The sequence below is a fragment of the Megasphaera sp. DISK 18 genome, from assembly GCF_001682955.1.
GTDB classification, from domain to species: Bacteria; Bacillota; Negativicutes; order Veillonellales; family Megasphaeraceae; genus Megasphaera; species Megasphaera massiliensis.
The window spans coordinates 1-57,671 of the sequence record NZ_LUGJ01000033.1 but is presented as its reverse complement, the minus strand read 5'-3'; the positions used below and the strand labels follow the sequence as shown (position 1 = coordinate 57,671).

45 protein-coding genes and 1 tRNA gene (1 of these 46 running past the window's edge) are annotated in these 57,671 nt (G+C 51.5%); 3 read left to right on the top strand and 43 right to left on the bottom strand.

Annotation, left to right across the window (positions count from 1 at the left end; all coding sequences use genetic code 11):
* The 4 genes in view from dnaJ to hrcA are tightly spaced (at most 33 nt apart) and all read right to left on the bottom strand, a layout consistent with a single transcriptional unit that may run on beyond the window.
* Nucleotides 1–526 carry the beginning of a molecular chaperone DnaJ gene (dnaJ, locus tag A0U42_RS07390; RefSeq protein WP_255304130.1) on the bottom strand. It extends 791 nt beyond the left edge of the window, so only the first 526 of its 1,317 coding nucleotides appear in the window; the start codon lies at nucleotides 524–526; the stop codon falls past the left edge of the window.
* A gap of 23 nt (nucleotides 527–549) precedes the next feature.
* Complete coding sequence (gene dnaK, locus A0U42_RS07385) at nucleotides 550–2,403, bottom strand: molecular chaperone DnaK (RefSeq protein WP_044504173.1); 1,854 nt, start codon at nucleotides 2,401–2,403, stop codon at nucleotides 550–552.
* Between the two features lie 33 nt (nucleotides 2,404–2,436).
* Complete coding sequence (gene grpE / locus A0U42_RS07380; RefSeq protein WP_065360465.1) at nucleotides 2,437–3,039, bottom strand: nucleotide exchange factor GrpE; 603 nt, start codon at nucleotides 3,037–3,039, stop codon at nucleotides 2,437–2,439.
* Nucleotides 3,040–3,057: 18 nt separating this feature from the next.
* On the bottom strand, nucleotides 3,058–4,092 hold the full coding sequence (hrcA, locus tag A0U42_RS07375) for a heat-inducible transcriptional repressor HrcA (RefSeq protein ID WP_044504175.1): 1,035 nt from the start codon (nucleotides 4,090–4,092) through the stop codon (nucleotides 3,058–3,060).
* Nucleotides 4,093–4,397: 305 nt separating this feature from the next.
* Between hrcA and A0U42_RS07370 the strand changes: the two genes are divergently transcribed.
* From A0U42_RS07370 to A0U42_RS07360, 3 genes are all read left to right on the top strand, one after another.
* Nucleotides 4,398–4,802 (top strand): OsmC family protein, encoded by a 405-nt coding sequence (locus A0U42_RS07370; protein ID WP_065360464.1) that lies wholly within the window; start codon nucleotides 4,398–4,400, stop codon nucleotides 4,800–4,802.
* 471 nt (nucleotides 4,803–5,273) lie between these two features.
* Nucleotides 5,274–5,627: a MerR family transcriptional regulator gene (locus A0U42_RS07365; protein WP_044504179.1), complete on the top strand. Its 354-nt coding sequence runs from the start codon at nucleotides 5,274–5,276 to the stop codon at nucleotides 5,625–5,627.
* An 89-nt stretch (nucleotides 5,628–5,716) separates the two neighbouring features.
* A complete protein-coding gene (locus A0U42_RS07360) occupies nucleotides 5,717–6,757 on the top strand; it encodes a DUF362 domain-containing protein (protein WP_065360463.1) in 1,041 nt (346 codons plus the stop codon).
* 216 nt (nucleotides 6,758–6,973) lie between these two features.
* On the opposite strand, the gene A0U42_RS11810 is transcribed toward A0U42_RS07360, so the two are convergent.
* The 39 genes from A0U42_RS11810 to A0U42_RS07165 form a co-directional block, all read right to left on the bottom strand.
* Nucleotides 6,974–11,158 (bottom strand): S-layer homology domain-containing protein, encoded by a 4,185-nt coding sequence (locus A0U42_RS11810; RefSeq protein ID WP_255304129.1) that lies wholly within the window; start codon nucleotides 11,156–11,158, stop codon nucleotides 6,974–6,976.
* A gap of 369 nt (nucleotides 11,159–11,527) precedes the next feature.
* Entirely contained in the window at nucleotides 11,528–17,512 is a 5,985-nt protein-coding gene (locus tag A0U42_RS07350; protein WP_141669507.1) for an S-layer family protein, read from the bottom strand.
* The gene (locus tag A0U42_RS07345) at nucleotides 17,485–20,208 is read right to left on the bottom strand and encodes an ESPR-type extended signal peptide-containing protein (protein WP_065360461.1); all 2,724 of its coding nucleotides are present in this window, start codon (nucleotides 20,206–20,208) and stop codon (nucleotides 17,485–17,487) included. Before A0U42_RS07345 ends, A0U42_RS07350 begins: the two co-directional genes overlap by 28 nt.
* Nucleotides 20,209–21,092: 884 nt before the next feature.
* Nucleotides 21,093–21,169, bottom strand: a tRNA-Val gene (locus tag A0U42_RS07340).
* A gap of 66 nt (nucleotides 21,170–21,235) precedes the next feature.
* A complete protein-coding gene (locus A0U42_RS07335) occupies nucleotides 21,236–21,778 on the bottom strand; it encodes a TlpA disulfide reductase family protein (RefSeq protein ID WP_065360460.1) in 543 nt (180 codons plus the stop codon).
* A 131-nt stretch (nucleotides 21,779–21,909) separates the two neighbouring features.
* Nucleotides 21,910–23,115 carry an MFS transporter gene (locus A0U42_RS07330; RefSeq protein WP_065360459.1) on the bottom strand — a complete coding sequence of 402 codons (1,206 nt, stop codon included), beginning with the start codon at nucleotides 23,113–23,115 and terminating at the stop codon, nucleotides 21,910–21,912.
* Between the two features lie 121 nt (nucleotides 23,116–23,236).
* On the bottom strand, nucleotides 23,237–24,130 hold the full coding sequence (locus A0U42_RS07325) for a LysR family transcriptional regulator (protein ID WP_065360458.1): 894 nt from the start codon (nucleotides 24,128–24,130) through the stop codon (nucleotides 23,237–23,239).
* A 134-nt stretch (nucleotides 24,131–24,264) separates the two neighbouring features.
* The gene (locus A0U42_RS07320) at nucleotides 24,265–24,543 is read right to left on the bottom strand and encodes a DUF1292 domain-containing protein (protein ID WP_065360457.1); all 279 of its coding nucleotides are present in this window, start codon (nucleotides 24,541–24,543) and stop codon (nucleotides 24,265–24,267) included.
* Between the two features lie 11 nt (nucleotides 24,544–24,554).
* Nucleotides 24,555–24,971, bottom strand: coding sequence for a Holliday junction resolvase RuvX (gene ruvX / locus A0U42_RS07315; protein WP_044504191.1), 417 nt, complete (start codon nucleotides 24,969–24,971; stop codon nucleotides 24,555–24,557).
* Between the two features lie 7 nt (nucleotides 24,972–24,978).
* Nucleotides 24,979–25,239 carry an IreB family regulatory phosphoprotein gene (locus A0U42_RS07310; RefSeq protein WP_044504192.1) on the bottom strand — a complete coding sequence of 87 codons (261 nt, stop codon included), beginning with the start codon at nucleotides 25,237–25,239 and terminating at the stop codon, nucleotides 24,979–24,981.
* Between the two features lie 45 nt (nucleotides 25,240–25,284).
* Complete coding sequence (alaS, locus tag A0U42_RS07305; protein ID WP_176698855.1) at nucleotides 25,285–27,882, bottom strand: alanine--tRNA ligase; 2,598 nt, start codon at nucleotides 27,880–27,882, stop codon at nucleotides 25,285–25,287.
* Nucleotides 27,883–28,038: 156 nt separating this feature from the next.
* Entirely contained in the window at nucleotides 28,039–28,797 is a 759-nt protein-coding gene (locus A0U42_RS07300; protein ID WP_065360455.1) for a C40 family peptidase, read from the bottom strand.
* 43 nt (nucleotides 28,798–28,840) lie between these two features.
* On the bottom strand, nucleotides 28,841–29,767 hold the full coding sequence (locus A0U42_RS07295; protein ID WP_065360495.1) for a glycosyltransferase family 2 protein: 927 nt from the start codon (nucleotides 29,765–29,767) through the stop codon (nucleotides 28,841–28,843).
* A 61-nt stretch (nucleotides 29,768–29,828) separates the two neighbouring features.
* Nucleotides 29,829–30,176, bottom strand: a complete 348-nt coding sequence (gene trxA, locus A0U42_RS07290) for a thioredoxin (protein WP_044504196.1) — start codon at nucleotides 30,174–30,176, stop codon at nucleotides 29,829–29,831.
* A gap of 118 nt (nucleotides 30,177–30,294) precedes the next feature.
* On the bottom strand, nucleotides 30,295–30,936 hold the full coding sequence (gene yihA, locus A0U42_RS07285) for a ribosome biogenesis GTP-binding protein YihA/YsxC (protein WP_065360454.1): 642 nt from the start codon (nucleotides 30,934–30,936) through the stop codon (nucleotides 30,295–30,297).
* A complete protein-coding gene (gene lon, locus A0U42_RS07280; protein ID WP_065360453.1) occupies nucleotides 30,936–33,269 on the bottom strand; it encodes an endopeptidase La in 2,334 nt (777 codons plus the stop codon). The genes yihA and lon overlap by 1 nt, the downstream gene beginning before the upstream one ends.
* A gap of 72 nt (nucleotides 33,270–33,341) precedes the next feature.
* Complete coding sequence (gene clpX, locus A0U42_RS07275) at nucleotides 33,342–34,580, bottom strand: ATP-dependent Clp protease ATP-binding subunit ClpX (protein WP_065360452.1); 1,239 nt, start codon at nucleotides 34,578–34,580, stop codon at nucleotides 33,342–33,344.
* Between the two features lie 16 nt (nucleotides 34,581–34,596).
* Nucleotides 34,597–35,193 carry an ATP-dependent Clp endopeptidase proteolytic subunit ClpP gene (clpP, locus tag A0U42_RS07270; RefSeq protein WP_044504871.1) on the bottom strand — a complete coding sequence of 199 codons (597 nt, stop codon included), beginning with the start codon at nucleotides 35,191–35,193 and terminating at the stop codon, nucleotides 34,597–34,599.
* Between the two features lie 41 nt (nucleotides 35,194–35,234).
* Nucleotides 35,235–36,581, bottom strand: a complete 1,347-nt coding sequence (gene tig / locus A0U42_RS07265; RefSeq protein ID WP_044504201.1) for a trigger factor — start codon at nucleotides 36,579–36,581, stop codon at nucleotides 35,235–35,237.
* A 201-nt stretch (nucleotides 36,582–36,782) separates the two neighbouring features.
* Nucleotides 36,783–39,209 carry a phenylalanine--tRNA ligase subunit beta gene (gene pheT / locus A0U42_RS07260; protein WP_065360451.1) on the bottom strand — a complete coding sequence of 809 codons (2,427 nt, stop codon included), beginning with the start codon at nucleotides 39,207–39,209 and terminating at the stop codon, nucleotides 36,783–36,785.
* 19 nt (nucleotides 39,210–39,228) lie between these two features.
* Nucleotides 39,229–40,254: a phenylalanine--tRNA ligase subunit alpha gene (pheS, locus tag A0U42_RS07255; protein ID WP_065360450.1), complete on the bottom strand. Its 1,026-nt coding sequence runs from the start codon at nucleotides 40,252–40,254 to the stop codon at nucleotides 39,229–39,231.
* 277 nt (nucleotides 40,255–40,531) lie between these two features.
* A complete protein-coding gene (locus A0U42_RS07250) occupies nucleotides 40,532–41,671 on the bottom strand; it encodes an acyl-CoA dehydrogenase family protein (protein ID WP_044504204.1) in 1,140 nt (379 codons plus the stop codon).
* A gap of 41 nt (nucleotides 41,672–41,712) precedes the next feature.
* Nucleotides 41,713–42,156, bottom strand: coding sequence for a PaaI family thioesterase (locus tag A0U42_RS07245; RefSeq protein ID WP_065360449.1), 444 nt, complete (start codon nucleotides 42,154–42,156; stop codon nucleotides 41,713–41,715).
* Entirely contained in the window at nucleotides 42,149–42,583 is a 435-nt protein-coding gene (locus tag A0U42_RS07240) for a PaaI family thioesterase (protein ID WP_065360448.1), read from the bottom strand. Before A0U42_RS07240 ends, A0U42_RS07245 begins: the two co-directional genes overlap by 8 nt.
* A 414-nt stretch (nucleotides 42,584–42,997) precedes the next feature.
* On the bottom strand, nucleotides 42,998–43,576 hold the full coding sequence (locus A0U42_RS07235) for an outer membrane beta-barrel protein (RefSeq protein ID WP_044504208.1): 579 nt from the start codon (nucleotides 43,574–43,576) through the stop codon (nucleotides 42,998–43,000).
* A gap of 38 nt (nucleotides 43,577–43,614) precedes the next feature.
* Nucleotides 43,615–44,664, bottom strand: a complete 1,050-nt coding sequence (locus A0U42_RS07230) for a glycosyltransferase family 9 protein (protein WP_065360447.1) — start codon at nucleotides 44,662–44,664, stop codon at nucleotides 43,615–43,617.
* Complete coding sequence (locus A0U42_RS07225; protein WP_065360446.1) at nucleotides 44,661–45,692, bottom strand: glycosyltransferase family 9 protein; 1,032 nt, start codon at nucleotides 45,690–45,692, stop codon at nucleotides 44,661–44,663. The genes A0U42_RS07230 and A0U42_RS07225 overlap by 4 nt, the downstream gene beginning before the upstream one ends.
* Complete coding sequence (locus A0U42_RS07220) at nucleotides 45,679–46,200, bottom strand: HAD-IIIA family hydrolase (protein WP_065360445.1); 522 nt, start codon at nucleotides 46,198–46,200, stop codon at nucleotides 45,679–45,681. Before A0U42_RS07220 ends, A0U42_RS07225 begins: the two co-directional genes overlap by 14 nt.
* Nucleotides 46,197–47,162 (bottom strand): ADP-glyceromanno-heptose 6-epimerase, encoded by a 966-nt coding sequence (gene rfaD / locus A0U42_RS07215; protein WP_065360444.1) that lies wholly within the window; start codon nucleotides 47,160–47,162, stop codon nucleotides 46,197–46,199. Before rfaD ends, A0U42_RS07220 begins: the two co-directional genes overlap by 4 nt.
* Nucleotides 47,159–48,640, bottom strand: coding sequence for a D-glycero-beta-D-manno-heptose-7-phosphate kinase (rfaE1, locus tag A0U42_RS07210; protein WP_065360443.1), 1,482 nt, complete (start codon nucleotides 48,638–48,640; stop codon nucleotides 47,159–47,161). Before rfaE1 ends, rfaD begins: the two co-directional genes overlap by 4 nt.
* A gap of 21 nt (nucleotides 48,641–48,661) precedes the next feature.
* Nucleotides 48,662–49,126, bottom strand: a complete 465-nt coding sequence (nrdR, locus tag A0U42_RS07205) for a transcriptional regulator NrdR (protein WP_044504218.1) — start codon at nucleotides 49,124–49,126, stop codon at nucleotides 48,662–48,664.
* A 75-nt stretch (nucleotides 49,127–49,201) separates the two neighbouring features.
* Nucleotides 49,202–50,239: a cell division protein FtsZ gene (ftsZ, locus tag A0U42_RS07200; RefSeq protein WP_044504219.1), complete on the bottom strand. Its 1,038-nt coding sequence runs from the start codon at nucleotides 50,237–50,239 to the stop codon at nucleotides 49,202–49,204.
* 119 nt (nucleotides 50,240–50,358) lie between these two features.
* A complete protein-coding gene (locus A0U42_RS07195; RefSeq protein ID WP_255304128.1) occupies nucleotides 50,359–51,267 on the bottom strand; it encodes a cell division protein FtsQ/DivIB in 909 nt (302 codons plus the stop codon).
* Nucleotides 51,267–52,205, bottom strand: coding sequence for a D-alanine--D-alanine ligase (locus tag A0U42_RS07190; RefSeq protein WP_083122439.1), 939 nt, complete (start codon nucleotides 52,203–52,205; stop codon nucleotides 51,267–51,269). The genes A0U42_RS07195 and A0U42_RS07190 overlap by 1 nt, the downstream gene beginning before the upstream one ends.
* Before the next feature lie 3 nt (nucleotides 52,206–52,208).
* Nucleotides 52,209–53,597, bottom strand: a complete 1,389-nt coding sequence (gene murC / locus A0U42_RS07185; protein ID WP_044504874.1) for a UDP-N-acetylmuramate--L-alanine ligase — start codon at nucleotides 53,595–53,597, stop codon at nucleotides 52,209–52,211.
* A 28-nt stretch (nucleotides 53,598–53,625) separates the two neighbouring features.
* The gene (gene murG, locus A0U42_RS07180; protein ID WP_044504222.1) at nucleotides 53,626–54,747 is read right to left on the bottom strand and encodes an undecaprenyldiphospho-muramoylpentapeptide beta-N-acetylglucosaminyltransferase; all 1,122 of its coding nucleotides are present in this window, start codon (nucleotides 54,745–54,747) and stop codon (nucleotides 53,626–53,628) included.
* 33 nt (nucleotides 54,748–54,780) lie between these two features.
* Complete coding sequence (gene murD, locus A0U42_RS07175) at nucleotides 54,781–56,148, bottom strand: UDP-N-acetylmuramoyl-L-alanine--D-glutamate ligase (RefSeq protein WP_083122435.1); 1,368 nt, start codon at nucleotides 56,146–56,148, stop codon at nucleotides 54,781–54,783.
* Between the two features lie 52 nt (nucleotides 56,149–56,200).
* Nucleotides 56,201–57,166, bottom strand: coding sequence for a phospho-N-acetylmuramoyl-pentapeptide-transferase (mraY, locus tag A0U42_RS07170; protein WP_044504223.1), 966 nt, complete (start codon nucleotides 57,164–57,166; stop codon nucleotides 56,201–56,203).
* A 5-nt stretch (nucleotides 57,167–57,171) separates the two neighbouring features.
* The coding region (locus A0U42_RS07165; protein WP_304364141.1) for a glutamate ligase domain-containing protein at nucleotides 57,172–57,671 on the bottom strand (500 nt) is incomplete at its 5' end.

The following is a 57,671-nucleotide window of genomic DNA, read 5'->3' as shown; positions in this document are numbered from 1 at the left end:
CCGGTTCGGCACCTTCGCCGTGACAGTGGTCACACGTTTCTTCCTTAGGAACTTCAATTTCCATTTCCGTCCCAAAAGCAGCCTGTTTCAAGGCGATATCTACGTCATAGCGCAGATCGGCGCCTCGCTGAGGCCCGTTGGACGACTGCCGGCCGCCTTGACCGCCAAAGAAGGAATCAAAGATATCTTCAAAGCCGCCGAAGCCGCTCTGACCACCCTGGCCGAAACCGCCAAAGCCGCCAAATCCTCCGAAGCCGCCCTGGCCAAAACCGGCACCGGAACCGGCAGCATTCCCATTCTGGAATGCCGCCGGACCGAACTGGTCGTACTGGGCGCGTTTTTGCGAATTAGACAAGACGCTGTAGGCTTCGTTGATTTCTTTGAACTTTTCTTCAGCTGCCTTCGGATCATCAGGGTTGCGGTCCGGATGATACTTAAGGGCCAGCTTTTTAAAAGCTTTTTTTATTTCCGCATCGCTGGCGTCTTTGGAAACGCCGAGCACTTCATAATAATCTCTTTTGCTCATCTGAGAAGCCCCTCTTATCTATCTTACTTCTTATCGTCGTCGACTACGGTGTAATCGGCGTCCACTACATTGTCATCCTGCTTCTGGCTGTCACCGGCATCGGACTGAGCGCTGCCTTCCGGCTGTGCCTGCTGCGAAGCGGCGTCAGCATTCTTATACATTTCGCTGGTCAAGTCGTAAAGCGGTTTGGTCAAAGCTTCCGAAGCAGCTTTGATCTTATCGACGTCGTCGCTCTTTACAGCTTCTTTCAAGTCGGCGATTTTATCTTTGATTTCCGAAACTTTAGCAGCGTCGGCTTTATCGCCCATATCCTTGATGGTCTTTTCAGCCTGGTAAATGAGGGAGTCGGCGTTGTTCTTGGCTTCGATGCCTTCTTTACGTTTCTTATCTTCGGCTTCGTGAGCCGCAGCTTCTTTGACCATGCGGTCGATTTCGCTCTTATCAAGACCCGAAGAGGATTTAATGGTGATCTTCTGTTCCTTGCCCGTTCCGAGGTCTTTTGCCGAAACGTTTACGATACCGTTGGCATCGATGTTGAAGGTAACTTCGATACGAGGTACTCCACGGGGAGCTGCCGGAATGCCCGTCAGTTCAAAGCGGCCGAGGGTCTTGTTGTCCGCTGCCATTTCGCGTTCGCCCTGAAGGACGTGGACGTCAACGGACGGCTGGTTATCGGCTGCCGTCGAGAATACCTGGCTGCCGGAAGTCGGGATTGTCGTATTGCGGTCGATGATCTTAGTGAAGACACCACCAAGGGTTTCGATACCGAGGGACAACGGCGTAACGTCGAGGAGGAGAACGTCTTTGACGTCGCCTACGAGGACACCGGCCTGGATAGCAGCGCCGATAGCAACGCATTCGTCAGGGTTTACACCCTTGCTCGGTTCTTTGCCGAGGATCGATTTGATGGCGTCCTGAACGGCCGGAATACGGCTGGAGCCGCCGACGAGGATGATCTTGTCGATTTCGTCGATGCTGAGACCGGAGTCGGCAATAGCTTTCTTGGTCGGTTCCATCGTAGCATGAACGAGGTCTTCCGTCAGTTCGTTGAATTTAGCACGGGTCAACGTCAGGTCGAGATGTTTCGGGCCCGAAGCGTCAGCCGTAATGAAAGGCAGGTTGATGTTGGTCGAAAGGACCGTCGACAATTCGATTTTTGCTTTTTCAGCAGCTTCTTTCAAGCGCTGGTCTGCCATCTTATCCTGCGAGAGGTCGATGCCGGTCTGTTTCTTGAATTCGTCAACCATCCAGTCCATGATCTTGTTGTCGAAGTCGTCGCCACCGAGTTTCGTGTTGCCGTTGGTAGCCTTTACTTCAAAGACGCCGTCGCCCAGTTCCAGGATCGAGACGTCGAAGGTGCCGCCGCCGAGGTCGAATACGAGGATCTTGCCGTCGCCGCCTTTATCGAGGCCGTAAGCGAGAGCTGCTGCCGTCGGTTCGTTGACGATACGGAGAACGTCGAGACCGGCGATCTTGCCGGCGTCTTTCGTAGCCTGACGCTGGCTGTCGTTGAAGTAAGCCGGAACGGTGATAACCGCCTGGGTTACTTTTTCGCCCAAGTAGCTTTCAGCGTCTTCCTTCAATTTCTGAAGGACCATAGCCGAAATTTCCTGAGGCGTATAATTTTTGCCCTGAACGTCAACGGTGTAGTTTTCACCCATGTGACGTTTAATCGAGGCAATGGTGTTTTCCGGGTTAGAAACGGCCTGGCGTTTTGCCAACTGGCCGACGAGGCGTTCGCCGGTCTTCGAGAAACCGACAACCGACGGGGTGAGACGAGAACCTTCCGTATTCGTGATGACCGTAGGTTCGCCGCCTTCCATAACAGCGACTACGGAGTTTGTCGTACCTAAGTCAATACCAATAACTTTGCTCATAAAAGATTCCTCCATTCTTATACTAAACGATAATTAACCGTTAAATGCAACTTTTACCATGGCCGGACGCAAGGTCTTTTCGCCCAGGAGATAACCTTCCTGGAGGACCTCTACGACGATATCGTCGTCGTATTCGTCACTGGGCACACGCATGACAGCCTGATGATAATTAGGATCGAAAGGTTTACCGACAGCTTCGATTTTCGTGACCCCTTCCTTTTCAAGGACGGCCATCAGCTGTTTGTAAATCATTTCATAGCCTTCGATAAAGGAGTGTACATCATCGGAAACGGCATCTGTCGGAGCCTTGAGGGCCCTTTCAAAATTGTCGATGACCGGCAGGATCCGGCCGAGGACATCCATTTTGACGACTTCCGAAATCTGAAGCTTTTCGGAAGCAGTACGCTTCTTATAGTTGGCAAAATCAGCCTGCAGGCGAACGAACTGCTGTTCAAACTTCGCGGCTTTTTCCGCATCTGCCTTATCAGCAGCTTCTTTGGCATCCGGTCCCGTCGTTTCAGAGCCCTCATCTGCCGCCTGAGCGTCTACGGCTTCGGCTTTTTCCTTGGCAGCGTCTTCCGCCACTTTATTCGCTTCTTCCTGTAATACAGTATCTTTTTTCTCTTCGTTACTCATCTCGTTCGGTACTCCTCCTTACGTCTCGTCCTGGTAATGGGACAGCATCTGAGTCATATGCTGTTTCATGAAATCCAACAGGCCGATGATCTTGGCATATTCCATTCGTGCCGGCCCTAAGACGGCCAGCTTGCCGAGAACGACATCGTGATCGGTGAAGGTCGCTTCAATGATGCTGCAGTCGTTAATGGGCGACAGCTTCGTTTCCTCGCCGATGCGGACGGTAACGGACTGCCCTTCGCCTTCATCGTGGAGGATGTTGGCGACGATGTCCTGTTCTTCCAGCATGGTAAAGAGGCTCTTGGCCTTGTCGACGTCCTTAAATTCCGGTTTGTTGAGCAGTTCCGTCGTACCGCCTTTGTAGAAATGCTCGCCTTGGCGGCGGGTCTGCTCCATGGCCCGGAAGGCCAGTCGATAGAGTTCGACGTCGTCGACGATGGTTTCATGAAATGTTTCGATAGCCTTTTCATCGATGCGGTCCATGGCCGTACCGGTCAAATAGTTGGTCAGCTTCTGAGCGATGATGTTCAAATCGTCCATGCTGGCCCCGCTGGGTTTCGGGTAAATACAATTTTCAACTTGTCCCGTGTCGGTGACGACGATCATGATAGCCCGCCTGTCATCAAGGGGCAAAAAGCGGATGTACTTCAACTTCGAGTTGAGCCGCTCCGACGCCATGATCAAGGTGACGTTGTGTGTAATCCGGGCCAGGAGCTTGGCCGTCGACTGAAAGATTTCATCGACACTGCTCAGCTTATCCTGAAACCAGGACTGGACGAATTGCTTTTCCGCTTCCGTAATCTTCGTCGGCTTGAGGAGGCAGTCGACATAGAGCCGATAGCCTTTCAAGGACGGGACACGGCCGGCCGACGTGTGGGGCTGTTCCAAATATCCCATCATTTCCAGATCGAACATTTCGTTGCGGATCGTCGCCGGGCTTATGCCCAAATCATACTTACGGGCAATCGTCCGCGACCCGACAGGTTCGGCAGATGCGATATAGTCCTGAACGATGACTTGCAGTATCTTCTGTTTGCGTGCATCTAAGTTCATGACGATATCACCTCTGCTCATTTGACTTTTCTTAGTGTTCTGACTATTTGACCTCTAAGACTATATATAAGATAGCATGACCCCATTCTTTTGTCAAGCGTTTATAGTCAAAAAGTCAAAAGAAATATAAAAATAGACAAAGACCGCATAAACTCCTCTTTTCCCCCATAAATTTGCCATGAAAAGAAGTCGTAAAATCTGGGAAGTTCTCTTCAGATCTATGGTATAATCAAGGAAAGGGCAATCCGTCAAGAACGCCCTATATATAACATTAACTTAAGTATCGTCTAAAAGGAGGAACTACCATGTCTCATGTAACATTCAAAGGTAACCTGAGAAACGAATTACACGACGCCAAACAGAAACAGACTATCATCACTGACGGTCCGAAGAGTCACGGCGGCCTCGAAGAAACGTACTCCCCCGTAGAATTACTGGCTGATACCTACGCATCCTGCGCCATCACCATCATGGCAGCCGTTGCCGCACAAACGGGCTGCGACCTGACCGGAACCTATGCCGATACGGAAACGTCCGTCAACGAGAAAGACTTCCGGATCGAACACATCGGCGTCCACTTCCATTTACCGAAATCCGTCGATGAAAGCCAGCGCAGCGCCATCGAAGCCACGACAAGAGATATGTGCATCGTCGGCCGCAGCCTCCATCCCGACATCAAAAAAGATTTGACCTTCACCTACGACGCATAAGAAATCTTTGCAGGTATCACAAATTCATCCTTGATAGAGTAAACGGCCCCGTAAGATCAGACGAAAAATCTGACCTTACGGGGCCTTTCTTGTCTCACAAAGATAGTTGCTATTTATTTTCCTGTTTTACTTTCACCAATTTTTCCCGGTAAATGGCTTCCAGCTTATTCTAAAAACCAGTCGGTATCCCTAATATCCACTCGAGTTTTTCAGCCATATCCGGAGTTAATTGATTCTCAAGAACAATCAAGACTCGCCAAGATCGACAGCCGCGAGCTCATCACCAATGCTTCCCCAACCTATCTGATTGTGTTCACGGAAATCTTATTCTTAATATTTCGCTTTCAATATCCGGCCCCGGCATCACCGTAAAATGACGGTCATCAAAAAAACTATCCTATAATTTATTTTTTTGTCTTGACTTAGAGACGACTCCAATAGCTATAATGTAAATCAAAAGGAGGGACTACCTTGAAAATAAAAGATGTAAGTGAACAATTACATATTTCGCCGGACACGCTTCGTTACTACGAAAAAATCGGGCTCATCCGCAATGTGCCCCGCGATAAAAACGGCATTCGCGACTACAGTGAAGAAAACTGCAAGAGCATCGCCTTCATCAAATGCATGCGGGCAGCCAACGTTTCTATCTCCGGCCTGACGCGCTATATGGAGCTTTTCGAGAAAGGCGACGCCACTCGTAAGGAACGGCGGCAAATTTTAGTCAATGAACGAAACCAACTCCAGAGTAACTTGCAGGACATCCAAGATGCCTTGAGCCACTTGGACTGGAAAATCAAATTATACGACGAAGGAAAGTTCTAGTATTTTTGCAAACATTTTGCAGGAAAGCTTATTTCTCTTTATCGCCGCAAATTTTGACACCGGTTCCATCATTCACACAGGAGGTACTTATGGAAAATATAACGCGGCGCGGCTTTTTAAAATTAGCCGGCAGTGCGGCCCTCGGCCTTGCTTTAGGCAAAGCCAACATTCTGCCTGCCATGGCCCAGGCTCCGGTCGTAGGCAGTCAGGAAACGACGTCTCAATCCGGTCAGGCCGGCTCCTATGCCAAGGTCTATTACACCAAGCACATCGACGCCGAACACCTGATTAAATTGTATCAGAAGATCAATGAAGGCATTTACGGCAAGACGGCCATCAAAGTCCACACAGGCGAACAACACGGCCCGTATATCCTGCCCCGGGACATGGTCAAAGCCTTCCAGGCCCAGGTCCCCGACAGCAATATCGTCGAAACGAATACCCTCTACCCGGGCGACCGCGACACGACGGAAAAACACCGCCGGACCTTAGAGGTAAACGGCTGGAATTTCTGCCCCGTCGACATCATGGATGAAAAAGGCAACGTCATGATGCCCGTCCGCAACGGCCTCCATTTCTCGGAAGTATCCTTAGGCCGCAACATCACTAATTACGACTCCATGATCGTCCTGACCCATTTCAAAGGCCACGCCATGGGCGGCTACGGCGGATCACTGAAAAATATCGCCATCGGCTGCGCGGACGGTCAGGTCGGCAAGCGGCAAATCCACGCCTTCCATGAATCGCGGACTCCCGTCGGTTCTGACTGGTCGGACAATATGGTCCTCGAAGAAGGTTTTATGGAAAACATGGCCGACTGCGGCAAGGCCATTTGCGACTATTTTGGAAAACACATCGTCTTCCTCAACATCCTGCGCGCCATGTCCGTCGACTGTGACTGCGCCGGCACTTCGGCAGCCAAACCGGTCATCCCCGATTTGGGCATGATGGCTTCGACGGATATCTTGGCCATCGATCAGGCCAGTGTCGACATGGTCTATGATCAGCCGGAAAGAGATAAACACGATCTCGTCGAACGGATCGAATCCCGCCACGGCCTGCATCAAGTGACGGCCATGCGAAAATTAAAGATGGGCAATGACAAATATCAGTTGATCTCCATCGACTAAGTCCCTTTTCAAAGAGACTACCTTCTAAATAGAATACGGCAAAAAGGCCCTGTGCCCCCTACACCATCTTGTCGGTGTCGGAGAAGCACAGGGCCTCTTTTTTGATTTCTAAGTGCTGCAGAACCTATATCTGCAAAAAAATTGCGGCTGCCAAAAGGCAGCCGCAACTTTATATGAGAATCAGAAGATCCTCCAGAGGAACCCTTAGAAACAGGATTAGTTTTGCTTGTTTTCCGGAACGATGCGGACACGCTGGATGGTCGGTTTCCCGTCTTTATCTTTAGCGATCGTATCGATGCGGATGTACTTGAGTTCTGCAGAGAATTCGTTGGCCAAGCGATCCAACGTATCGTCGCCCTGGAGGGCTGCATTCGAGGCAGCGCCTGCCATGATGGCACGATAGACAACAGCTGCGAATTCATAACGCGTCATCATGCGGTTACCATCGAAGTTTCCATCCGGATATCCTTCGATAATGCCGAGCTGATGAAGCTTAGTAACGTATTCGTAAGCCCAGTGGTTAGCCGGAACATCCGGGAAGAGTTCGCTGCCTTTGGACTCAATCGTACCAGGATTCTGGCCGGTCAACTGATTAATCATTTGACTCTGACGATTGACGATGTCTTCGAGTTTCGCTACGTCATCACGGAGGTGTTTGATTTCCTTAGCCATGCCAACGCGAGAATTCGATACGTTGTTGCCCTGGCCTAACTTGAAGGAAACACCGGCATTGATCATGTTTTCACCGCCACCGATGGTGCCGCCGACCGAGAAGGTAGTATCTTCGTTCGGTTTGTAGAAGGCACCGAAAGCACCGGCGTTAGCGCCGCGGTAGTGGCCATAGCCGAAGGCGAAATCCCACTTATCATCAGGATCGAAGTCCTGCGGATGGAGGGCTGCCAAAGCGGCTGCACCAGCACCGACGCGGTTGATGCGGTTATCCAGTTTATTGACTTCTCCGCCCAGGTTGTTGATAGCCTGGTCGCGGAGAGCCAACTGGCCGCCATTGATGGCTTCCGTCGAACCGGCTGCTACCGTACCGTCAGCAACACCGCTTACGACGTTGTTACCCATGTTGACATTGCTGTCCTGAATGGTGATCGTACGGTCGCTGTCTACGGTCTTGATGGTGACACCGTTGTTATTAATCGTCGTATTGCCCGTTGTAACACTGTCGAGGTCTTTCAAGTCCTTCGCCAGTTTGATGTCGAGGCCATCACCGCTGCTGTTTCTTACAACACCGATGTTGCCGCTGGACAGTTTAGACGTATCGGCGCCGCCGTTGAGTTTCAACGTATCGCCCAGGCCTACGGTGACGCTGTTGTCTGCGCCGTCATCGCCTTGGAAGACACGGCCTTTGCTGACCTTGTCATCTACGACTTTCAGCTGATCTTCCGTAGCAGCACGGCCGGACTGGATATTATTGCTATCCCACTTGGTGTTGTCCAACCCAGTGAGGTAGTTGCCCGTTGCCGGATTGCCATCGTTTGCCGTGTTTGCCTGGTTGCCCAGAACGGCACCGCCTGCAGAAATCTGGCCTTTAGAGCCGTCCAGTTTGACCTGGTTATCGCCGCTGCCGGCCGTAACGGTGGCACCGTTGCCGTCGATATTGACCTGCTTGGATGCATCACTATTGTCACCAAGAGTAATGTTATCATTCAGGTTAACCTTGTTATCAGCATCTACGGTGATGTTCTTACCGGACTGAGCTTTCGCTGCGTCGGCTACTGCATTGGCAATGTTCTTAACATCACCGATGTTAGCTCCATTCGTATCCGTATTATACGTCGGTTTACCGGCAGCATCGACACCGTCAGCACCGCTGGCTACGTTTTTGATTTGCGTATTTCCGGCATTGATGCCACTATAGTCGATAGAAATACCGGAATCATTGATAGTAATCTTATCAGTCGCAACACCATCATTATTGAGAACAGTGTTACCAATTGAGAGGGAACCATCTTCACCAAGATTCACATCTTTATTCAAGCCAACTTCAATCTTTCCGTCTTTAACGGAGGTTACGGTATTACCGTCACCGGCAATGGCAATCGTGTCGCCTAAATTCTGTTTTACAGAGTTGTTGTCGTCAGCACTTAAGGCGAAACCGCCGCCCTTAGTCGCATCTTTGATGTCGTCGACCGCATTATTGACTGCGTTGTTCAAATCACCGATATTGGCTGCGTTGTTGTAGTTTTCCTGACCGGCTACGCTTGTATCATAAGTCTTACCAGTCGTGCCGCTGGCCACATTCGTGATCTGATTGCCACCGTTGTTGAGACCTTTATCAGTCAAGGTGACTGACGACGTACCGCTGCCGATGGTCACACCGCTGTTGTTGATTACAGTGTTACCCATGGTTACGGAACCGGTATCACCGAGGTTCAGGTCTTTATTGAGCTTAATGAGAAGCTGTCCATTTTCTCCATCCTGGCTGGATACGACACCGATGTTGCCATCCGTGAGGTCAGCTTCATTCTTAGCATTGCCTTTGACGTTAACCTGGTTGTTCAGCTTAACCTTAGAGGTATCACCGAAGTCACCGCCGTACTTCATGCCGTCACTCAGCGTAGCGACCGTCTGATCACCTACGGTAATTCTATCTACCGGAGTATCAGATACGTTATTAACAGGATCAGCCACTTTAATCGTTACCGTCGCGCCCGGTGTTCCGTCAGCTCCGGCAGGGCCGGTCAAGCCGATGGAGCCGTCAGCGCCGTTGATAACGACGGCCGAGCCGTCTTTACCGTTGACGCCAATCTTACCGTCGACACCGTCTGTACCGTCAGCACCGTCTTTGGCACCGATGGAGAGGTCATTGCTCAGGCCTACGGTAATCTTACCGTTTTCAGCATCTGCCGTGGTCGTGATATTCTGACCGTCACCGGCAATCTGAATGGTCTTGCCCAGATTCTGCTTAACAGCGTTGCCGCTGTCATCGGTCAGGCCGAAGCCTCCCGTTGCATTTTCACTGGTACCATCCATAATGGCATCGCTTACGGTCTTCAGCTGATCTTCCGTAGCTGCACGACCGGTTACGATATCCGGATTGGATACATTCCATTCGGTATTTTCCAAACCGGTTACATAGCTGCCTTCTTGAGCAACGCCGCCGGCTGTAGTTTCAGTCTGATTGCCGATGGTAGCCTTGCCGGCAGTTACGGTATTCAAACCGGTAATGTCTTTCGCCAGGCGAACGGTCAGTTTGCCATTGTCGCTGTCTTGTTCAGCAACGATGCCAATGTTGTTGTCCGTAGACAACTTGGTAGTATCCGTTTCTCCGCCGACAATATTAACGGTCTTATTCAGTTTAACAGCGGCAGAACCGGTATCACCGGTATACCTCATGCCGTCATCAAGGGTGGCTACTTCGTGATTTGCACCATTCGGGTCGGTGTAGATGATACGAGTCATCGTTTCACCGTCTTTACCGTTGACGCCAGGCTGTCCCGGAGTCGTATAGATGTCGGTCATGCCGTCTTTGCCGTTGAGGCCGATGTGGCCTTCAGCGCCGTCGACGCCATCGACACCGTCTTTACCGGTAATGGTGACGCCGTCTTTGCCGTCAGCACCTTTGACGGAAATACCGTCCGTGCCGTTGATAACGACGGACGAGCCGTCTTTACCGTTAACGCCGATAGTGCCGTCGACACCATCTTTACCGGCTTCACCTTTGGTACCGATGGAGAGATCATTGCTCAAGCCTACGGTAATCTTACCGTTTTCAGCATCAGCTGTAGTCGTGATGTTCTGACCATCACCTACGATGCCAAGGGCTTCACCCAAGTCACGATGAACGGTTTCACCACTATCAGCCGTGAAGTCCATGCCTTTATTGGTCAAATCGGACTTCGCCGTTTCAGTGATATTTTTAACATCGCCGATGTTCACTCCGTTGGTATCGGTATTGTAGGTCGGGTTGCCGTCAGCATCAACACCATCGGAACCACTGCCTACGTTAGTGATCTGATTGCCGCCGTTGTTGAGACCGCTGTTAGTAAGGCTTACGGCGGTATCGCCACTACCGATGGTCATACCGATGTTGTTGACTACGGTATTCCCTACAGTTACGGAACCGGTAGAACCTAAGTTGATGTCTTTATTGAGCTTAACCGTTAAGAGGCCATTGTCGCCATTTTGGCTGGATACAACGCCGATGTTACCGGTCGTGAGGTTGGCTTCAGACGTTGCTTCACCCTTTACATCAACTTGATTATTCAATTTAACCTTGGATACCGTACCGAAGTCACCGCCGTACTTCATGCCGTCGCTTAAGGTAGCCACAGTCTGACCACCGACAGTGATACGGTCAACCGGCGTACCGGTTACGTCGTTAACGCTAGGTCCGGCTGCAATAGTAGCCGTTGGCTGCGTTCCGTCAGCTCCGGCAGGGCCGGTCAAGCCGATAGTACCGTCAGCGCCGTTGATAACGACGGACGAGCCGTCTTTACCATTGACACCGATTGTGCCGTCGACACCGTCTTTACCGTCAGCACCTTTCGTGCCGATGGAGAGATCATTACTCAGGCCTACGGTAATCTTGCCGTTTTCAGCATCGGCTGTGGTCGTGATATTCTGACCGTCACCGGCAATCTGAATCGTCTTGCCAAGGTCCTGCTTAACAACGTCGCCGTTGTCATCGGTCAGGCCGAAGCCGCCCGTTGCATTGTCACTGGTACCATCGGAAACCGCCTTGACTGCATCGCTTACGGTCTTGAGCTGATCTTCCGTAGCGGCACGACCGGTTACGATATCCGGATTAGCTATATTCTATTCGGTATTTTCCAAACCGGTTACATAGCTGCCTTCTTGAGCAACGCCGCCGGCTGTAGTTTCAGTCTGATTGCCGATGGTAGCCTTGCCGGCCGTTACGGTATTTAAACCGGTAATGTCTTTCGCCAGGCGAACCGTCAGTTTGGCATTGTCATCGGCTTGTTCAGCAACGATGCCAATGTTGTTGTCCGTAGATAACTTCGTAGAATCCGTTTCTCCGCCGACAATGTTGACGGTCTTATTCAGCTTGACAGCGGCAGAACCGGTATCACCGGTATACTTCATGCCGTCATCAAGGGTTGCTACTTCATGATTTGCACCATTCGGATCGGTGTAGATGATACGAGTCATCGTTTCACCGTCTTTACCATTAACGCCAGGCTGTCCCGGAGTCGTATAGATGTCGGTCATGCCGTCTTTGCCGTTGAGGCCGATGTGGCCTTCCAAGCCGTCGACGCCATCGACACCGTCTTTACCGGTAATGCTGACGCCATCTTTACCGTTTTCACCCTTAATGGAGATGCCGTCGTTGCCGTCGATAGCTACGCTGTTTCCATCGTTCCCGTTAACACCGATAGAGCCGTTCGTGCCATCTTTAGCACCAACAGAGAGGTTGTCAGCCAGTTTCAAATCATAGGTGGTCTTATCGCCAACAGTAGCGGCTGTAAGCTTCAAGTTGCTGCCGGTATAAGTACCGGAAGTACCTGCTTCAGTACCACCTTCAACGGTGACTGCCGTAGCGGCAGCTTTCAACTGGCCGTAATTGACAGCATCCGTGTCTGCCGAGCCAGCGCCGACGTTAGTAATTTTATTGCCGCCGTTGTTGAGGCCGCCGTCAGTAAGACTTACGGCTGTATCTCCTGTACCAATGGTCATACCGCCGTTATTGACTACGGTGTTGCCCATCTTAACAGAACCGGTGTCGCCCAAGTCGAGATCTTTCACCAACTGGACTTTCAACTGACCATTGACGTTATTGACGCCAATATTGTTTTCCGTCAGTTTGTCGGCATCAGCACCGCCAACGATATCCAACTGTTCGTTGAGTTTCTTAGCGATGACATTCGTGCCATCTTCCTTAGCATTATCCCCGGCATACTTCTGACCGTCACTCATAGTAGCGATAGTTTCGCCGCTTACAGTGATACGATCAATTGGAGTACCGGCCAAGTTATTCACTTGAGTACCCGCTGTGATAGTAGCGGTTGGAGCGGCTGTTCCGTCAGCTCCGGCAGGTCCGGTCAATCCGATGGAGCCGTCAGCGCCGTTGATAACGACGGACGAACCATCTTTACCGTTGACGCCAATCTTACCATCGACACCGTCTGTACCATCATCTCCGTCTTTCGCACCAATGGAGATATCGTTGCTCAAGGCTACGGTAATCTTACCGTTTTCAGCATCGGCTGTCGTCGTGATATTCTGACCGTCGCCGGCGACTTGAATCGTTTCGCCAAGGCTTTGTGTAACTTTTTCACCACTATCATCAGTCAAACCGAAGGCACCGGTACCGGTCGAAATGGCGTTAACCTTATCATTGACCGCTTTGAGCTGATCTTCCGTGGCAGCACGACCGGTTACGATATCCGGATTCGACGTATCCCAAGCTGTATTTTCTAAACCTGTTAAGTAGGTACCTGTCTGAGATACACCATTAGCCGTGGTTACCGTCTGGTTACCCAAGACTGCCGTACCGACGGTTACAGAACCGGTAGTGCCTAAGTTGATGTCTTTGACCAACTGGACTTTTAACTGGCCGTTGACGTTGTTGACGCCAATGTTTTTATCCGTCAATTCGCCTTCAGCACCGCCAACGATGTCAAGCTGTTCGTTGAGGGTCTTAGCAATGACTTTTGTCGTATCGGTCTGGCCGTCATCACCGGCATATTTCAAACCGTCACTCATGGTAGCAACCGTCTGGCCGCCTACAGAGATGCGGTCAACGGAAGTTCCTGCCAAGTTATTGGCACTAGTGCCGGCCTGGATAGTTACCGGCGAACCGGAACCGGTATTCAGAACGATAGAGCCGTTGGAGCCATTAATAGCTACGGCCGAGCCATCTGTACCTTTTGCCGTAACAGAGCCGTCAGCACCGTTGACAGCTACGGAGGAGCCGTTAGCACCGTTCAGCGTAATCGAGCCATCGGTACCGGTTGTGCCGGCTGCACTGTCGGCTGCTTCGCCTAAAGTAATCTTATCGGCAAGTTTTACGTCATAGGTCGGTGACCCATTGGCTGTCGTCCCTGCTTTCACCTGCAGGTTGTCCCCCGCATAGGTTCCATCAGTCGGAGCAGCAGTGCCGCCTTCAACCGTAACCTCAGTCGTTTTCGATTCGCCAATCGTTATCTGGCTGAGTCTATCTTCCAACTGAGCTACGTTCACCGCGTCAGTACCATCGGTACCGGTAGCAACGTTAGTAATCTTGCTGCCGCCGGCATTGATACCGCCGGAAGTCACAGACGGACCATTGGTGATGGTTAAACCGCTGTTATTAACTACCGTGTTGCCGGTAGTAACAGAACCGTTTTCACCTAAGTTGATGTCTTTATTCAATTTTACGGTTAAAAGACCGTTATTGCCGTTCTGGCTGGATACGACACCGATATTGCCCGTCGTCAGGTTCGCATCTGTCGTGGCTTCCCCTTTTACATCAACTTGATTATTCAATTTGACGTTGGAGACAGTACCGAAGTCACCGCCGTATTTCATGCCGTCATCAAGTGTTGCTACGGTAGCCCCACCTACGGTAATACGATCGATGGGAGTACCTGCCAGGTTATTCACTTGAGTGCCCGCTGCGATGTTTACAGGGGAACCGGAACCGGCATTCAAAGCGATGGAGCCGTCAGCACCGTTAATGGTTACGGCAGAGCCGTCTTTACCGTTAACGGTAATAGAGCTGTCTGTGCCTTCAGTAGTGCCGTCTTCACTCGCTTTTTCACCAAGTGCAATCGTATCACTTAAGCCTACGGTAATTTTACCGTTAGTAGCATCAGCAGTAGTCGTTATGTTACCGTCACCGGCAATGTTTAAGGTCTGGCCTAAATCACGGTGTACAGCATCGCCGCTATCGGCTGTGAAGTTTAAGCCTTTATTCGTCAATTCTGTTTTCGCATCATTTACCGTAGTGTTCGTAATATTTTTAACGTCGCCGATATTAGCCGCATTAGTGTCGGTATTGTATGTTTTATTACCGTCAGCATCAGTACCGTCGGAACCGCTTGCCACATTAGTAATTTGTTTGCTGCCTGCGTCGATACCGTCAGTTGTTACGGACGGACCGTTAGTGATGGTTAACCCACCGGTTGCAAGAGTTGTACCGCCAACGGTCACACCGTCGTTATTAATAACAGTATTACCGGTTGTTACGGAACCAGCAGACCCTAAATCAAGATCTTTATTAAGACTTACTTCAAGAGCACCGTCTTTCACGGCCGTTGTGATGTTAGAAACACCATCCGGATTTTCTGTCGTAGCCGTTCCGTCGGTGACGCCGCCTTTAACGGTAATCGTCTTGCCGAGGTCCTGCTTAACCGTAGTACCGCTGCCGTCAGCCAGGCCGAAGCCGCCGGTTGCGTTTTCACTGGTACCGTCAGCAACAGCAACGACTGCATCGCTTACGGTCTTCAGCTGATCTTCCGTAGCTGCCCGACCGGTTACGATATCCGGATCAGATACATTCCAAGTCGTGTTGTCTAAGCCGGTTACATAGCTGCCCGTTTGAGCTTCGCCACTAGCTGTCGTTTCTGTCTGATTACCGATAGTAGCATCACCGGCCGTTACGGTATTCAAACCGGTAATGTCTTTGGCCAAGCGAACAGTCAACTTACCATTGTCGCCATCTTGAGCAGCTACAATGCCGATGTTGTTGTCCGTAGACAACTTCGAGGAATCGGTTTCTCCGCCAACGATATTGACGGTCTTATTCAATTTAACAGCAGCAGAGCCTGTATCGCCGGTATAAACCATACCGTCATTTAAGGTTGCCACAGTCTGGTCACCTACGGTGATACGATCAACGGCGTTGCCGTTTACGTCATTCACACTGGTGCCACCTTTAATTGTAGTGGTTGTACCATTGGACCCGGTCAAACCGATAGAGCCGTCGGCACCATTGATAGCTACAGCAGAGCCGTCAGTACCTTTCGCTGTAATAGAACCATCAGCACCGTTAACAGCTACGGAAGAACCGTCCTTGCCGTTCACCGTAACAGAACCGTCGACACCATCGGTACCGGCTTCACCTAAGGTAAGGTTATCCGCCAGTTTCACGTCATAGGTCGTAGAGCCATTAGTTTCTGTCTTTTCGGTTACCTGCAAGTTACTGCCTGTGTAATTACCACCTGTTCCGGCTGCAGTGTCGCCTTCAACGGTAAGGTGCGTCTTGCTGCCTTCACCGGCATTGACTTCCTGAATAGCCTTAGTCAACTGATCCACGTTAACAGCATCTGTACCTTTAACACCGGTAGCAACATTGCTGATGACGTTGTTGCCGTTATCGAGACCGGAACTAGTCAAGGCTACAGGGTCGCCCGTAGTAGGAGTAATGGTAATGCCATTGTTGTTCACAACGGTATTCCCCAAGGTTAAGGAGCCGGTGGAGCCTAAGTCGACGTCTTTGACTAACTGAACTTTTAACTGGCCGTTAACGTTATTAACGCCAATGTTTTTGTCCGTCAAATCTCCTTCGGCGCCACCAACAATATCTAATTTTTCATTAAGTGCCTTAGGAATGATTTTGGTTGTATCACTCTGACCGTCATCACCGGCGAATTTAAGACCATCGCTCATAGTCGCCACCGTCTGTCCGCCTACAGTAATACGATCAACAGAATTACCGGCTAAGTTGTTAGCACTTGTGCCTGCTTGGATCGTAACCGGCGAACCGTCCGCCGTGTTCAAAGCGATAGTGCCGTCAGCACCGTTGATAGCCACGGCAGAACCGTCTTTACCATTTACGGTAATGGAGCTGTCCGTCCCTTCGGTACCGGCTTCACTGTCGGCTTCACTACCTAAGGTAAGGTTATCGGCCAATTTCACATCATACGTTGTAGCACCGGTTGTTTCGGTTTTTTCAGTAATCTGCAAGTTGCTGCCCGTATAGTTACCACCCGTACCGGCTGCAGTACCGCCTTCGACAGTAAGGTTCGTCTTGCTGCCTTCACCGGCACTTACACCTGCGATGGCCTTGGTCAACTGATCCACATTGACCGCATCGGTACCATCCGTACCGGTTGCAACGTTAGTAATCTTATTGCCACCATTGTTGAGACCGCTGTTAGAAAGGCTTACCGTGTTATCGCCACTGCCAAAGGTCAAGGAACCGGTGGAGCCTAAGTTGATGTCTTTATTCAATTTAACCGTTAACAAGCCATTGTCGCCAGCCTGGCTGGATACGACGCCGATGTTGCCCGTCGTAAGGTTAGCTTCCGTAGTAGCTTCGCCCTTTACATCAACTTGGTTGTTGAGTTTTACATTGGAAACGGTACCGAAGTCACCGCCGTATTTCATACCGTCATTCAGGGTAGCTACAGTAGCGCCACCTACAGTGATGCGGTTAATCGGCGATCCGGTTACGTCGTTAGCACTGGTTCCTGCCTGAATGGTTACAGGGGAACCATCGGCCGTGTTCATTACGATAGAACCGTTAGAACCATTAATGGCAACGGAAGAACCATCGGCACCATTGACAGTCATAGAGCCATCGGTAGTACCTTTGTCGCCAAGAGCCACGGTATTACTCAAACCAACAGTAATTTTACCGTCACCGGCGGTAGTCGTAACATTACCGTCACCGGCAATCTGGATTGTCTTGCCAAGATCTTGTTTCACTGCTGTTCCGCTATCATCGGTCAAGCCGAAGCCACCCGTTGCATTAGCACTGGTACCATCAGTAACAGCAACGACTGCATCGCTTACAGTCTTCAATTGATCTTCAGTTGCAGCACGACCGGTTACGATATCCGATTGGATACATCCCAAGTCGTATTATCTAAACCGGTTACATAGCTACCGGTTTCAGCAACGCCACTAGCTGTAGATTCTGTTTGAGTACCGATTGTAGCATCGCCGGCTGTTACCGTATTCAAACCGGTAATATCTTTAGCCAAACGAACGGTTAATTTACCATTATCGCCGTCTTGAGCGGCTACAATACCAATATTATTATCGGTAGATAATTTTGAGGAATCCGTTTCTCCGCCAACGATATTGACGGTCTTATTCAATTTAACGGCGGCCGAACCGGTGTCCCCGGTGTATACCATGCCGTCATCAAGGGTGGCTACAGTCGCGCCGCCTACGGTAATACGGTTAAGAGAATTACCGTTGACGTCATTAGCTGCTGTGCCTGCAGCGATAGTAGCGGTAGAGCCGTCTGTACCGGTTAAGGTAACAGAACCTGTTGCACCATCGACAGCTACGGAAGAACCGCCGGTACCGTTAACGGTAAGTGAGCCGTCCGTACCACTTGTACCGGTGCTACCTAAAGTAACATCATCAGCAAGTTTGAGGTCATAGGCTGTAGAATTAGTACCCGTCGTAGAGGTAATTTGCAAATTGCTACCTGTATAAGTACCGCTTGTACCGGCTGCGGTGCCGCCTTCAACAGTGACCGTAGTCGTCGTACCCGATCCACCACTAACACCACTGATAGCCTTATTCAATTGATCTACGTTAACAGCATCCGTACCATCAGTACCGGTAGCAACGTTGGTAATCTTATTATTACCATTATTAAGACCGCCATTAGTCAAAGACACAGGGTCCCCGGTAGAAGGGGTAATTGTAATACCATCGCCGCTAACAACAGTACCGTTACCGGTCGTAGGATTTGTTAAGGAGATTGTTTGAAGCCCTGTTAAATTTTTAGCCAATCGAACAGTAACTGTATTATCACTGATTACCGTGCCGATGTTAGCATCACTGGTAAGATCACTCGCTGTTAGAGATGATCCGCCACCGGTAATCTTCAATGATTCATTAAGAAGTTTTGTAGCTGTGCGCGGTGTTCCATCTGAACCATATGTAGTAGAATAACTACTATCTTTAACGTCACCTGTAGTAGACAACATAGTATTGGTCCACTGTGCCATGTTCACTGCATCAGTATCATAAACACCGGCAGCTAAACCGGTAAGCTTACGAGTGTAAACAGCATTGCTAGTCGCACTAGACCCATCAATACCAATAGAGACAATACCGGATGTACTATTCCATACGGCGCCGCTTGTCGTACCGGCATTTCCTTTAGTGGAAAGATAACTACTCCAAGTTCCGTCTTGTGCACTCCAACCGGAACTATTACTGTCAGCTGCTCGCAGGGCTGTCGATCCACGGCCTATAGCTACCGAACCTTCAGCACCGGCCCTTGCTGATCTACCGATAGCGACACCATTTTCTACTACAGCATTAGCTCGGTCACCAATAGCTATGGTATATCGCCCTGAAACAGAAAGATCAGATTCATTCGTCGCCGCTCCGGAAGAAGCATTTCTACCAATGGCAATGCTAGCCAAGCCATTAGTTTGAGCACCCTCACCTTGTGCAATAGATTGTTGTCCGTTTGTTACAGTATTTTTCCCTATTGCGATAGATGAAATGTGATTAGTTGTTGCATTAGGACCAATAGCAATAGATTCTGTCCTAGTAGCTTTAGCTCCATTGCCTACAGCCAAGGTACTTGCAGCAGTTGCAGCGGAACCATCACCAACAGCTATTGATGAACTTCCGGTGGCTTGGGTATCTGCACCAACTGCTACTGTATGAAATGTAGTTGATTTAGCCGCTGAGCCAAGGGCAACCGCTGCGAGGCCATTGCCATCAGAGGAAGTCATACTCGTATCCGTATTACCGGCCACAGCATTATTACCGATAGCAATAGTGTCCGTAGAGTATGAACGAGTATTAGTACCGATGGACATGGTATTTTCATAGGCTAAGGTACTGCCATCAGGTTGACCGGCATACGCATTTTGCCCGATGGCAATACCGTGAACGGCATTCGATCGGTTATTAGAGCCTATGATAACGGAGTTACCGGCACGACCATAAGCAATGTTGTCATGACCGATCATGACACGGCCGCCGAAAGCCGAACTGAGGCCCGTTCCATCTGGCGTGTCTTCTGATGGTCCATAGTTCGCTGCAATAGCTGTCTGATTAGCACCGATTACAACGTCGTTGAGACTATAACCTATAGCATTATATCCGATAGCCACTGAGTTCTTATTAGTTTCTCCTGCCGTACCGGCAATACTACCGAGACCAATGGCAATAGTATAATCATTCGCAGCCGTAGCACCACCGATAGCAACAGTATCTATACCGGTAGCGGATGCGCCCTTACCAAGAGCAAGGGCATCTTCACCGGACGCTGTTGCATTGCCCACAGCAACAGCCCCCTTACCATCGGCTGTCGCTACACCTACACCACCTACGGACGTAGTGTTATTATCAAAATTGGTTCTTGCGCCCCAACTATTAGCTGCCTCTACGGACATGGGATTGAGCAGCGTACCACCTACGGCCAAACTGGTCACGACGGCCAGGCTCAGTAAACTATGGGATACGCGCGCCGTATGCTGCGATTTCGTTTTACTATTTCTCTTAGCAAGTTCTGAGACGACGACGTAGGCGTTTCTCACCTTGCTCCAGACGACCTTATAGATCTTATTCATACAAAAATCTTCCTCCTTAATTAAATCCCAATAACAACTCGTCAAAAAAACAACGGATGCACTCGGAATCTGTCCTGACAGTAGGTATGGGACCTGTCAGGATATGTCAATGATTTGTGATGTACGGTTCCAACAAAAAAATACCGTCTCGGTAATTCGTCCCCCGTTAAAACGCTCAAGCACAAATCAGGCTGCCAACACCCCTTTCTGCTGTGATGTTCTTCCATGAAACGTATACACTTTAACGATAAGTTACACTTCAAAACAAAATTGGGAATGTAATAAAAGCACATTTATAAATACTGTGTTATTCTTTATAATAGATAAAACAACTCCACAAAACGCTTTATTTTATTTTTTATTGAAGGTGTCAACTTAAAATATATTCAAAAAAACGTCCGTAATCCCAATTATTGCTTCATTTCTAATGTGGATTGTTTTAATCTTTGATATAATATATCATACAACAAATAACTTGTAAAGATTATCCATAAAAAATCCGTTCTACCACATAAATATCGACAAAATAAAACATATATTTTATCGACAATAAAGTATATTATGTGTCAACATATTACCAATTTAGACATAAGGCCGAGATTATATTTTTCGTTACTAAAAATCCGGAAAACGAGGAAACAACACAATTTCCATAAAAAAAAGCAGCCGAATCCAGATAAATCGGCTGTGTCTATCGTATGTGTATTCTGTTGTCACAAGGTGTCCTCTATAAGCAGGCAGAAGCATAATTGGGACAAAACACGTCCATAATCGGTCCATTATTCGCAAAAGTTTTGAATAATTTTGCTTTCGCTAAAAGGACAAAAGAAAAAAACCGGTTGTATCATTACTCAACGAGTCATAATACAACCGGTTTTCATGTATGGTGGGCGGTAATGGATTCGAACCATCGACCCCCTCGATGTCAACGAGATACTCTAACCAACTGAGCTAACCGCCCATACAGTGCACATTTCGTGCGACTCATATAGTATACCTTGTTTTTCCCATCTTGGCAAGTCTTTTTTTATTGAATCTTGGCCAAGGCATATTCAATCTGACGACGAGTCACGAGACCGTCATAGGGCCGGCTCATTTGGCCGCCACGGGCGATGAAGATAATCTGCGGTACGTCGCTGATGCCGTAGTCTCGAAAAAACTGCCCATCCCCTTTGTAGACAGGAAGGTCGTAGCCTTCTTTTCGGCAGTATTCCGCCCCCGCATCGGCATCGGGTCCGACGGGAACGGCGACAAAGGAAATGTCCTGTCCGTACTTTTGATACATCTCTTCCATGACGGCCAGGTTCTTCAGGCTGTCGTCACTCCAGACGGCCCAGAAAAAGAGACAGACTGGTTTTTCATTATATAAGCTTTGCAGGCGAACGGCTCCATTCGGACCGTAGAGGCGTTCATCGGGGGCCAGCATTTCCGTCTCGGTCCGGCTCACCTCTTCGGCCGCTTCGATCGTCGCCGAGCTGTAGGCATCCGGTTCTTTTTCAGGCCAAAAAAAGAGGCTAAGGATGACGCAGACGGCTGCTAATAGGGAAAGTATCTTTGTTTTTGTAGTCATGAGTTCTCCTTTCGTCCATTATAACCGACTTATGGATAAACTTCAAACACGTCCCCAAGGTCCAAAAAAGGGACCGCACCGAAAGTACGGCGCAGTCCCTGAGTCTGGGGAAAATGAAATATATGATACACCTAGGCGTGAATATAGATACGGACGGCACGATTGATGAGGTTGATTTTCCGTCCATAGAAGAGATAATACAAGACAAAGCAGGCAGCGGCGATGACACCGGCGACGATGTAGAGCTGAGGGAAGGTCAGAAGACCTTGGAGGCTGCCGAGGACGTAAGGACCGACGCCAATGCCGAGGTCAAGGGCGACGAAGTACGTCGACAGGGCTACGCTGATACGATAGGGCGGCGTCAATTTGATGCAGACGGCCTGGCCGTTCGACATGAAGGTCCCATAGCCCAGACCGACGAAGACACCGGACAGAAGGAGCTGCCACGACGTGCCGGTAATGCTGAGCAGGAAGAGGCCGACGGCCAGACAGATGTAGCACGGATAGAGGACGTAGTTTTCGCCTTTGCGGTCGAAGACGATGCCTGTCAGCGGACGAGTCAAGGTGATGACGACGGCGTAAACGACGAAGAAGAAGGTCCCGGCTTCCACCAAGTTGATTTCCCGGGCATAGGCGGCCAGGAAGGTCAGGACGCTGGAATAAGCAAAGCCCATGAAAAAACCGATGATGGAGATGACCATAACCCGGTATTCGACGTAGTTGTCGAGGGTCATGGCTTTCATCTTGGCGATCTGTTCGGCCGTCAGTTCAATTTCATTGATATGAAGGATGATGCAGCCAATCATGCACAGGCCGACCAAGACGGCGCAGAGGGTAATGATGAAGGTAAAGTTGGTGATGACGATAAGGAGCATGCCAAGGAAGGGGCCGACAGCGGCTGCCAGGCTGGTACTGAGGCCGTAGTAGTTGATGCCCTGGCCTCTTTTTTCAGGCGGGATACAGGAGGCGACGATGGTGTTGGTCGCCGTCGATACGATGCCGTAGGCCATGCCGTTTAAGAAACGGATGACGTAGAGGATAGCGAGATTGGGAATATAAAAATACAATAAGGTCGTTACGAAATAAAAGATGATGCCGCCATAAAGGGACATGCGGCGGCCGTAGAGTTCAATGGCCTTGCCGAACTGAAGGCGTGCCAAGAGGGTGCCGACGATGAAGATGCCCGATGCCAGTCCCGCTTCCCCTAAAGAGGCGTGGAGTTGGTCTTTAGCGACGACGGCAATGATGACCATTAACAGATAATAGATGAGGTAGACGATGAAGTTGATTCCCGTATCCAGCAGGAAATCCTTGTTCCAAAGTGATTGATTTGACATACAGTAGTCACTGCTCCTTTCGTATTTGCAAGCTAGATTCTACACCTTCCGCCGCCCCTTGTATAACAGAAAAAAAAGATATTTGTCATCGTTTTTTTTGATGACAAATATCTTTTATGACTCACGTTTCAATGTGATAGACGCGGCGGATGTACTCGACAAATACTTGGATGGCAGCGTACTTGGGATTCGCCTTTTTGTAGACCAGATAACAGGGCAAATGGATGGGCGGATCGAGACGGCAGTAGTCTTTGCCGACACCCATGGCCTGTAAAAACCGTTCGGGCAGCAAGGCACCGATGTGGTTCTGCTGGCAGTAGTTCAGCATGGCATAAGGCGTCGAGAACCAGGCTTTCGTCTTCTGAGGCGGACAGCCGTTAGCCGTAAAATATTGGCCCATATAGGCGTTCATCTCGTACTGCGGCGAGTATTGGGCCAAGGGCTCGGCCGCGACGGCACAGGCCGAAATGGACGGACCGGCGACGTCGAGATCCGGTTTGTAGTAGACGATGTCGTCGGTTCCAAAGAAGACCTTTTCGTAGTCGTCGAGGTTAAGGCTCGGCAGATAAAACAGAGATACGATGTCCAGGCGGTCGTCCTTCAGCCATTGGAGCATTTCCCGCACTTCCAGGTTATAGACCCGGAAGGATGCACCGCTGTGATGGTCCTGAAAATAGGCCAGATGGCGGTTCATGTGGACGTCTCCTAAGGACAGCATGATGCCGACAGCCAGTGGCTGAGCCGTAGCTGCCCTTCCGGGAAGCTCACTGACGACGGCCTCCAGTTCGCCCAGGATATGGCTTATCTTGATATAGAAAGCCTTCCCTTCCGGCGTGAGATGGCTGCCGCGGTTGGAGCGCTCGATAAGGCGCACGCCAAGGAGTTCTTCGAGTTTCTTCATCTGGGCGCTGAAGGCCGATTGGGTGATATTGGCGGCCTTAGCCGCGGCGGTAAAGTTTCCGTACTTACTGTAAATGACAAAGTTCCGCAATTGCTGTATCGATGGCAATTCCATGTTACTCCCCCACTAAAAAAGGGACGTCGCATCCGGGCATCTTGCCGGGGCGCGAGTCCCTGTGTCATCCTTACTGCAATAAGAAATGAGGAAACTGTCCCGGTCCTTATGCCGGGACAGTACCTGCTGAATCGTTATTCTGAAAAAAGTTCATCAAAGGCTGCATTGGCGGCGTCGAATTCTTCATCCGTCGGCGCTACATAGACGTCTTCGCCGTCTTCCTGATCGACACGGGCTACGATGGCATCGCCGTCGTCGTCTTCTTCACCGTCGGTGACTTCGACGAGAAGGGCAAATACCTTGCCGTCGAGTTCGAGGCGCTGTACTTCCTGATAGTCTACTTCATTGCCGTCGTCATCGGTTGCGGTGACGATGATAACTTCTTCTAATTCGTTGTTCATTTCTTCCGACATGATAGTCCTCCTTAGTGAGCATGAGCGTCTAAATAATTTTGTAAAATAAGGATTGCCGCCATTTTATCGACAAATTGCTTGCGCTTTTCGCGCCGCACATTTCCTTCTTTTAATACATTCTGGGCCATGATGGTCGTCAGGCGTTCATCCCAATAGACAATGTCTACGTTCGGGACGGTTTTCTGGAATCGTTGAACGAATTCTTCGATGTGTTTCATGTTATCACTGTAATCACCATTCATATGGCGTGGTTTGCCTACGACGATGCAGTGTACTTCTTTTTCTTTAATCAGTTCGTGCAAGCGGGCGAAGTCTGCTTCATCAGACTTACGGCGAATCGTTTCTACGCCTTGGGCCGTAATCAGCAGGGCGTCGCTGCAGGCAACGCCTATCGTCTTGGAACCGACGTCGAGTCCTAAAATTCGCATGTTCCTCCTATAAGTTCCGCTGTTTTACGTAGGAACGGACTAATTCTTCGATGAGTTCGTCCCGTTCAATGCGGCGGATATTGCTGCGAGCATTGTTGTGACTCGTAATGTAGGTCGGATCACCGGACAGCAGATAGCCGACGATCTGATTGATCGGATTATACCCTTTTTCTTCCAATGCGTGATAGACATCTTCGAGAATCATGGAGGCAACGGTCTGTTCTTCGCTGCGGTTTTGCATAATCATCGTTTCGTCATTAACTGCCATATTCAATCACATCCTTTTTATTCAATTGGCATGACTGCCAAAAATTTATCCTAATAACGCGCGGACGGCATCGGCACCGGCTTTTAAGGCATCGGCTAATTTTTCCGGTTCTTTGCCGCCGGCCTGGGCCATATCGGGACGGCCGCCGCCGTTACCGCCGGCAGCTTGTGCGGCTGCCTTGATGATCTTACCGGCATGGAGGCCTCGCTTTACGTCGGCTTTGGCGACTTTGCAGACGAAGTTAACTTTATCGTCGTGAACCATCCCCAAGAGGACGACGCCGCTTCCGGCCTTATCGAGGACGGAGTCGGCCAAATCGCGGAGGTTATCCATGGAGTCAGCCTGGGCTTCGGCCGTGATGACCGGGACGCCGCCGATATCTTCCTTGCCGGCTAAGATGCTGTCCATATCAGACATGGCCGCTTCTTTCTTAAGCTGGGCCAATTCTTTTTCGAGGCCCTTGGCCTGAGCGAGGAGGGCTTCTAATTTCGCCGTCGTATCGCCGACTTTGGCTTTGAGCATATCGGCCAACTGCTGCAGTTCACGGGATTCGTTCTTAGCCAGAGCCAAGGCAGCAGCCCCGGTGACGGCTTCGATGCGGCGGACGCCGGACCCGGTACCGGATTCACCGGTAATGCGGAAGGATCCGATGACCGACGTGTTGTCGACGTGGGAACCGCCGCAGAGTTCACAGCTGAAGTCATCGACGGAGACGACGCGGACGACGTCGCCGTATTTTTCACCGAATAAGGCCATGGCGCCCTTTTCTTTGGCGGCGTCGATGGACATTTCTTCGATGGTGACGGGTATGTTTTTGAGGATTTCTTCGTTGACCAGGTTTTCGATGGCATCGAGTTCAGCCTGGGTTACGGGCGAGAAATGAGTGAAGTCGAAGCGCAGGTGATCCGGCGTTACCAAGGAGCCGGCCTGGTTGACGTGGTTGCCCAAGACCTTGCGCAGGGCTGCCTGCAGGAGATGGGTTGCCGTATGGTTGCGGGCCAGGTTGAGATGACGTGTCTGATGAACGGTGACGTCGACGACATCGCCTGTCTGAAGAGTGCCTTCGTCGACGGTTGCAATGAGGTATACCAAGCCGTTAGGCAGGGCCTTGGCATCGGTGACCTGAGCCTTCCCCTTTTCACCGGCGAGGACGCCCGTATCGCCGAGCTGGCCGCCGCCTTCGGCGTGGAAGGGATTGTTGTCGACGATGATCGTCACTTCTTCCCCGGCTTGGGCTGCATCGACTTCGACACCGCCTTTACCGATCATGACGATGGAAGCTTTCGTAGCCGACGGGTCGTTGACCAGTTTCGACTGGTCGAGTTTGGTCGTATCCGGCGTAGCCACTTTAGCCGATACGTCAGCCCGGGCTGCACGGGCCCGTTCCTGTTGTTCCTTCATGGCTGCATGGAAACCTTCGGTGTCGATGGTCATACCGTTTTCACCGGCGATTTCTTCAGTCAGTTCCATAGGGAAGCCGTACGTATCATAGAGTTTGAATACGTCGTCACCGGAGAGGACTTTATTATCACTCTGACTCATCATGTCGTTCAAGAGTTCCATGCCCTGAGCCAGGGTAGCGCTGAATTGTTTTTCTTCCGTATCGATGATTTGTTTGATCAGGTCCTGACGTTCCCGAAGTTCCGGATATTCGTCACCGAGGATGTCCATGACCGTATCGACGAGGCTGCCGAGGAACATGTCGCGGATGCCGAGGAGGCGGCCGAAACGAACGGCACGGCGCAGGATACGGCGAAGGACGTAGCCGCGGCCTTCATTGGACGGCAGGATACCGTCGGAGATCATGACCGTAATGGCCCGGATGTGGTCGGCAATGACCTTCATGGCGACCTTCTGCTGCGGATCGTTGTAATCGCCGTGGCTGATGGCGATTACCTTTTCGATAATCGGGAAGATGAGGTCTGTTTCAAAGTTCGATTCCTTCTGCTGAATGACCGAAGCCAGTCGTTCGAGACCGCAGCCGGTATCGATGTTTTTCTTTTCGAGGGGTTCGTATTTCCCGTCTTTCGTCCGGTTGAACTGGGTGAAGACGAGGTTCCAGATTTCAAGGTAACGGTCGCAGTCACAGCCGACGTTGCAGGTTGGCTGGCCGCAGCCGCGTTCAGGGCCGAGGTCGTAGAAGATTTCGCTGTCCGGACCGCAAGGGCCTTCGCCGATTTCCCAGAAGTTGTCGTCGAATTTAAAAATCCGTTCGTCGGCAAGACCGATCATATTATGCCAGTAATCATAGGCTTCTTTATCATCGGGATAAATGGTAACGTATAATTTGCTCTTGTCCAGTTCGAGTACTTCTGTTAAAAATTCCCAAGCCCAGGAAATCGCTTCTTTTTTGAAATAGTTGCCGAACGAGAAGTTGCCCAGCATTTCAAAAAAGGTATGGTGACGGGCCGTGCGGCCTACGTTGTCGATGTCCCCGGTGCGGATGCACTTCTGGCTCGTCGTAACGCGGTACGACGGCGGGACGAGTTTGCCCGTAAAGTACGGTTTGAGCGGTGCCATGCCGGCGCCGATGAGGAGCAGGCTGGGGTCATTTTCCGGAATGAGGGGAAAACTGTGCAGGATCAGATGTTCCTTGCTCTTAAAAAATTGTAAATAGGCCTTGCGGATTTCATTACCCGTCATGTACTTCATAGTTAAAAACACTCCCTCTACATATCTTTCTATATGGGAAAATTATACGCTCATTTCCCCCGGTTCGGCAACCTTTTGACGATAAAAATCTCAAGGACTGCCGTATAAGGAATGGCTAGAGACGACTTGTTCCCTAGCCATTACATCTTATTTTCGGACTCTGGTAGCGCCGACGTAGCGCGACGACCAGTAGCCGCTGTCTAAACTGTCTACGCGGATACCACCGCTGCTGGTAGCGCTGATGAAGTTGTTGTCGCCGACATAGATTCCGGTGTGGGATACACCCGGTTCATACGTCGTAAAGAAAACTAAATCGCCCGGCATGAGGTCCGTACGGCGAACACGCTGACCGACTTCGTACTGCTGATCGGCCATACGCGGAAGTTCAATGCCGTTATGGGAAAAGACATACTTGGTAAATCCCGAGCAGTCAAAACCATCGGGCGTGTTTCCTCCAAATACGTAGGGAACGCCCAGGTACTGGTACGCTGAATTGACCAGTTTATTCCCAAAGGCATCACCGCCGCCAAAGTGTTTATATTTCGATACGGCCTTGTCATTGACCTTGATAGCTTGTGCTTTCTTAGCGACTGGGGGATTATTCTTGGGTGGATTGGCAGGTAACATGGACCGACTGCCTGTCAGGAGATAATAGGTCCAGCCGCCAACGTCGCCGCTGACCTGGATTTTCTTATCTTTCTGATATTTCGACACGGCCTTAGCCGTTTCTTTCGTATATACACCACTGACATTGACCTTGTAGCCCTGGCTGCGCAGTCCCTGCTGAACAGCGCGGACTTGATCGCCCCGACTGCCGACGGTCAGCGTCGAAGCAGCCAGTGCCGGCAAAGCCGTACATACGAAAAGGGCAGTCAATATACACACCTTACTGTGTTTTCTCCACATAAAAACTCCTCTCTGTCTCGAAGTCCATACAACGCAAAGGCATTTATGGTTCTTTTCGTTGACCCAGTTCGGCACGCAGCCAATACAGGGGCCTGTGTTTTACCTCTTCAAAGATACGTCCTATATACTCTCCGATGACACCGATAAAAATGAGCTGGATGCCGCTGAACAGGCATTGGACGATCATCATCGTCGTCCATCCCGGTACGACCTTGCCCACTAAATTACTGTAAACGACATGCAGGATCAGAAGTAAACTTAAAATTCCGCTCAACATGCCGATGTAAAAGGAAACCCGTAAGGGTATTTTCGAATAAGCCATGATTCCATCTAAAGCAAAATGGAGCATTTTGCGCATGGAAAATTTTGAACTGCCGGCGTAGCGTTTAGGGGCTACAAAACGAACGAAGGTCTGGTTATAACCGATATCCCCGATAAGGCCGCGGATAAAACGGTCGTGTTCGCGAAATTGTTTAAATGTTTCCAAAACCCTTCGGTCAAGGAGGCGGAAATCAGAGCCGCCAGGCGTAATGTGAACGGGTGACACGGCATTCAAGACGCGATAGTACCATTTGGACGTCTGTTTCTTGAGAAAGCCTGCGTCGTCGGTGGCTTCGCGAATCGTCTGCACGACGTCGCTGCCGTCACGCCATTTTTGAACCAGGTCGGGAATCATTTCCGGCGGATGTTGTAAATCACCGTCCATGGTGATAATCGCATTGCCGCGGGCATGGTCCATTCCACAGGTAATGGCCAGTTGATGCCCGAAATTGCGAGCCAGGATAAAGGCCCGGACGTGTTCGTCCTCTTGGGCCAACCGACTGAGAATAAGGGGCGTAGCATCCTTAGAACCGTCGTCTACAAAGATGAGTTCATAATCCATATCGAGTGTCGCTGCGGCTTTCGTCGCCTCCATATAGAACTTCTCGATATTCGGCTGTTCGTTATATACAGGAACGACAATCGACAGTAATTGCCCTTCCGTCCCTCTTTCTTCTAAATTCAATTATATCATCCCAATATTTTTATTGTCAAAACCGGCAAGTCCTGCGTTTTGGTACCAGGGTTGCCAAGAAGTCACTGATTTCGGATCGTGAAGCGTAACCAATGATTCGTTTAAGCGGTTTACCGTCTTTAAAAAACAATAGCGTCGGAACGGCCATGATTTCATATTTTTCAGCAAGCGCACGGTGATTGTCAACGTTGACCTGTACGACACTGACGGCGTCGCCAAAGCGAGCAGCCGCTTGTCTGACTTCGGAATGAACCATCTTGCACGGTCCGCACCAAGGTGCCCAGAAATCGACGACGACGATGCCCGGCTGATGAAAGACTTTTACTGAAAAATCGGAATCACTGTCAAGCGACACGATTGCCATAATTACCTAACCTCCTGTCTAGCCGATAATAAATCACACTAATTATATCAAAAAACACCGCGATTTTCCAGTAAAATCGCGGTGTATCTCGTGTCAACAAGAAAAATTTTATATATTTTTAAGGCTGATTCGTGAAGGCTTGGAGCCGGCTGAAGAGATTTTTAGCCAAGGGACCGAAGCCTTCGCTTTTTAAAGACGAGTAAGCCAGGGCCGGGTGGCCCGTCGGAAAGAGCTTATTCAATTGGGCCAGGTTACGTTGTTTTTCATTAGCCTTCAGTTTATCGGCCTTGGTCCCGACGATCTGCAGGGGCACGCCGGACGACGCCAGCCATTCATAGGCTTCGCGGTCGATGGCAAGGCCGGGATGGCGCAGGTCGACGAGGAGGCACAAGACGCAGAGGTTTTCAGAACCCGTGACGTATTCACTGATGAAGGCACTCCAGCGGTCGCGGTTCTTACCGCCCGTCTTGGCAAAGCCATAGCCCGGAAGGTCGACCAGGAAAAAGGGCAGGCGCTGCTCCCCTTCTTCTTCATCGCGGCACCGCAGGGCGGCCTTAAAATAGTTGATGGTCTGGGTCTTCCCCGGCGCACCGCTGACCCTGGCCAGGCCGCGGTGGCGGCAGAGTGAATTGATCAGGCTCGACTTTCCGACGTTGGAGCGGCCGAGAAAGGCCACTTCCGGAAGGCCGTCCGTCGGATATTGATCGCGGCGTACAGCCGTTGCCGCATACTCGGCCTGAATGATATCGAAGGAGGCCATCAGGACTTCACCAGTGCCTGAGCCAGCACTTCATCCATGTGGTGGACGAATACGAACTTGACGTCGTCCTGAACAGACTGGGGCACGTCGACCATGTCTCGGCGGTTCTGTTCCGGCAAGAGGATTTTTTTAATGCCTGCCCGGTGGGCGGCAATGACTTTTTCTTTAATGCCGCCGACGGGAAGGACGGTCCCGCGCAGGGTAATTTCACCGGTCATAGCCACGTCATGGCGGACCGCTTTGCCGGTCAGGGCCGACGTAATGGCCGTAGCCATGGTAATCCCGGCAGACGGACCGTCTTTGGGGATGGCCCCTTCGGGCAGGTGGATGTGAAGATCGGTCTTGGTATAGAAATCTTCGGCCAGTCCCAAGGCTTCGGCACGGCTGCGGATATAGGTGACGCCGGCTTCGGCCGATTCTTTCATGACACTGCCGAGTTGTCCCGTGAGCATCAAGCGTCCCCGGCCTTTGACGGCTACGGCTTCCGTTTCCAGGACTTCGCCGCCGACCTGAGTCCAGGCCATGCCGGTGACGATGCCGACTTCGTCGTCTTTATGAACCGTGTCGGGCAGGAATTTTACCGGCCCTAAGAGTTTTTCCAAGTTCTTGACCGATACACTGAGCGGCACTTCATCGTTCATGAGCAGGGATTTCCCGATGCGGCGGCAAACGGTACCGATCATCTTTTCTAAGCGGCGGACACCCGATTCGCGGGTGTACCCGGAGATGATGCGGCGCAGGACGGCATCGGAGAATTTAGCCTGGCTGGCCTTAAGGCCATTTTCCTTAATCTGTTTCGGTACCAGGTATTTTTTCGCAATCTGGACTTTTTCATCTTCCGTATAACTCGTGAAGTCGATGATTTCCATGCGGTCCATCAAAGGCCTCGGAATATTGCTGAGAACGTTGGCCGTCGTGATCCAGAATACCTTGGACAAGTCAAAAGGAAGTTCCAGGAAATGATCGCTGAAGGTATGGTTCTGTTCCGGATCGAGGACTTCGAGGAGTGCCGACGACGGATCGCCGCGCATATCGGCCGTCATCTTATCGATTTCATCGAGGAGGAAGACCGGATTCTTGACGCCGGCCTGTTTCATGCCGCTAAGGATGCGGCCCGGCAAAGCTCCGATATAGGTCCGGCGATGGCCGCGGATTTCAGCTTCATCGCGGACGCCGCCTAAGGAGACGCGGACGTATTTACGATTCATGGCTTTGGCAATGGACCGGGCGATACTGGTCTTCCCCGTTCCCGGAGGGCCGACGAAGCAAAGAATCGGTCCCTTGAGGCTGTGAGTCAGCTGTTTTACCGCCAAGTATTCGATGATGCGGTCTTTGACCTTATTCAGACCGTAATGGTCTTCGTCAAGGACCTTCTGGGCTTCATTGAGGTCCAGTCGGTCTTTCGTTTCCTTCTTCCACGGAAGGGCCATAGCCAAGTCGAGATAGGTCCGGATGATCGCCGATTCGGCCATCATGGGCGGCATGGAATCGAGGCGGTCCGTTTCTTTGAGCAGGGCCTTTTCGATGTCTGTGTCCAGTTTCATCTTCTTGATCTTATCACGGAGTTCCTGGACTTCCGTATCCTTATCGACCTTGTCCCCCAGTTCATCGTGGATGGCTTTGATTTTTTCGCGCAGATAGTATTCTTTCTGCTGCTGGTCCATCTTGCCGCGGACTTCGCGGTTTAACTTCGATTCGAGGTTGGCAATGTCGACTTCTGTATCGAGGAGGGATCCGATGCGGCGCAGACGGGCTTCGACGTCGGTCATTTCCAGAATCTGCTGGCGGATGACCAATTTCAAGGGAAGCTGGGACGCTGCATAGTCGGCCAAGACGCCCGGTTCTTCGATGCTCTTGGCAATTTCGCTGGCTTCTTCGCCGTCGCGAAGCTTATCGAGCCAATCGAGGAGGCGCTTGAGGATGACCCGGCGCAAGGCTTCTTCTTCCGTCGCATTGCGGCTGACTTCAGCTACCTTAATGGCAGCACCTTCGAGATAGCCTGCTTTCTGAGAAAAGCCCTGCATGCGGACGCGGGAAATCCCGTTGACCAAGATGCGGACCAAACCGCCCGGCATGCGCAGGAATTGTTCGATCTTCACGACGCAGCCAATGGTATAGACGTCGTCAAAACCGGGATTGTCTTCGTTTTCATCGACCTGGGTCGCCACTAAGAGCTGGCGGTCATGCTCCATAGCATAGTCGACAGCAGCCAGGGACGTATCCCGACCGATGTCGATATGACTGACCAGATTGGGGTAGACGACGAGGCCGCGAAGGGGTACAAAAGGCAAAGACAGAATATCGCGTTCATCCATGACAATGTTTTCTTCCATATTTTCACCTTCTTCTATTGAAAAATAAAACTCATTTCCGGTTTAAGAAATGAGTTTTATCATACCACTATATCATTTTGCCTCTTTCAAAACGAGATCCGGCTCAGCGCCTTCTTTGACGCAGGCATCCGTAACAACGCATTTTTCAACGTCATCGCGGCTCGGTACGTCAAACATGACATCGAGCATGATCCGTTCGATGATCGAGCGAAGTCCGCGGGCACCGGTATTGCGCCGCAGCGCTTCCTTGGCAATGGCCTGCAGAGCGTCCGGCGTAAATTCGAGATCTACGTCATCCATGGACAGCATCTTCTGATACTGTTTGACCAGGGCGTTCTTGGGCTCTGTGAGGATATGTACCATCGCTTCTTCATCGAGAGGATTGAGTGTAACCAAAACGGGCAGACGGCCGATCAATTCAGGAATGAGGCCGAACTTCTGGAGGTCCGTCGGGATGATGTCCCGCAGGAGGGATTCCATAGAGTGTTCGTCCTTGGTCTGAATGTCAGCGCCAAAGCCCATGTTTTTATCCGTCGTCCGGCTTAAGATGGTCTTATCGATACCGTCAAAAGCACCGCCGCAGATAAAGAGGATGTTCGTCGTATCGATTTGCAGCATTTCCTGATGAGGATGCTTGCGCCCGCCCTGAGGCGGAACGCCGGCGACAGTCCCTTCGAGGATTTTTAAAAGGGCCTGCTGGACACCTTCACCGGATACGTCGCGGGTAATCGACGGGTTTTCTGATTTACGGGCAATCTTGTCGATTTCGTCGATATAGATGATGCCTCGTTCGGCTTTGGCAATATCGTAGTCCGCAGCCTGAATCAGTTTGAGCAGGCAGTTTTCGACGTCTTCACCGACATAGCCGGCTTCGGTCAAACTCGTCGCATCGGCAATGGCAAAGGGAACGTCGAGGAGCCGCGCCAAAGTCTGAGCCAACAGGGTTTTACCACTCCCTGTTGGGCCGACCATGACGATATTTGATTTTTGGAGTTCTACGTCACCGGAAACGGCCGTCGAATTGGTCTGAAGCCGTTTGTAATGGTTGTAAACGGCGACGGACAAGGTCTTCTTGGCAGCTTCCTGGCCGATGACGTATTCATCGAGGGTTGCCTTGATTTCATGCGGCGTCGGCAAGTCCTTCAATTCGAACTCTTCTGTATCTTCCGTCTTTTCTTCTTCGATGATGTGCTGCGCTACAGAAACGCATTCATCGCAGATGTAGACGCCGGGACCGGCAATGAGTTTCTGTACTTCGTCCTGAGGACGGCCGCAGAAACTGCAGCGCGGTTCATCATGCTTATCGTTCATGTAATTTCCTCCTGTCCTATTTCGTTTCATGAGTCAACGGGCGGGACAGGATTTCATCGATGAGACCGTAAGCTTTTGCATCTTCAGCCGTCAGGAAGTTGTCCCGTTCCGTATCCTTTTGGATGACGTCCACAGGCTGTCCTGTGTGTTTCGACAAGAGGCCGTTTAATTCTTCACGCATGCGCAGGATTTCGCGGGCATGGATTTCGATTTCCGTCGCCTGGCCCTGGACACCGCCTAAGGGCTGGTGAATCATGACCTGGGAATGAGGCAGGGCAAAACGCTTGCCTTTGGCGCCGGCTGTCAGGAGGACAGAAGCCATGCTGGCAGCGGATCCGACGCAGATGGTCGATACGTCCGGTTTGATATACTGCATGGTATCATAGATAGCCATGCCGGCCGTAACGACGCCGCCGGGGCTGTTGATATATAAGTGAATATCCTTGTCAGGATTTTCGGCTTCTAAAAAGAGGAGCTGGGCGATGATGCTGTTGGCAACGGTATCATCGATGGGGCCGCCGAGAAAGACGATGCGGTCTTTTAACAGGCGGGAATAAATATCGTAACTACGTTCACCCTGCGCCGTCTGTTCAACGACGATAGGTACATACATATTTGTCAAAACAAACACCTCCGGATGACGCGTTTCCGGTATTAGTCTTCAGCCTTTGCAGGTTCTTCAGCTTTTGCTTCTTCTTTCTTGTCTTCGTTGGTGTCGACAGCGTTGCTCAAGATGAAGCTGGCTGCTTTTTTACGGCCAACAGACTGAACCAACATGGGAACGCGGTGTTCTTTCAAAATAATCTTATAAACTTCTTTCGGATCGGCACCGAAGTTCTGAGACATGGTGATGATTTCAGCCTGGAGATCGATGTCTTTTACTTCGATGTTTTCCGCTTTCGAGATGGCTTCGAGGACGAGGTCCATCTTGACGTTTTCTTTAGCAGGTTCGGCATAGCTTTCTTTGAGCTTGTCCATATCCTGGTTCATGTATTTGAGATAGTCGTCGAGGTTCATGCGCTGCGTTTCGAGCTTAACCGACAGTTCTTCGATCATCTGATCGATTTTGTCGTCGACCATGACCTGCGGGATATCTACTTCAGCGTTGTTGACGACAGTCTGCAAAACTTCGGCATTGAATTTTTCCAAAGCCTGGTAGGAGGCTTTCGATTCAAGGCGTTTGCGGATGTCGGCTTTGAGATCGTCGACGCTTTCAAATTTGCCGGCTTCTTTGGCAAATTCGTCGTCGATAGCCGGGAGTTCGCTGCGTTTTACGTCGTTGATTTTAACGGCGAAGACGGCTTCTTTACCGGCCAGGGATTTTTCAAAGTAGTCTTCCGGGAAAGTAACTTTGACGTCTTTTTCATCGCCGGCTTTGCTGCCGATGAGCTGATCTTCAAAGCCCGGAATGAAGCTGCCGGAGCCGATCTGGAGCGGGTAGGACTTGCCTTCGCCGCCTTCAAATGCGACGCCGTCGACGGTGCCTTTGAAGTCGATGACAGCAAAGTCGTCTTTTGCGATTTCCGTGCCTTCCGGAGCGACAACTAATTTAGCGTGCTGTTTCTGGAGGTTAGCCAATTCTTTGGCAACGTCTTCATCGCTTACGTTTACCTTATCTTTGGCAACTGCAATGCCTTTATATTCGCCGAGTTTGACTTCCGGTTTCTTAGTGACCGTAGCTTCAAAGACGACGTCTTTTCCGTTTTCGTCAGAGATAACGTTCAATTCCGGTTCCGTTACGGGAACGATGCCTTCCTGATCGAGGGCGTCGCTGTACGCTTTATTGGCAATGGCTTCAAAAACTTCCTGTTTGACAGCATCTTTGCCTAAGAAGCTTTCCAGTACCATGCGCGGTGCCTTGCCTTTACGGAAGCCCGGGATATTTACGCGGCTTGCCAAGTTTTTGCAAGCGGCTGCGGCCTGTTTGGAAGCGTCTTTCGCAGGCACTTCGATGCGCAGGGTCACTTTGTGCTGGTCTACTTCGTTTACTGTTACGTTCATTCTAAGTATGTCCTCCTTATGGGCCGGTACAGCCCTTAATATCTCTAAAATACCATATTACGCTCTACATCATAACACAACTTTACTTTTTTTACAATATATGAGAATAAAGGACGCCGCGCACAGCGTCCTTTATTACCCTGTTTTCTATTCCTCTCCCCCTCTTTATCCTTCGTCGAGGGGTACGACTTTGTATTCGAATCAGCGAAGCTGGCAGCCGAACTTTTCTTCGAGGTCTTTTACGATGGCATTGACCGGTTCGGTGATATCGGCATCGGTCAAGGTTCCTTCTTCGGAACGGAAGACAAGGGCGTAAGCCAGGCTCTTATAGCCTTCGGGGACCTGTTTGCCCGTGTACATATCGAAGAGGCGGACGTCTTCCAAGTAGTCGCCGCCGTCTTCTTTAATGACGCGGACGATATCGGCGTTGGCCGTCCCTACCGGTGCCAGGAAGGCCAAGTCGCGGCTCGAAGCCGGGAATTTGGCGACCTTGTGGTAATCGGGCAAGAGGCTGACGTACGGCATGACGGCATCCATGTGCATTTCAAAGAGGTAGACCGGACCGGCGACGTCGTAGTTATCCATGGCTTTAGGATGGAGTTCGCCGAAGTCGCAGAGGACCTTGCCGTCTTTGACGTAGCGAGCGGCTTTTCCCGGATGGAGGGGCGCCCAGTCGGATACTTCAAGGTCGGCCTGAACGCCGAGGCCTTCGAGGATGGCTTCGACCATGCCCTTTACGTCATAGAAATCGTAATTTTCAGCCTTGCCGGGCCAGGAGTTATCCGTCCGCTGACCGTAGAGGAGGCCTGCGACGCAATCTTCCTGTTCGGGAAGTTCCGTGAGCGGCAGTTGTTTGGGACGATAAACGGGAGCGATTTCATAGATACCGACGGAGGCGTTCTTTACGGCCTGATTGCGAACCAATACATCCATCAAAGTCGGGATGAGGGTCGTCCGCATGAGGGGGAAATCTTCTGTGATCGGGTTGAGGATGGGAACGGCCTGATAGACCGGGTCGCTTTCGGTAAAGAGCAGCTTTTGGAGCTGGTCGGGATGCATGAAGCTGAAGGTTACCGTTTCGTTGAGGCCGGCCCGGCTGAGGATTGTCGAAATCCGTTCGTTGACTTCGTGGCGGAAGCCCGTTTCCCCTTTTGAAATCGGAGCGGCCGGACGAGTAGAGGGAATGTTTTCATAGCCGTAGATGCGGGCGACTTCTTCGGCGATGTCGGACATTTCCGTGCAGTCGCCGCGGTAGCTGGGAACGACAGCCGTAAGGGCTGCGCCGTCTTTTTCAATGCCGAACTGGAGGCGTTCCAACAAGTCGATCATGTCGGCTTCGGGAATGTCCGTGCCCAAGAAGGCGTTGATTTTAGCCGCCGAAAAAGCAATGCGTCTTACAGCCGGTTTATTCGGGTATACGTCGACAATGCCTTTGGCTACGTCGCAGGCTCCCATTTCCTGGAGGAGCTGAGCGCAGCGATTGATGGAATTGATGCAGCTGTCCGAATCGAGTCCTCGTTCAAAGCGGCCCGACGCTTCCGAGCGAAGGCCGAGCATGCGGCCCGTATGGCGGATATTGGAACCTTTGAAGGAGGCGCATTCGAGGATGACCGACGTCGTATCTTTGGTGACTTCCGAATCGAGGCCGCCCATGATGCCGGCAATGCAGCAGGCTTTTTCCGGGTCGGCAATGACCAGCATGTCGTCGGTCAAGGTGCGGTCCGTATCGTCGAGGGTCTTCATTTCTTCCCCGTCTTTGGCGCGGCGGGCGATGAGATGGTGGTCGGCGACCTGGTCGTAGTCATAAGCATGGAGGGGAATCCCCAATTCGATCATGGTGTAGTTGGTGGCATCGACGACGTTATTAATCGGGCGAACGCCGTATTTACGCAGGCGCTGCTGCATCCACAAGGGCGAGTTGCCGATTTTGACGTTGAGCAAAAGGCGTGCCGTATAGCGGCTGCACAGTTCTTCGTCGTCGATAGAAATCTTGACTTTGCCGTCGATGGGCGTATCGCATTCCTTGACGGAGATTTCCGGGTAACGGGCTTCTTTTCCGCTGAGGGCGGCGAATTCACGGGACAAGCCGACCATGGAGAAGCAGTCGGCGCGGTTGGCCGTCAATTCATATTCATAGACGACGTCGCGGACCTGCATGTATTCGGCAGCATCGACGCCAAGGGGCGTATCAGCGGGCAGGATCCAGATGCCTTCTTTTTCTTCCGGCAGGAGCAGGCTGTCATCAAAGCCGAATTCGTGGGCCGAGCAGAACATGCCGTTAGAGAGGACGCCGCGCAGCTTCGAGCGCTTGATTTTGGTACCGCCCGGCAGATGGGCGCCGTGGACGGCGACAGGCACGATTTGGCCGACGCGGACGTTGGTCGCAGCCGTAACGATTTGGAGCTGTTCAGCGCCCATGTCGACCTGGCAGACGACGAGTTTATCGGCGTCCGGATGGCGGTCGATCTGAAGGATTTTACCGGTCATTACTTTTTTGATGTCCCGTCCCCAATATTCAACTTGTTCGACAGGAATACCGGCCATCGTTAATTTATCTGCAAAAGCCTGCGGGTCTTGATTCATATCGACGTCGACATACTCTTGCATCCATGTTAAAGAACTTTTCATTATCTTTTCCCTCCCGAAACTAGAACTGGTTCAAGAACCGCATATCGTTTTCATAGAACAGACGCAGGTCGTCGATGCCGTATTTCAGCATGGCAATACGTTCGACGCCCATGCCGAAGGCAAAACCCGTGACGACGGCCGGATCGTAGCCGTTCAGCCGCAGGACATTGGGGTTTACCATGCCGCAGCCGAGGATTTCCAGCCAGCCCGTATGGGAGCAGACACGGCAGCCTTCACCACCGCACATGACGCAGGAAATATCGACTTCAGCACTCGGTTCTGTAAAGGGGAAGTAGCTGGCACGGAAGCGGACTTTCGTGTCTTCGCCGAAGATGTCGCGAAGGAAGTCTTCGAGCATGCCCTTGAGGTCGGAGAAACGGATGTTCTTATCGATGATCATGCCTTCCATCTGATGGAAGACCGGCGAATGAGTCGCATCGTAGTCGCAGCGGTATACCTTGCCGGGAGCGATGATTTTAAAGGGTTCATTGGGTTTATGGGACTGAAGGGTCCGGGCCTGCATCCCTGACGTATGGGTTCTGAGGAGGATGTTGTCGGTGATATACATCGAGTCCTGCATATCCCGTGCCGGGTGATCTTCGGGCAGGTTGAGGCACTGGAAGTTATAGTAGTCCGATTCGATATCGGTCCCTTCGACGATGGAAAAGCCCATGCGCAGGAAGGAGTCTTCCATGAGGCGCAGGGTCTGATGAAGGGGATGTTCGTGGCCCGTCACCGGTTTACGTCCCGGCAGGGTGATGTCGATCTTTTCCGATTCGATTTTCGCGGCCAATTCCTTGGCTTTGACTTCTTCTAGTTTAGCCTTTAACTGTTCTTCAATGGCATTTCGTGCCGTATTGACTAACTGGCCGACTTTTGGCCGATCTTCCTTGGAAAAGTTTTTCATTTCCTTCATAATCGCCGTCAGTTCCCCTTTTTTCCCCAGGAACTTGACGCGGATATCTTGGATATCCTGCAAATGTTCGCTCTTGGCGAGTTCTTCCATTACGGCCGTTTTAATAGCCTCAATCTTGTCATTGATCATGGTTTTCCTCCTACTGGCAAGGTACATAAAAAATAGACTCCCGCCCCCTAAGGGGCGAAAGTCTTATCCGCGGTACCACCCTACTTGATTCTCTCATATCCTGTAACGGGAATACCCGTCCTGCCTACTCCGTTCAGCAGGAGACTCTAAAGTGAACGCATGAAGCTTCCGTTACCGGGTTCTCAATCACGGCCCGGATTTCCTGTAAACGGAAGTGCCTTCATGCCCTCTTTATCATCGTCATAATAAATCGCTATTCAATTCACGATACATTGTATCAGTAAAGTGTCTTATTGGCAATAACTAAGCGTTGAATCTGGTTGGTGCCTTCATAGATCTGCATGATCTTGGCATCGCGCATGTATTTTTCAACGGGGTATTCCTTGATGTAACCGTACCCGCCCATAACCTGAACGGCGTCGGTCGTAACCTGCATGGCGACATCGGAAGCGTTGCATTTGGCAATGGCAGCTTCACGGCTGAAGTCCATGCCCTGATCCTTCATCCAGCAAGCACGGTGGACGAGGAGGCGAGCCCCTTCGACCTTCATGGCCATATCGGCGATCATAGCCTGGACCATCTGGAAAGAAGCAATCGGTTTGCCGAACTGTACGCGAACCTTGGCGTATTCACAGCAAGCACGGAATGCCGCTTCAGCAATACCGACGGAAACGGCTCCGACGAAGGGCCGAGCGGCATCGAGGGTTGCCATGGCGATGCGGAAACCGCTGCCTTCGCGGCCGAGACGGTCTTCGACAGGAACGAAGCAGTTGTCAAAAATGAGTTCCGTCGTGTTGGACGCACGGATGCCCATCTTATTTTCTTCTTTACCGATCGTAAAGCCCGGCGTGCCCTTGCGGACGATGAACGGCGTAAGGCCGCGAATACCGCCGGTTTTGCGGGTATTGGCAAAAACGACAAAGATTTCAGCCAAACCGCCGTTGGTAATGAAGCACTTAGTACCATTCAAGAGATAGCCTTTGCCGTCTTCCGTCTTGGTAGCCCGTGTCGATACGGAGCCTGCATCGGAGCCGGTTCCCGGTTCCGTCAGGGCAAAAGCAGCCAGGTTGTCTTCATTGATGACGTCAAAATAGCGTTTCTTCTGATCGTCGTTGCCGGCCAAGATGACCGGATACGAAGCCAGTGCATTGGCAGCTACCGTCGTAGCAACGCCGCCGCAGCCTTTAGCTAATTCTTCATAAACACCAGCAATGGTAATGGCATCCAGTCCGGCTCCACCAAATTCTTCCGGAATAGCGACGCCCAATAGTCCCTGTGCTGCCAATTTTTCCAAAAGCCCTTCATGGAGCTTTCCCGTTTCATCCATTTCTGCAGCGTAGGGGACGATTTCTTTTTGCACCAAGTCGCGGACGACTTTGATGATATCTTTCTGTTCGTCGTTATAAGCAAAATCCATCTTGTACTAACCAACCTTCCCTGTAATACGTGAATATCATATTAATCGATTTTTTTTAAAATGTAAAAAGACGACCGCCCTTTTACAATGAGACTACCGTCGGCATCGCGGCATTCACATTCGACGACAATCGTATTTCGGCCGTGATGGAGAACCTGTCCGATTCCGGTAATGTGCTCGCCGCTGTTGACACTGCGAATGTAGTTCATATTGATTTCCAAGGTCGTAACCTGAAAACCCATCGTCCGGCAGGCCATCCCCATAAGGGTATCACAAAAGGCTGCCAGGACACCGCCTGAGGCAATATTACGATAATTACAAATGTGGCGGCTAACGTCAAAGCCGACGCGGACGCGGCCGACAGCTACCGTTTCAATGGTGCAGGGCATGCTCTTGAAATACGGCGTTTTGGCATAAATGCCTTCGATGATGGCATGCATTCTGGCAGAGTCGGACAGGCCGACACCAGTTCTTGGCTCATCCATGGTCCGTACCTCCTTGTTCTTCGCCGCCGTACGGGCCGGTCACGAAGAAGGTTCCCTTCCCATGCGCTAAGTAGCGATTGTCATCATCGTAAAAATCACAAAGAGCGACCATCGTCGTGCGGCCGTTGTGAATGATCTTTGCTTCGGCACGGATGACTGTATCGGCAAAGGCCGGGCGAAGATAGTTCATGCCCAGATCCAAGGTCAGGACCGCCTTGCCGTGGACAGCACAGGCAGCTTCCATCGCCGAGTCGGCCATGGAGTACAACACACCGCCGTACATCGTACCGTTGGGATTATCCCATTTTGAGCCCTTATTCTCAAAGGTGAGAACAGTACACTCCTGTTCAGCCTTGGCTACATGGAACTGCATAAAGGTATCAAAAGGATTTCTTTGAATCTCATGCTCTAACCATTCGCGATCCATTATGACTCCACTCCTTAGGCTAATACATAAATCCCTTATATTTTACTATACGAATAATCATCCGTCAAACAAAAAACGACTATTTATGCCCCTTAAACTGAACTTTAAGAACGGGAAAAAATAAGGTCCCGCATAGCGGCACGAGCCTTTATGCGAGACCTTATCACTGTGACATGCCTGACCTGGTCTTTACCCCCACACTCGCCTGCCGGGACCCTTGCTCATAGACTGTTGTCCCCCACTAATAGTCCTCTCGCGTTTTATGACGCGGCAGGTCTTACTTCTAGGCCGCACTATGATCAGTACCGCTTTGGGCACCTTACGTGGATCGCTTCGTCTGCGACTGACATCGACTTTCAACCACAGCACATGTCATTGATACATTATACGGGACAGGCTGACAAATTGTCAACGTTAGAACTTATAGCCCATACCGACCTGCCAGCCGCGGACGTCGTCATCATAGTTGTCGACATCGACGCTGCTGCGGCGATATTTGAGGTGAGCGTCCCATTCCGGCGTAATGTCGTAGCCGACGCCGATTTCATAGGTATTGACGTCATCGCCGACACCGATGGAAGCAAAGCCCTGCCAACGTTCAGAAATAGGAACCTGGCCGCGTACACCGACCTGGTAGCCGTAGGATTTTTTCGTGTTGTACGTATCGGTCTTAACGTAAGAAGCACCGGCATAGGCCGAAAGGTATTCCGTCAGGCGGTAATTGCCGACGAGATAATTTTCGTTGATCTTGTCGGAATCGTCGCCTTTCGTATAGTTGTTGATGTACTGGATATTCCAACGATCGTTCAGGACGTAGGTGACGTCGCCACCGGTAAAGCGGCTGTCGGCATCGCCGTGGCCTTCTTTTTGGTCAAATCCATAGTTGATGTTGGCTTTCAAATCACCGGGCTGCTCGTTTTTGATAGGGGCTGCCCACGCTGCTGACGTAATGGCAAATGCTGCCAATGTCGCCGTTAAAATAAATTTTTTCATGACATGACACCTCCAAATAGAATTCCTTTAAAGTACATTTATGATCTTCCATAATAGCGGCTCAGGAGTTCTTCGCCTGCGGCGATGACCTGGCTCATGGGAATCACCGAAATACCTTTATAGTTACCTTCGCGGATAATTTTCTTCATGCTCTTGCCGACTTCATAATGGTCCGTCGATTCGAGTACGATGGCCCGGTCCGTATAGGGACCGTAGAGCTTGGGATTGCTCGGCCCGTAGAGGGCGACCAAGGGCACCCGTTGGCTGACGGCGATGTGCATGGGGCCGCTGTCATTAGTGATGAACAGGGAGCAGCGGCGGATGGCCGAGGCCAATTCACCGATGGTAAACTGACCGGTAGCGACGATAGGTTTCGAAGCCATCTCCCCCGTCGCTTCCTTCACCATATCGAGATCCATGTCGCCTCCGAAGAAGACGCACTTGAAACCCCGGCGGCCAAGGTAATCGGCGACGGCAGCAAATCGTTTGGCCGGCCACCGCTTCTGAGGAACGGCACTGCCGATGTTGAAGCCGATCAGGCTGTCTGCCGGCGAGACGCCGTGGGATTCATAAAAGGCGGCGGCCTTGTCATCCCAGGCCTTTGAAGTCGGGAACTGCAGCCCGTCGCTTCGATAGTCGTCAATGCCGAGCTGGGCCAGGACGTTGATGTACATATCGGCGGCGTGGAGATGGATGCGGTCCAGCCGCGTATAGCGGTTCATCAGCGGACGGGCCAGAAAATGACTCATGCCGACGAATTTCTTAGCTTGAATGGCGGCCGCCAAAAAGGACGTCCGTTCATTGGGATGCAGGTTGATCAAAATATCATAGTGCTGTTGATGCAGGCGGCGGCCGATATGCCACAAAGCGCTGACCGAGTTGTCCTTCCCCTTCTTATCGACGGTGATGACATGATCGATATCGGGGTTATAGCGGACGACGTCGGCAACTTTTTCGTCGACGACGAGGGTGATATCAGACCCCTGGGCATGACGGCGCAGGACCTGCAGAAAGGGCGTGATGAGAATGAGATCGCCAAGATGCATGAGAAAGGTGACAATTATTTTTTTCTTGCGTAAATTAATCATGGTTCCACCTTCTTCAGTACCTCTTCAAAAAGGTTCCACACCGCATCGACGGTAATCCGGGCCATGCAGTCCGGATCGTCGACGAGAGGTTCTTCCGGCGTGGCTTTCGACGTCGGCGAAATGACGAGATGGATATAAGCGCTGTCCTGTCCTCCATAAGGTCCGGTCCGTTCAGGAGACGTAGTGCCAAAAAGGGCGATGAGCTCCTTTTTGAGGGCATTGGCGATGTGAAGGGGCCCCGTGTCGGCACTGAGATAAACCAGACTTTCATCGATGGCCGCCATGAGTTGGCGAAGATTGGTCTTGCCGGTATAATCAAAAACCAGCCCCGACGCATCCTGTTCTTTAAGCCGGCGGCCTTTCTCCCGATCGTCACTGCCGCCTAAAACGACAGCTGACAGGCCCTTATCGGTCAGGCGCTTTAAAAAGCGGCTCCAATGGTCAAGAGGCCATTCTTTAACATTCCAGCGAGCACCGGGAACGACGGCGATATAAGGCCCTTTGAGGCCGTCTTGCAAAAGGCGATGACGCCAGGCCTCCTTCTCTGCCGTAATATCCGGCAGGGGAAAAACCAAGTCGTCAACACGGCCGCCTAAGGCCCGAATCGTATCGAGGTAGCGCTCGATGACGTGGTCGTATTTATGAGCCCCGACCAGGCCTTTGCTGACTAAAAAGCTTCCTTCACGCATTTCCCAATAGCCGTATTTCTCTTTGGCTCCGCTGAGGAAGGCAACGATGGCGCTTTTGGCCAAGCCCTGCAGATCGAGGCAGAGATCGAAATGATAGGGATGGAGTGTCTTGCGCAGTTCCATCCAGTATGACAAGGATTTCAGCCGTTTTTTATCGACATAGATGACGTCGTCAATGTAGGGCTTTCCCGGCAGCACCGAGGCAAACTGCCGATGAACGGCCCAGACGATGCGGGCGTCGGGACAATTTTGTCGCAGGGCATGGAGGGTCGGCAGCGAATGAAGAACGTCACCAAGGGAACTCATCTTGATGACCAATATGTTTTTATACGCTTTCACGTTCCTTCCTTTCTGTGACAATAGCCTTTACAAAGGCATCGAGCCTGCCGCCGGTGAATAAGTAGCCGTCCATGCCGGCTCGGCGGCCGCATTCGACGTCACGGGGCATGTCGCCAATCATAAAGGATCGGGACAGGTCGATATCGTAGTCGCGGGCAGCTGCCAGGACCATGCCCGGTTCCGGTTTGCGCCAATCGCTCTTTTTATCATAGGCTTTTATCGGCGCCCCTTCGAGGTAGGGGCAGTAATAGACGGCGGTAATCGTCCCGCCGGCAGCGGCGGCTTCGCGACACATCCAATCGTGGAGGGTCTTTACATCGTCTTCGGTGTAATAACCGCGGGCGACACCGCTCTGATTGGTGACGACGATGATGGCATAGCCTTCGGCCGTCAAGTAGGCCAGGGCTTCTTTGGCGCCGTCCATCCATTCAAAATCCTTGATGAATCCGAGGTACGACTTATCGACGTTCAAGACGCCGTCGCGGTCGAAAAAGACAGCCTTTCTCATGCGAAATAGCCGCCGTTCTTGTCGAGGATGCTGCAGTATTCCTTAACGGCTTCCGACAGGATGGTAAAGCCCTTGTCATAGCCGGCTTTCATGAGATTTTCCGTATCGGCCTGGGTGTAGCTCTGATATTTGCCCTTGAGAATATCCGGGAAGGGAACGTATTCGATATGGCCCTTGCCGCAATAATCGATGACGCCTTGGACAAATTCATTGAAGGTATGGCCGATACCGGTACCGCAGTTATAGATGCCCGACAGTTCCGGATGTTCCCAGAAATAGAAGATGACGTTGACGACATCGTTTACGTAGATGAAGTCGCGAATCTGACCGCCGTCTTCATAGCCTGCCGTCCCCTTAAAGAGGGTGATTTTCCCTGTTTCTTGGAGTTCATGGTATTTCTGGAATACCAGGGATGCCATCTTGTCCTTGTGGTTTTCCTGCGGTCCGAAGACGTTGAAATAACGGAAACCGACGATCTGGCTCTTGGCGATAGGCTGAACGCGGCGGACAAAACGGTCGAACTGGAGCTTGGAATAGGCATAGGGATTAAGAGCTTCTTCACACGACGGATCTTCGCGGAAGCCGTTTCGGCCGCTGCCGTAGGTCGACGCCGACGACGCATAGAGGAAGGGAATCTTGCGGCTCATGCAGTAGCGCAAAAGATTCTTGCTGCCCTCGTAGTTGTTCTTCATCATGTAGCGGCCGTCGTAATTCATCGTATCCGAGCAGGCCCCTTCGTGGAAGACGACGTCGATGTAGCCGCAGTCAAAAGTATCGTCAGCCATCTGTTCATCGAAGTCGGCGTAATCCATATAATCAAAGAAATCGAGGCCCTGGAGGTTGCGGCACTTGCGGCCGTCGGTCAAGTCGTCGACGACGATGATGTCGTCGATACCCCGATTATTCAGTTGCTTTACGATATTGCTGCCGATAAAACCGGCACCGCCTGTTACTATTTTCATAATTTCCCCTTCTTTACCAAATCAGCTATTTTCTGAACGAGTCCCGTCGTCGAATACCCCTCTTCAAAAGAAATGATTTCTACGCGCTTGACGGACTCGCGGCCAATGACTTCATCGGCCTTATAATCGCCGCCTTTGACCAGGATATCGGGACGGAGGACCTCTAAGAGTTCCTTCGGCGTGTCTTCGTCAAAGATGACGACGTCATCAATACATCCCAAGGCGCCGAGCAGGACGGCCCGGTCTTCCTGAGCTACGAGAGGACGCGTTTCCCCTTTGAGGCGCCGTACGGAGTCATCAGAATTGAGGCCGACGACGAGGTGTTGTCCCAGCATGGCTGCCTGCTGCAGGTAGAGGACGTGGCCGCGATGGAGAATGTCGAAGCAGCCGTTCGTAAAGACGACGGTTTCCCCTTTCTGCTGCCAATCCCGGATTTTCTTGGCCATCTCATCCCAAGTCAGGGACTGATAGGGCTGCCACCGGACGGGATGCCAATCTTCCCATAATTTCAGGAGCTCATGGCGATGAATGGGATAGGTCCCTACCTTGGTGACGACGATACCGGCTGCGGCGTTGGCGATTTGCAGGCTGGTGCGAATGGACAACTTACCGGCAACGGCTGCTAAAAAGGCAGCGGCTACGGTATCTCCGGCGCCGGATACATCAAAGACTTCCTGGGCAGTGGCCGGATTGTTCCAGACCTTGCCGTCTTTTCCGACAACGGTGATTCCCTTTTCAGACCGGGTCACCATGAGGTGGGCAAAGGAATACTGTTTATACAGCTCATGGGCTGCTTTGACGACGGCCTGGCCTTCATTGGCAACAGGGGTCCCCAAGCAGTCACCTAATTCTTTCATATTCGGTGTCACGAAATCGGCACCGTTATACTTGCTCCAATCGCTGCCCTTGGGATCGACCAAGACCGGGATATGAGCTTCATTAGCGGCTTCGATGACGCTTTTAGACAAGGAATCGGTAAGAACGCCTTTTTGGTAGTCCGACAGAATAATCCCATCAAGGCCTGATGCCAGCTGCTGTTTCAGCCAGGCGAGAAGTGTTTCCTCTTCCGGTTCAGCTAAAGGCGTCACTTCTTCGAAATCGAGACGAACCATCTGCTGCCGAGAGCCGAGAATGCGCATCTTGGTCGTCGTCGCATGGCCTTTTCGCACGACAAGGCCTGAGCCGTCGATGTGGGACTCGGTCAATAATCCGTGGAGCAAATCCGCATTTTCATCGTCGCCGATGAGACCGCCCAATAAGACCTGGCAGTCCAAGTTAGCCAAGTTGGATGCGACATTGGCCGCCCCGCCTAAGACGGACGTCATGTGATCGACTTTATTGACCGGCACCGGTGCTTCCGGTGAAATGCGTTCGACCTTGCCAAAAACATAGCGGTCGACCATAATATCTCCGATAACGGCAATTTTCAGGTTCGGCAAGACATGATAAAAAAAGTGGTCGATGTAATTTTCTGTCATAGCGTTCCTCGATTCAATCTCTTATTTTTGTTCTTTCGTACCCATGAGATACTTTAATTCAGCCATAAAACTTTCTAAGTCGGCAAACTCGCGGTATACGGAAGCAAAGCGGATATAGGCAACGGCATCGACAGAGCGAAGTTCGCGCAAAACCATTTCCCCTATTTTTTCACTGGACACTTCCTGAGCCAGTGTGTTGCGGATATTGCGTTCAACCTTGGTGACAATCTCTTCCAGCTGCCGGCGCGTGACTTCCCGCTTGTTGCAGGCCCGGAGCAGGCCGTTGATCAACTTATTGCGGTCAAACAGTTCGTGCCGTCCGTCTTTCTTGACGACGATGAGCGGCACTTCTTCCACCATCTCATACGTCGTAAACCGGCGGCCGCACTGCTGGCATTCGCGGCGGCGGCGGATAGCTTTGCCATCATCGGTTGCCCGTGAATCGGTTACTTTTGTATCTGCACATTGGCAAAATGGGCATCTCATCCTTCTTCCAACCTTCTTTCCGACGATATTTTCAAAAAAAGCGGGTCCGCCGGGATCCGCTTTTTTTCATGCTGATTATCTCATCCACGCAGGAATTTCTACGCCGCCGGCACTATCTTTTTTATCGCCGGATTTTGTCGTTCCGCCCGTTCCCTGTCCGAAAGAAGGAATCGAAGACGGTTCTTTACCGAAACCCGTAGCGACGACCGTAATGCGGATCGAATCTTCCATGTCCGGATCGATGACCGAACCGAAGATGATGTTGGCTTCCGGATCAACGGCTTCAGCCACTTTTTCAGCAGCTTCGTTGATTTCGTACAAGCTGACGTCCGGACCGCCGGTGACGTTGAGCAGGATGCTCTGAGCGCCGTCGATGCTCATTTCTAAGAGGGCACTGTGAATAGCACCGTCAACAGCTTCGACTGCACGGTTTTCACCGGAACCGATGCCGATACCCATGATGGCTTCGCCCTGGTCGGACATGATCGTCTTGACGTCGGCAAAGTCGAGGTTGATGAGACCGGTCGTCGTGATCAAGTCGGAAATGCCCTGAACGCCCTGGCGGAGTACGTCGTCAGCGACGAGGAAAGCGTCTTTAAGGGGCGTCTTCTTGTCGATGATCTGGAGCAGTTTATCATTGGGGATGGTAATGATGGTATCGACTTTTTCTTTCAAGTAGTCGGCACCCTTTTCGGCAACTTCTCTGCGGCGCTTGCCTTCAAATAAGAACGGTTTGGTAACGACAGCGACCGTGAGGGCGCCCATTTCCTTAGCACATTCAGCTACGATAGGGGCTGCACCGGTACCGGTACCGCCGCCCATGCCGGCCGTAACGAATACCATATCGGCACCTTGGAGAGCCTTGATGATTTCTTCCTTGCTTTCAAGGGCAGCCTGTTCACCAACCTGAGGATTGGCACCGGCGCCGAGGCCGCGTGTCAATTTTTCGCCGATCTGAATTTTGACATCGGCTTGGGATACTTCCAGCACCTGGTCTTCCGTGTTGACCGAAATGAACTGGACCCCCTGCAAACCGCTTTCTATCATACGGTTGACAGCGTTGTTACCGCCGCCGCCGACACCAATTACTTTTATATTCGCAAACTCTGCCATATCGCATTTTCCTCCTTCGGACTCTATACGCACACCTTGTGCAGTAGGATTCTTTATTATTTTACACTATCTTCGAAAATTTATCTAGCTGTTTTTAAAAATCAAGGCCTCCAGCCTGTTTATTTTGCCTTAATAGCCGGTGCTCTGAGGTCGGTATCGATATACTGTACATTGATCCCGTTGCTTTGAGCTTCGGTAAGTAAGGTTTCGGTCATCTTAGCCCGTTCAGTCGGGTCATCTCCCTTACCGAGGCGGATGGGAACGGAATCAGTCGTATAGGCGACGATGCTTTCGGGATTACCGACGTTTACTTCGGCAATCGTTTTAAGCAGGTCTGGCGGCAGACTCTGAAGGTATATCATAGCCGCTTGAAGCGTCGGATCGTCAATCGTATCGCCAAGGAGCAGATTGTCCACCTTCTTGCCGGTCATGATGGGCAGGGAAACGCCTTTGATCTGCGGTTCCAAATCGATGACCCGTCCCGTCTTATCGACGTAAGCAAAACCATAGAGCGTCGTAATGATAGCTGCTGGCTTGCGTTCGGTCATCTCGATGTGAATGGTCGCCGGAAATTCCCGGGTTACGGTGGCATCGGCAATGCGCAGGTCTTTTTTCAGCCGTTCTTCGATGCCATCTGTCGACAGTTGGACGACGTTGACGTAGGAATACGCGCCGGCGGCGCGGTAAACATCGTCAAAGGACATGTTTTCATTGCCGTCGACGATGATCGTGCCAAAGGGAACCGGTGCCAGCCGCAGGAACAACCACAAGGCAAAGACACCGAGGACGCCTAAGATGATCGTGCATCGGCGCCGGCGGGCACGCGCTTTTTTCTGCTGCTTTCTTTTTTTCTTCAGTCGGGCGGCCTGCCGTATCTGCTGACGGCGGCGTTCCTCTTCTTCAGCCAGTCTCATATCCTCATCGCTGCGCAAGGGATCCCTGTCCAGATGAGGAGGCACAAAGACATCATGAGGATCATTCGGCACTACCGTTCGCGGCCGCCTTCCCGGATATGGATGCTGTTTCATCAGAATTTACCTACCGATGCTTCGAGCAAAATCTTTTCGCACAAATCTTCAAAAGAAAGTCCCATGGCCCGTGCTGCGTCGGGGACCAGGCTGGTCGCCGTCATTCCCGGTACGGTATTGATTTCAAGGACAAAGGGATGGCCTTCTTTATCGGTCATCATATCGACACGGGACACACCGCTGCAGTGGCAGAGGCGGAAGACTTTTAAAGCCAGGTCCTGCATCTCTTTTGTGAGAGCCGGTGAAATGGGAGCCGGGCAGATGTGCTTGGCAATGCCCGGTTCATATTTTGAATAGAAATCGTATTTCCCCGTACTGGATACGATCTGAATGACCGGAAAGGCCAGGTCGTCCATGACGGCAACGGTAAATTCATCGCCGTCGATGAAGGCTTCGGCTACGATGGATGTGCTGTACTTAAAAGCTTCTTTAAGGGCCGGTTCCAGTTCTTCCCGGGCGGTGACGATGACCGTTCCGATGCTCGATCCCTGGCCGGACGACTTGATGACGACGGGCAGAGAAAACTGCTTTTCAATATCGGCGATGATCTCCTTGCGGTCCTGATTGGCAAAGTAGTAGGCAAAAGGAGCCGTGGCAATGCCGGCGCCTTTAAAGGCCGCCTTGCTCATGACCTTATTCATGCCGACGGCACTGGCCATGACTCCCGGACCGGTATAAGGGATGCCCATCATTTCGCACAGGCCTTGGAGAACACCGTCTTCGCCGTAGCGGCCGTGAAGGGCGTTGAATACGACGTCGATTTTCTTTTCCTTCAAGGTTGCCGCCAAGGTATGTGGAACGAGTTCAATCGTTTCAATGGCATAACCTTTTTTCTTCAGTGCTTCGGCAATGGCAGCTCCCGTGCGGCGCGATACTTCCGCTTCTGTCGAAGGGCCGCCGACGACGACGGCAATCTTTTTACCTTTCATGTCTTCCATGCGTTATTTCTCCATTTCTTTCGCTTCGGCGATATACTGTTCGCCGACTTTATAAATATCTCCGGCGCCCATGGTGATGACTAAATCGAGAGGCTTGGAGTTTTCTTTCAAATAGGCAATCAAATCCTCTTTATGAGGAATGTAGGTGACGTCCTGTCCCGTCGTCTCCTTGACTTTTTTGGCAATGAGTTCGCCCGATACGCCGGGAATGGGATCTTCACCGGCACTGTATACATCGGTTACGATCAGTTTATCGGCCTTTGCAAAGGCACTGCCGTATTGTTCGAGGAGGAGCTTCGTCCGCGTATAGCGGTGCGGCTGGAAGAGACAGACGACGCGGTGGGTCCCCATGTCGCGAGCCGCCGTCAAGGTCGCATTGATTTCCGTCGGATGATGAGCGTAGTCATCGACGACCCAAACGTCACCGACAAAGCCCTTGGTCTGGAACCGGCGCTTAGCCCCGTGGAAATGGCTCATGGCAGCGGCTATCTCCGCAAAGGGAAGTCCGCAGGCATCGGCCACGGCTGTCGTCGCCAAGGCGTTTAAGACGTTATGCCGGCCCGGTACGTTTAAGACCATGTCGCCCATCTTTTGGCCGCCTTTATAGACACTAAAGTGGAGTTTGCCTTTCAGGTAATGAAGCTCTCTTGCCTGGTAATCCGCCGGCTGTTCGAGGCCGTAAGAAACGTAGCGCCGCCCGATGGAAGGAGCCATGGCGCGAATCTTGTCGTTTTCAAAGCACAAGACGGCCAGTCCCTTTTCGGGATCGAGTTTCTGGATGAATTCCTTAAAGGCTGCGATGACGTTTTCAAGGGAATTGTAGTGATCCATATGGTCGGCATCAATGTTGGTAACGACGGCGATATACGGATGCTGCTTGAGGAAGGTGCCGTCGCTTTCATCGGCTTCGGCAATGACGTACTGCCCCTTCCCTAAGATCGAGTTGCTGTGCAGATAGTCGACTTCCCCACCGATGACGATGGTCGGGTCCTGTCGGCATTCTTCAAAGACCTGGCCCAGCATGGACGACGTCGTCGTCTTGCCGTGCGCACCGGCAACAGAAATCCCCTTTCCCCAGCTCATGATGTGAACCAGCGCATCGGAACGGTGGATGACCGGAATCTGCCGACGCCGTGCTTCGACGAGTTCGACGTTGTTGTCGCGGATGGCCGACGAAATGACGACAACCTGGGCGTCCTGCAAATTTTCAGGGCTTTGTCCAATGCAGATACGGGCTCCGCGCTTGGCAAACTGCTCCGTTACAGGCGAGGCTTTGAGGTCTGAGCCGGATACGTGATATCCTTTTTCAATAAAAACATTGGCGATTGCCCGCATTCCGGCTCCGGCAATCCCAATAAAATGAACGTTTGTCACATCGTTCAGATTAACCATAGGTTTATTCCACACCCTTCTTCTCCTGTTACGGACGACGGTTTCGGGCAATCGACAAGGCCAGTTCAGCAATATCCTGAGCTGCCTGGGGCTTACCCATCGAACGGCTGGCTTTGCCCATGGCTGCCAGGGCCGACGGATCGTCTTTTAAATGAATGATTTCTTCCAATAGTTCCCGCCCGGTCAGCATCTTATCGAGAATCATCTTGGCGGCGCCGCACATGACCAGGGCCTGTGCATTGTAGCGCTGATGATCTTCCGCTGCATAGGGATAGGGAATAAGAATCGACGGTACGCCGCGAACGGTCAGCTCGGCAAGACCGACGGCACCGGCCCGGTATACGGCCAGGTCGCAGGCAGCCAGGGCTTCCGGCATATGGTGAAGATAAGGAATGATGCGGCTCCCCTTACCGTAGCGGCCGCGGCATTCGATGCCCGACAGCTGTTTTACGACGCGGTCATATTCGTGATCGCCGGTAACGTGGAGGATCTGTATCGTATCGTCGTTGCGAAAATGTTTATGAACCTCGATCATCGCCGTGTTGATGCTGCGGGCACCGCGGCTTCCTCCGGCGACGAGGAGGGTGAATTTATGGGGATCCAATCCCAGTTTTTTCCGGCCCTCTTCGCGAGTGACCGTTAAAATATCCTTGCGGACGGGATTGCCTGTATAAACGAGAATGCTTTTTCTGCGAAAGCGCTCGGCAGCTTCTTCATAACCGAGAGCGACGCGATTGACAAAGCGGCTCAAAATCGTATTGGTAACGCCGGGAATGACGTTTTGTTCCTGGATCAATGCCGGTACACCGCTGAGACTTGCGGCTAGTAAGACCGGGCCGCAGACGAAACCGCCGGTACCGATGACGACGTCCGGTTTAAATTTATGGATAATGCCTTCTGCCTTAATCAGACTGGCTGCCGTCTTCCCGAGGGTAACCAGGTTGCGGACGGAAATCTTCCGTTCGAGGCCCCGCACGTCGAGGGTGACGAAGGGCAACCCTTCTTTTGGAATCAAGGTATTTTCCAGGCCGATTTTGGAGCCGACGTAGAGAAATTCGGTAGGCTCGATATCGGCGATCGCCCGGGCAATGGTAATAGCCGGGTAGATGTGGCCGCCTGTGCCGCCTCCGGAAATTATAACTCGACGCATGTTCCTGCCTCCTGTCGTCTGTTTTAAATAGTATCAGATCGCGTTGACAATGCCTTTAAAGACACGGCCACGCTGTTCAAAATTATCATACATATCAAAGCTCGAGCAAGCCGGTGAAAGGAGGACGGCCTGAGGAGCTTTGGCAATACTGCGGGCTAACATAATCGCACCTTCCATACTATAACCGGTACGGCGAATATCTGCAATACCCGCTTTTTTCGCAGCGGCTTCAAAACGGTCGGCGGCATCGCCGATGAGAATCAGCGTGTCGACGCGTTTGGCCGCTAAGGCCATGAAATCATCAAGGGGCGTCTTTTTATCGTAGCCGCCGGCGATGAGGATGAGATGGCCCTTGGGAAAGGCATCCAAAGCCTTCATCGAAGCATCGACATTGGTACCCTTGGAGTCATTATAATAAGTCACATCGTGGATGGTCCGGACTTTTTCAAGCCGGTGTTCAACCCCTTTAAAGGTTTTTAAAACTTGTCTAATGACGTCAAGGGAAGCCCCGGCAGCATAGGTCAAGAGAATGGCCGCCAGGCAATTCTGTATATTATGCTTGCCAAAGAGATGGAGCTCCGATTCAGCACAGACGACGGTATCCTGTCCTTTTTGGCGCAGAATAAGGTCGCCGTCCCGATAAAAGGCTCCTTCAGGGACCTCGCCGTTTGTCGAGAAGTACAGGACGGTACCAGTCATGGCATCGGCCATGGCCCGGACGCGGTCATCATCGTAATTGAGGATGGCATAATCGTCCTTGTCCTGATTGAGGAAAATTCGCTGCTTGGCAGCACTGTAAGCTTCCATCGTGTGATGACGGTCCAAATGGTCCGGCGTGATATTGAGGATAACCGCCGCCTTGGCCTTCATCGTACGCGTAAATTCGAGTTGGAAACTTGAAAGTTCGGCCACGACGACGGCGTCTTTCGGAAGATCCTTTGCCTGCTCTGAAAGGCCGTAGCCGATGTTGCCGCCGACGACGGTCTGACGGCCTGTAGCTTTCATGATTTCCCCCACCAGGGTCGTCGTCGTCGTCTTACCGTTAGTACCGGTGATGCCGATGATGTCAGCAGCGGTAACGCGGCAGGCGACTTCGACTTCGCTCCAAATCGGAAGCCCCTTCGCAGCAGCGGCTTTCATAATGGGAATTTCCGGAGAAATGACCGGCGACGGTACGACGACATCCATGCCGTCGAGGAGGCTCGTTTCCTGACTGCCAAAGACGAGCTTCACGCCGTGAGACGCCAAGTCCGGCCATGGCTTTTCGCTCACATCGATGGCCTTCATATCGTTGAGGACGACCGTCCCCCCGTGATCTGCCAAGGCCAGTGAAGCGGCACGACCACTAATGCCCGCGCCGATGACTAAAAATTTTTTTCCAGAAAAATCCATGATGCTCATTACCTACACCTGCTTTATGTAAAATATGGTCTTAACAAGGAGAAAAGGCTGTTTACTTTCCTGCCATGACGACGATAATCGCCAAGATAGCCATTAACGCCGAAAAACTCCAAAAAACAGTAACTACTTTCACTTCACTCCAACCGGATAATTCAAAATGGTGGTGAATGGGACTCATTTTGAAGACCCGGACGCCCCGTGTTTTGAAGGAAATAACCTGGATGATGACCGACAAGGCTTCGAGGACATAGAGGCCGCCGGCCAAGATGAGCAAGAGTTCCGTCTTGGTCAAAATGGCCATAGCCGCTAAGGCACCGCCGAGAGCCAAAGACCCGGTATCGCCCATGAACATTTTAGCCGGATGCTGGTTATAGAACAAGAAGCCCAGGCAGGCGCCGGTCAGGGCCGTACTGAAAATGGCAAAATGAGTATACCCCAAGGCGACAGCGATGACGACGTAGGCAACGGCCGTAATCGAGCATGAACCGGCTGCCAATCCGTCGAGTCCGTCCGTCAGGTTGACAGCATTGCTGGTTCCGACGATCATGACGAATACGAAGAGATAGTAGAACAAGCCTAAGTCAACGGTCGTCGACGTGAAAGGAATCCACAAGGTCGTGGGAAAATGAAGGAAGGCTTGGAGGATGTAGCAGAAAACGGCAGCCATGACGAACTGGCCGGCCAGTTTCTGTTTTGCCGTAAGGCCCAAATTTCGGTGTTTAACGGCCTTGATGGAGTCATCCAAAAAACCGATGACGCCGTGACCGAGGGTCAGGAATAAGGCCAAGGCCTTTCTGATTTCCATCGGATCAAAGAGGAGGCAAGCCACGGTCAGCGCCGTCAGGATGAGAATGCCCCCCATGGTCGGTGTACCGGCTTTATACTTATGGCTTTCCGGCCCTTCTTCTCGTTCAGACTGGCGGGCGTGGAACTGTTTCAGTTTTTTGATGACGAAAGGTCCCAGGACAAGGCCGATGACCAAGCTGACGATGAAGCTGAAAATCAGCATTTTAAACATTCACATTACTTCCTTTCAAAATAGGGCAGTATTTTTTCCATAGCAAAGCTGCGCGAGCCTTTCAAAAGGACGGTGTCACCGTCCCGGAGCAAGGCCTTCAGCTGATGGGCCGCCGCTTCATGAGAATCGGTCCTATAGACGGCTTTCATGCCGGCATCCTGTGCCGCACGGGCGATATCTTCAGCCAGATCCCCCATGGTGATGAGGGCGTCGAGCTTCATATCGGCAACCAAGCGGCCGATGGCCCGATGTTCTCTTTCGGCCCAGTCGCCGAGTTCTCCCATGCCGCCGAGGACGGCGATCTTGCGGCCCTTTGTCAGGAGATCCAAGGTGCGGATAGCTTCGGCCATCGAAGCCGGATTGGCATTATACGTATCGTTGATGAAGATATAAGGCCCGAGGTGCAGGAGTTCCTGGCGCATGGCCATGCCTCGATAGGCAGAAAGTCCGGACTGCAGTTCCGCGTCGCTGAGACCGGTCAGGTATCCTGAGGCAATGGCCGCCA

What these genes read in the sequence shown, in the direction of transcription:
- tig (WP_044504201.1), bottom strand. Translation starts at nt 36,581, where the DNA reads ATGAACGTAACAGTAAACGAAGTAGACCAGCACAAAGTGACCCTGCGC.
- murD (WP_083122435.1), bottom strand. Translation starts at nt 56,148, where the DNA reads ATGAGCATCATGGATTTTTCTGGAAAAAAATTTTTAGTCATCGGCGCG.
- A0U42_RS07230 (WP_065360447.1), bottom strand. Translation starts at nt 44,664, where the DNA reads ATGATTAATTTACGCAAGAAAAAAATAATTGTCACCTTTCTCATGCAT.
- ftsZ (WP_044504219.1), bottom strand. Translation starts at nt 50,239, where the DNA reads ATGGCAGAGTTTGCGAATATAAAAGTAATTGGTGTCGGCGGCGGCGGT.
- A0U42_RS07300 (WP_065360455.1), bottom strand. Translation starts at nt 28,797, where the DNA reads ATGTGGAGAAAACACAGTAAGGTGTGTATATTGACTGCCCTTTTCGTA.
- alaS (WP_176698855.1), bottom strand. Translation starts at nt 27,882, where the DNA reads ATGACGGGTAATGAAATCCGCAAGGCCTATTTACAATTTTTTAAGAGC.
- A0U42_RS07235 (WP_044504208.1), bottom strand. Translation starts at nt 43,576, where the DNA reads ATGAAAAAATTTATTTTAACGGCGACATTGGCAGCATTTGCCATTACG.
- pheS (WP_065360450.1), bottom strand. Translation starts at nt 40,254, where the DNA reads ATGATCAATGACAAGATTGAGGCTATTAAAACGGCCGTAATGGAAGAA.
- grpE (WP_065360465.1), bottom strand. Translation starts at nt 3,039, where the DNA reads ATGAGTAACGAAGAGAAAAAAGATACTGTATTACAGGAAGAAGCGAAT.
- murG (WP_044504222.1), bottom strand. Translation starts at nt 54,747, where the DNA reads ATGCGTCGAGTTATAATTTCCGGAGGCGGCACAGGCGGCCACATCTAC.
- hrcA (WP_044504175.1), bottom strand. Translation starts at nt 4,092, where the DNA reads ATGAACTTAGATGCACGCAAACAGAAGATACTGCAAGTCATCGTTCAG.
- yihA (WP_065360454.1), bottom strand. Translation starts at nt 30,936, where the DNA reads ATGGCCTCCTTCGATATCATTCAGGCCGAGTATGCGGCAACGGCTGTA.
- rfaE1 (WP_065360443.1), bottom strand. Translation starts at nt 48,640, where the DNA reads ATGACAGAAAATTACATCGACCACTTTTTTTATCATGTCTTGCCGAAC.
- A0U42_RS07245 (WP_065360449.1), bottom strand. Translation starts at nt 42,156, where the DNA reads ATGGATGAGCCAAGAACTGGTGTCGGCCTGTCCGACTCTGCCAGAATG.
- A0U42_RS07345 (WP_065360461.1), bottom strand. Translation starts at nt 20,208, where the DNA reads ATGAATAAGATCTATAAGGTCGTCTGGAGCAAGGTGAGAAACGCCTAC.
- nrdR (WP_044504218.1), bottom strand. Translation starts at nt 49,126, where the DNA reads ATGAGATGCCCATTTTGCCAATGTGCAGATACAAAAGTAACCGATTCA.
- A0U42_RS07250 (WP_044504204.1), bottom strand. Translation starts at nt 41,671, where the DNA reads ATGGATTTTGCTTATAACGACGAACAGAAAGATATCATCAAAGTCGTC.
- A0U42_RS07240 (WP_065360448.1), bottom strand. Translation starts at nt 42,583, where the DNA reads ATGGATCGCGAATGGTTAGAGCATGAGATTCAAAGAAATCCTTTTGAT.
- A0U42_RS07320 (WP_065360457.1), bottom strand. Translation starts at nt 24,543, where the DNA reads ATGTCGGAAGAAATGAACAACGAATTAGAAGAAGTTATCATCGTCACC.
- A0U42_RS07370 (WP_065360464.1), top strand. Translation starts at nt 4,398, where the DNA reads ATGTCTCATGTAACATTCAAAGGTAACCTGAGAAACGAATTACACGAC.
- ruvX (WP_044504191.1), bottom strand. Translation starts at nt 24,971, where the DNA reads ATGCGAATTTTAGGACTCGACGTCGGTTCCAAGACGATAGGCGTTGCC.
- A0U42_RS07195 (WP_255304128.1), bottom strand. Translation starts at nt 51,267, where the DNA reads ATGAAACAGCATCCATATCCGGGAAGGCGGCCGCGAACGGTAGTGCCG.
- clpX (WP_065360452.1), bottom strand. Translation starts at nt 34,580, where the DNA reads ATGAACGATAAGCATGATGAACCGCGCTGCAGTTTCTGCGGCCGTCCT.
- clpP (WP_044504871.1), bottom strand. Translation starts at nt 35,193, where the DNA reads ATGTATGTACCTATCGTCGTTGAACAGACGGCGCAGGGTGAACGTAGT.
- A0U42_RS07335 (WP_065360460.1), bottom strand. Translation starts at nt 21,778, where the DNA reads ATGACTACAAAAACAAAGATACTTTCCCTATTAGCAGCCGTCTGCGTC.
- mraY (WP_044504223.1), bottom strand. Translation starts at nt 57,166, where the DNA reads ATGTTTAAAATGCTGATTTTCAGCTTCATCGTCAGCTTGGTCATCGGC.
- A0U42_RS07310 (WP_044504192.1), bottom strand. Translation starts at nt 25,239, where the DNA reads ATGGCAGTTAATGACGAAACGATGATTATGCAAAACCGCAGCGAAGAA.
- A0U42_RS07220 (WP_065360445.1), bottom strand. Translation starts at nt 46,200, where the DNA reads ATGAGAAAGGCTGTCTTTTTCGACCGCGACGGCGTCTTGAACGTCGAT.
- murC (WP_044504874.1), bottom strand. Translation starts at nt 53,597, where the DNA reads ATGGTTAATCTGAACGATGTGACAAACGTTCATTTTATTGGGATTGCC.
- dnaK (WP_044504173.1), bottom strand. Translation starts at nt 2,403, where the DNA reads ATGAGCAAAGTTATTGGTATTGACTTAGGTACGACAAACTCCGTAGTC.
- A0U42_RS07360 (WP_065360463.1), top strand. Translation starts at nt 5,717, where the DNA reads ATGGAAAATATAACGCGGCGCGGCTTTTTAAAATTAGCCGGCAGTGCG.
- rfaD (WP_065360444.1), bottom strand. Translation starts at nt 47,162, where the DNA reads ATGAAAATAGTAACAGGCGGTGCCGGTTTTATCGGCAGCAATATCGTA.
- A0U42_RS07325 (WP_065360458.1), bottom strand. Translation starts at nt 24,130, where the DNA reads ATGGAATTGCCATCGATACAGCAATTGCGGAACTTTGTCATTTACAGT.
- A0U42_RS07330 (WP_065360459.1), bottom strand. Translation starts at nt 23,115, where the DNA reads ATGTCAAATCAATCACTTTGGAACAAGGATTTCCTGCTGGATACGGGA.
- pheT (WP_065360451.1), bottom strand. Translation starts at nt 39,209, where the DNA reads ATGAAAAGTTCTTTAACATGGATGCAAGAGTATGTCGACGTCGATATG.
- A0U42_RS07190 (WP_083122439.1), bottom strand. Translation starts at nt 52,205, where the DNA reads ATGGAAGACATGAAAGGTAAAAAGATTGCCGTCGTCGTCGGCGGCCCT.
- trxA (WP_044504196.1), bottom strand. Translation starts at nt 30,176, where the DNA reads ATGGCAATCGTGTCGCTTGACAGTGATTCCGATTTTTCAGTAAAAGTC.
- lon (WP_065360453.1), bottom strand. Translation starts at nt 33,269, where the DNA reads ATGGAAGAAAACATTGTCATGGATGAACGCGATATTCTGTCTTTGCCT.